The sequence below is a fragment of the Aureimonas ureilytica DSM 18598 = NBRC 106430 genome (genome assembly GCF_000382705.1).
Lineage (GTDB): Bacteria > Pseudomonadota > Alphaproteobacteria > Rhizobiales > Rhizobiaceae > Aureimonas > Aureimonas ureilytica.
This window is the reverse complement of record NZ_ARQE01000013.1, coordinates 57672-103372: the sequence shown is the minus strand read 5'-3', so window position 1 is coordinate 103372 and position 45701 is coordinate 57672. Positions and strand designations below refer to the sequence as shown.

The window sequence follows — 45701 nt, the reverse complement described above, 5'->3', positions numbered from 1 at the left end:
GGGGCGAGAAGCCGCTTACGGTGACCGCCCATCTTGCCCGGAGCCAACGAGCCCGTCGTGCGATAACGTTGCGACCACTTTACCGCCGAGGACACCGCGACCCCAAACCGCGTGGCCGCAGATCGGCAGCTCTCGCCGGCTTCGATCGCACCAACGACCCGCTGGCGAAGATCATGCGAAAGAGGTGCTGTCATCCGATGCCGGCCTCCCATCCAGTCAGCATCTTGAATCACACATCAGCCGCGATCGGAACCACAAGTCGATTCCGATAAAACCCGAAACGCTCTAGCCTGAGGACACGAGCGTAAGAAGCTGTATCGACGGGCTTTTGCTGGGTTCTCGTGAGGGCAAGCGTCGGCAGGCGAAGCAACGGCCGTCTTGCTAATGCGATTGATCACCCCATTTCGGCAAGATGCCGAAAATGCGCAAGAAAAGCGACCTTCCCTCCAAGCCCTGCGCTCATTGCGGCCGCCCCATGGTCTGGCGCAAAGCCTGGGCGCGGACGTGGGACGAGGTGCTCTATTGCTCGGATCGATGCCGGCAGGAGGCAAAATCCAGCCGGCATTCGGAGGCGCCGAAGCCGAAAGCGTGAGCGCAGCTGCTACCGAACTCAGGCGGAGGCAGGCGCGCTCAGTGATCCCTCGATGACGCCCCCGGCGCGGGCCATCAAATCCGGCGTATCGACATCGAAGGAGGCGGCGGGACCGATCTCGACTTCGCGCACGAGATCGCGATGCGCCTGGACGATACCCCGGGCGCCGACATCGCCTTCGAGCGCGGCGATCTCGTTTCGGAAGGTCGAGGACAGGATGACCGGGTTCGCGCGTCGACCCGCATCGCAGGCCAGGACGATCGCTCCCTCGCCCGCCGGCTGAAAGGCCGCGATCAGCGCGTCCAGATGATCGGGCGTCAGAAGCGGCTGATCCGCGAGCATGACGAGAACGCCATCGGCATCGGCCGCAGCGCTGGCGAAGCCGAGCTTGAGGGAGGTCGCCAAACCGGCGGCATAGTCGGGATTGTCGTGAATGGCCACGTCGAGCCCCGCCAAAGCCGCGCGCGTCTCGACGGCTTGATGGCCGACGACGACATGCACGCGCATAGCAGTCGAGCCGAGCGCCGTTTCGACGCTCCGGCGCAGAAGCGGCACGCCGTCGAACGTGGCGAGAAGCTTGTTCGGCCCGCCCATGCGGCTGGAGCGACCGGCAGCGAGAACGAGGATCGAGATACTGGGCTCGCGTTGTGGCGCGGCTGCGAGGTCGCGCGGTCTCGGCCGCGACGCGATTTCCATGAGAAGCCCTCCGACACCGAGCCCGGTGAGTTCGTGAGGCGTCACCGGCAGGTTCGCCAGCAACCGATCCAAGACCCAGTCGAACCCGTTCTCGCGCGGGCTGCGCGCGCAGCCGGGCGCGCCGATCACGTCCCGTTCACCGACCGCGCCGAGAAGTAGAAGATTGCCGGGATCGACGGGCATGCCGAGGTGACGAACCGTGCCGCCTGCGCGCTCCAGCGCCGCCGGCACGACATCCGCCGCGTCGATCACGGCGGAGGCTCCGAAGACGATGGTCATCGCCTCGTCCGGCACGGCGTCGCGGATCGCCTCCGCGAGCGCGCCCTCTTCGTGGGCGACGCGCATCTCCCGCACCAGCACCGATCCCGAGCGCGCCAGCCGGTCTCGCAGCGCTCGCGCGGTCTTGTCCAGAACGCCCGGCTTGGTCGCGGGCAGAACCGTCTGCACCAAGCCGACCGATCGGGCGCGAAAGGGCGCGAGCGTGAAGGCGGGTTCGGCCCCCAAGAGCGCCAAAGCCTCGTCCAAAGCGGCGCGCGGCACGGCGAGCGGAATGATCTTGACGGTCGCCACCATGCGGCCGGGCTCCACGGCGCTGAACTCCGGAAGCGTTGCGAGCGTGATGCCGGGATGGACGCGATTGAGCGCATCCACCGCCGCGCGGCTCGGCAAGAACAAACCGGCCTCGCCAGCGAAGAGATTGGCGCGACCCGTGGCGGCGGGCGCCGCGCCGATCTGCTCCGTCGAAAGGGCCTCGGCGATATCGGCGGCGGCCTCGTCCTCGGGGATGTCGTCCGCATCGAGCCGAGCCGCGATCACGTTCGGGAGGCCAGCGGCCACCAGCGCCTCGATATCGCCGGGCGACAGCCTCGTGCCTTTGGGCAGATGCACCATGCCGGCGCGTGTGGCATGGGCGAGAATGCAGCCTTCGGCCTCGGTGAGGGCGACCGGTCCGAACCTCACGAGGGCTCCATCTCGCCGCGTCGCTCGGCATGCATCTTGCGCTTGCGGAAGGCCGCGATGACCGAGCCGAGGATGGCCACGGCGATCTCGGAAGGCGTCGAAGCGCCGATGTCCAGACCGATCGGCGCTTCGATCCGGGCGAGCTTGTGCTCGGGAATGCCCGCCGCGACCAGACGCTCGACCCGCTTGGCATGGGTCTTCCGGCTGCCGAGCGCGCCGATGTAGAAGCAGCCCGCCCGCAGGGCTTCGATCAAGGGCAGGTCGTCGATCTTCGGATCGTGCGTGACGGCGACGAGCGCGCAGTAGGAATCGAGCGGCCGATCCCGCAGCACGAGCTCGGGCCATTCGGCTTGCAATCGCGTGTTTGGAAAGCGCTCGGGCGTCGCAAAGGCGCTGCGCGGATCGATGATCTCCAGATCGAACCCTGCCAGTGCCGCCATCGGCGCCAAGGCCTGCGAGATATGCGCCGCGCCGATTACGACGAGGCGGGGTGGCGGCAGGTGAACGTTCAGGAAGATCGTCTCGCCGACCGTCCCCCCTTTGCCGCTGCGCAGCGCGCGTGTGAGGTCATCGGACAATTCGTCCGCCTCGACATCGGCTTCCCGCACGAGGCGCTGCGCGCCGGTCTGAAGATCGGTGACGAGGACGCAGGCCCGCCGCGCCAGCCGCTCGGCGTTGAGAGCCTGAAGAAGGGCGAGATCCATCAGCCGACCTTCTCGACATAGACCCGAATGCGCCCGCCGCAGGACAGGCCGACCCTCCAGGCCGTTTCGTCCGCGACGCCGAATTCCAGCATGCGCGCCGTGCCGCTGTCGATCACGTCGAGCGCTTCGGCCACGACCGCGCCTTCGACGCAGCCCCCCGACACGGAACCGGCAAAGTCGCCCGCCGCATCGATCACCAGGTGGCTCCCGACAGGCCGAGGGGCCGAGCCCCATGTTTCGATCACGGTCGCCAGCGCGACGCCGCGCCCGTCTCGCGCCCAATCTTCCGCGATCCGCAGCACGTCATGCGATGCCTGAAGCGTGTCCATTCCCGTCCCTCCTTCAGGCCTGTGCCGGTCTGTTCAACCATTCGCGCGGCGACTGCGTTCGCGAGCCGCTTCGATCCTCCGCCAGCGCGTCGCAGAGAGCCTGGAGCGAGGCGACGGAGTGAACCGGGCGAAACTCGTCGACATAAGGCAGCATCGCCCGCATTCCCTTGGCCTTGGCGGCGAACTGGTCGAAGCGCAGTAGCGGGTTCAGCCAGATCAACCGCCGCGTGGAGAGATGGAGCCGCTCCATCTCCCCCTCAAGAAGCGCCGTATCGTCCCGCTCCAATCCGTCCGTCACCAGAAGCACGATCGCCCCGCCCGATAGGACACGGCGCGACCATTGCTTGTTGAACGCTTCCAGCGCTTCTCCGATCCGTGTGCCACCCGACCAGTCCTGCACGGCGGCCGCGCTGCGATCCACCGCCTCGTCCGGGTCGCGGCGCGCCAGTTCGCGGGTCACGTTGGTCAAGCGCGTCCCGAAGAGAAACGTGTGGACGCGTCGGCGACGCGCCGTCACGGCATGGAAGAAGTGCAGAAACAGACGGCTATACTGGCTCATCGAGCCGGAAATATCGGCGAGCACCACGAGCGGCGGCGGCTGGCGCTTGGGCACTCGCCAATGCGGCAGGAGGAGATCGCCGCCCGTGCGGGCGCTGGCGCGCAGGGTCTCGCGCAGGTCGATCCGTGCCCCGCGCGGGTTCGGCCTGTGCCGGCGCGTGCGGCGCTCGTCGCCCGCGAGGCGAAGCCGCCGCACGGCGCGCCGCGCCTCGTCGAGTTCGGCGGCCGTCATCTGCGCGAAGTCCTTGCGTCGGAGGAGGTCGTCGGCCGACATGGTGAACCGTGCATCGACATCGAGAACGGGCTTGTCCTTGGGCGCCTGCCGCGACGACGACTCGCCGGCCAAGGCGTCGTCCGCCCGCCGCGCGCCGGCCTTGCGTTCCGCGGGTCGGGCCGGGGCTTGGCCGGAAAAGAGCGCGATCATCTTTTCCACGATCTGCCGCGAGCGCCAGAAGCTGGCGAACACTTCCGAGAAAACCGCGCTGTCCTCGCGCCGGTGAACGAACACGGCGTGGAGCGTCCAGAACACATCCTCGCGCGATCCGATCCCGCCGAGCCTCAACGCGGCAATCGCATCGAGCGTTTCCGCCGGCCCCGTCCGCAGCCCCGCTCGGCGCAGAGCGCGCGCGAAGTAAACGACATTGTCGGCAAGACGCCCCTCCGGCGCGGCGCCGTCCATCGTCAGCCCGCCGCCAGTTCGCGCTTCACCGCGTTCAGCATCTCCCGCCCCTCGCCCTTCTCGATCCGGGCGATATCGTCCTGATATTTCAGGAGGACGCCGAGCGTGTCGGAGACGAGAGCCGGATCGAGCGCCACGGCGTCGAGTTCGGTCAGCGCGGTCGCCCAATCGATCGTCTCGGCAACGCCCGGTGCCTTGAAGAGATCGGCCGCGCGCAGCTTCTGAACGTAAGCGACGATCTCGCGCGAGAGGTCGGCGCTCGCGCCCGGCGCCTTGCGTCTGACGATCTCCAGCTCGCGCTCGGAGTTCGGATAGTCAAGCCAGTGATAAAGGCAGCGACGCTTGAGCGCGTCGTGAATCTCGCGCGTGCGGTTGGTGGTGATGACGACGATCGGCGGCTCGGCGGCGCGGATCGTGCCGAGTTCCGGGATGGTCACCTGATGGTCCGACAGGACCTCGAGCAGAAAGGCCTCGAAGGCTTCATCGGCCCGGTCCAACTCGTCGATCAGCAGGACCGGCGCCCGGCCCGGCGCGCCCTCCAGCGCCTGGAGAATGGGACGGCGGATCAGGAAACGCTCGGAAAAGATGTCGGCCCGCAGCGCCTCCCCCGACGCGCCGCCGGAGGCCTCGCGGAGGCGAATCTCGATCATCTGAGCCGCGTGGTTCCACTCATAGACGGCGGAGGAGAGGTCCAGTCCCTCGTAGCATTGGAGCCGGATCAGCGGTCGATGGAGGGTGGCAGCAAGCACCTTGGCGAGTTCGGTCTTCCCGACGCCCGCTTCGCCTTCGAGAAACAAGGGGCGGCCCATGCGCAGCGCCAGAAACAGGACGGTCGCGAGCGAGCGGTCGGCGACATAATCGGCCTTTGCGAGAAGGGAAACCGTGTCCTCGATATGGGCTGGCAATGTGCTGACCACGTCAGGCCCCTCCCCGGGCTTGAGCTGGATGGCGTCGCGAGCGGCGCGCGGGCGCGCACCGATCAGGCCGCAGGGATGCGGGGCGGGTCAAGTGCGCCGCTCGCAGCCCCGCGAGCCATTGGGCGAGATGTAAGGCGCTCCCGCTCAGAGAGTATGGTAGCGGCGCGCGCGGTAGAGAAGGCTGTCGCCACCGATCGGCTCGGCCACCGCCAGGACCTCGCCGATCAGAACGCGATGCGTCGCGACGGGCCGGCTGTCGATGACGCGGCAATCGAAGCTGACGAGGGCGTCTTCCAGAATCGGAACGCCCGTGGCGAGCGTCGTCCACCGGCCGGCGGCGAAGCGGGCTTCCAGCTCCAGATTGCCCTCGCCCGAGAAGGCGCGCGCGACGGGTTCGTTGCGCGAAGCCAGAAGATTGACGGCGAAAACGCCATTGTGATCGAAGCGTGTGTTGGCGCCGCTCTTCTGGTTGAGACACACGAGAATGGTCGGCGGATCGTCCGACACGGAACAGACCGACGTCACCGTCACCCCTCGCCGCCCGGCGGGGCCATCCGTCGTCACCAGGCAGACGGACGCGGCAAAATGGCTCATCGCTTCTCGAAACACGAGGCGGTCGACAGCGACAGATGACTTCAACATGCACGGTTCCCGCAAGGGTCCGACTCGCGGTCGGCGCGTTACGCGACCCAACATAGGGGCGCCGCCCTCAACATAGAATGACCGCCCGGCGGATCGACGCCGTTTCGGCATTTGAATTTCCCCTCACATATCCTTAAGAGAGCCGTTCCGCCTTTCCTTGTCGCGCGATACGCGTCCGCCAAACGGAAACGACCCGTCATGGCCCCCATGATCGAAGTGAAAAATGTCAGCCGCCGGTTCGGAGGCTTCGTCGCGGTGAACGACTGCAGCCTGACCGTCGAGAAGGGCAGCATCACCGGCCTGATCGGTCCGAACGGGGCAGGAAAGTCGACGCTGTTCAACATGGTCGCGGGCAATCTCGCGCCGAGTTCGGGAACGATCCTGCTCGACGGTCAACCGATCGGAGGGCTGAAGCCTCACGAGCTGTTCGCTCGCGGCCTCCTTCGCACATTCCAGATCGCCCATGAGTTCTCCCGTCTCACGGTTCTGGAAAACCTGATGATGGTGCCGGACGGCCAGCCCGGCGAGAACCTCCTCGACGCTTGGTTCCGCGGCCGAAAGGTGCGCGAGTTCGAAGCGCGGGTTCGCGAAAAGGCCGAGGAGGTCGTGGACTTCCTGCAGATCGGCCATGTGAAGAACGAGCTGGCGGGCAATCTCTCGGGCGGACAGAAGAAGCTCGTGGAGCTCGGCCGCACGATGATGGTGGACGCCAAGGTCGTGCTGCTCGACGAGATCGCGGCGGGCGTCAACCGGACGCTCCTGAACGACCTCGCCGGCAATATCGAACGGCTCAACCGCGAGCGCGGCTACACGTTCTTCGTCATCGAGCACGACATGGACCTGATCGGTCGCCTGTGCGACCCGGTGATCGTCATGGCCGCCGGTTCCGTGATGATGACGGGCACGCTCGCCGACATCCAGGCCGACCAGCGGGTTGTGGACGCCTATTTCGGCGGCTCGCCCACGGGCCATGCCACCAACCTGCCCGGAGCCACCGCATGAGCCTCCTGTCGGTTCGAAACGTCGTGGCCGGCTATGGCGCGGCTCCGATCCTGAACGGCGTCGACATCTCGCTCGAACAGGGCGAGATCGGCGTGATCGTCGGCCCCAACGGCGCGGGCAAATCCACCACGCTGAAGGCGATCTTCGGGCTTCTGCGCGTATCCTCGGGGACCATCACCTTCGACGGGCACGACATTACCAATCGGCCGACCGAATCCTTGAGCGCGCTTCGCATGGCCTTCGTGCCGCAGGAGCAAAACGTCTTCAAGACGCTGAGCGTCCACGAGAATCTGGAGATGGGCGCTTATGTCCGACGCGACGACGTGTCGGGCCTGCTGGACCGCGTCTACGACATTTTCCCGCCGCTGAAGGCCAAGCGGAACCAGCCGGCGGGCGAGCTTTCCGGCGGCCAGCGCCAGATGGTGGCGGTCGGCCGCGCGCTGATGATCGACCCCAAGCTGATCCTTCTGGACGAGCCGACGGCGGGGCTCTCGCCGCTCTTCATGAGCGAGATCTTCGACCGTATCCTCGCGATCAACGCCACGGGCGTGACCGTCGCCATGGTCGAACAGAACGCCCGGCAGGCGCTTGGCATCGCGCACAAGGGTTATGTTCTCGCCAGCGGGCGCAATCGTTTCACCGACAGCGGGGCGGCGCTTCTGGCCGATCCCGAGGTCGCCAAATCCTTTCTCGGCGGTTGACGCGACGACGAACGAACGGGGCCACCGTTGGACGAGCTTATCTTCTTCATCAATCGCGGCGTGGTCGGCGGCCTCATCATCGGGTCCGTCTATGCGCTAGGCGCCGTCGGCGTGACGCTGATCTTCGGCATCCTGCGCTTTGCCCATTTCGCCCATGGCGACATGATGACGGCGAGCGCCTTCTTCGCGCTTCTCCTCGCCGGGCTGCTCGCCTCGTTCGGAATCAGCCTGCCGATCCCGCTCGTCCTCGCGCTCCTGCCCGTGGTCATGGCGCTGACGGCCGTGTTCGCGATCGGCCTCGACCGCGCCTTCTATCGGCCGCTGCGCCAGCGTGGCGCCAAGCCCGTCGTGATGGTCATGGCCTCGATCGGCGTGACCCTGATGCTCCAGGGCCTCATCCGTCTCTTCGCCGGCACCGGCTCGCGCGACATGTATCTCGACGCTCCCAAGACGATCTTCCGCATCCCGACCGGCGGTCGCCCTATCGTCCTCACCGAACCGCAGGTGGCGCTGATCGCGCTGACCGTCATCTCGGTGATCGCGCTGCATCTGTTTCTCACCCGTTCGCGGCTCGGCAAGGCGATGCGCGCCGTGTCCGACAATCCCGATCTCGCGCGGGTCACGGGCATTCCAATCGAGCGGGTGGTCAAGGCGACCTGGGCGATCGGCGGCGGTCTCGCGGCGATCGCCGGGACGATGCTGGCGATGGACGTGCAGCTGAAGCCGGACCTTGCCTACAACATCCTCCTGCCGATCTTCGCGGCGACGATCGTCGGCGGTATCGGGCAGCCGTATGGCGCTATTGCCGGCGGCTATCTCATCGGCTTTGCGGAAACGCTCGCCGTGTTCAACTTCTCGGTGCTGCTGCGACCCTTCCGCGATCTCCTGCCCGCCGGCTTCGAAATCCCGGCGAGCCTCGCAATGGTGCCGACCGAGTATCGCCTCGTCGTCCCCTTCTTCATCCTCGTCGCGGTTCTGATCTACCGGCCGACCGGCATCTTCAAGGGACGGGTGTTCTGATGACCGACGCTCCCAACGCGGGGACCCTGCCCGACCGTCGCCTGCGCCGCGAACTCCTCCTGATCGGCGCGCTCCTGGCTCTGATCGTCGCCGTCTATGCGCTTCAGGGCTCGGCCTATGCGACGCGAATGCTGGTCGAGGCTTCGGCCTATGCGATCATCGCGGTCGGTCTCAACATCCAGTGGGGCTATGCCGGGCTCTTCAATGTCGGCATCATGGGCTTCATCGTCGCCGGTGCCGCCGCGTCCGTTCTGATGACCTTCCCGGTCAATCCCGCCTTCTGGGCGGGGACCGGCGCCCCGCTCCTCGGCGAAGCGCTGCTCTGGCTGATCGGTGCCGTCGCGATCGTCGCGCTCGTGTCGCAGGCGTGGCGCGTCGGCCTGCCGAAGGGGCTGGTGACGGCGCTGACGATCCTGTCCGCCGCCGTCGCCTTCATGCTCGTGTCCGCCAAGTTCGATCCGGCAACGACGGCGATCGAGGCCGAAGCGGGCTTCATCGGCGGCTTCGGCCTGCCCGTGGCGGTCGGCTGGATCGCGGCGGGTCTCGTCGCCGGCGCCATCGCCTATCTCGTCGGCAAGATCTGCCTCGGGCTTCGTGCGGACTATCTCGCCATCGCCACGCTCGGCATCGCGCAGATCATCAAGACCTTCCTCAAGAATGCCGACTGGCTGACGCGCGGCACGCTCACCGTCTCGCCGCTGCCCTGGCCGGTGCCGACCCCCAACGAGATCGGCTTCCTCTGGGCGCGCGGGCTCTATCTTTCGCTGACCGCCGCGATGCTCATCGTCGTCACGCTGCTTCTGGAGCGCGCCTATCGCGCCCCCTGGGGCCGCATGATGCGCGCCATCCGCGACAACGAGGCGGCGGCGAGCTCGATGGGCAAGAATGTCGATGGACGTCGCATGGAAATCTTCGTGCTCGGCGCCATGCTGATGGGTCTCGGCGGCGCGGTGCTCGTGCATTTCACCTCGATCTTCGACCCTTCGGGCTTCGTGGATCTCAACCACACGTTCCTGATCTGGGTGATGGTGATCCTCGGAGGCGCGGGCAACAATCGCGGCGCGATCTTCGGCGCGGTCTTCGTCTACATCGTCTGGACCATGTCGGAGCCGGTCGCGCTTTCCCTCTTCGCCCTCGCGCGGGACTGGGGCTCGGCCTGGTTCGGCTGGGTGGCGCCCGGCGATCTCGACTCGCGCGCCCTTCAGATGCGGGTTTTCGTGATCGGGCTGACGATCACGCTCGTCCTGCGCTTCGCGCCCGAGGGCGTGCTGCCCGAACGGCTGCGTCACTAGGCGCAGCCCAAACCGGCCCCCTGTCCTGTGGACGGTGGTTGCGCGTCTGGAACCGCCGTCCATGCCCTTCGTTCGCCGGACAATCGAACCGGCAACGAAGGGTCCGACATGGCCGACAGCAATCATCAGGAAATCTGGGACGAGTTCCGCTCGCTCGTGAACATGACGCCGTCCGAGCTGGAGAACTGGCTGGATTCCGACGAGTCCAAGTCCGTCGGCCAGAAAAGCGAGGATGGCGGCGAATCCGTCGGCCACAAGTCGGGCCACACCATCATCGAGATCAAGCACACCAAGAAGGCCGATCTTTCCGACGACCAGTGGGCGCATATGCAGAAGGTCGTCGGCTACATCAAACGCCATTCCAAGCAGAAGCCGAAGGGCGACATCTCCGACACGAACTGGCGCTATTCCCTCATGAACTGGGGTCACGACCCGCTGAAGGACTGAGCGCTCGAATGAAAAGGCCCCGACCGGATCGGTCGGGGCCTTTTTTCCATGTCTTACTCGGCGGGGCCGACGACGACGATCTTGCCGTCCTTGACCGTCACCTCGTCGTAGGAGCCCGGCACGTCACCCTTGTCGTCGAACTCGATCGAACCGGAGGCGCCCTCGTAATTGACGTCCTTGCCCTCGCCGATCAGCGCCTTGGCCTTCTTCCATTCGCCGGGAAGGATCACCTCGCCCGGCGCGCTCGCCACGTCGCGGAGCGCGGCCGACAGACCCTCGCGGCTGCCGCCGGTCTTCTCCAGAGCCAGCATCAGCACGAAGGCCGCATCATAGGAGGTCGAGGCGTAGGTCGCGGCCGAGTCGAGATTGGCCGCCTTGGCCGCTTCCGCGAAATTCGCCGCGCCAGCCGCCGCCGCGCCGCCCGGACGGGTCAGGATCAGCTTCTCGTCGCCGCCGCCGAGATTGGTCAGCGCCGCGCCGACCATGCCGTCGCCGCCGACGAAGGTCGAGAAGTCGCCGGTCTCGCGGGCTTGGGCCACGATGCGCCCGCCCGAGCCGTCGACATAGGCGAGCACCACGAGAGCGGGCGCGCCGGACGAGGCGAGCGAGCCGATCTCGGCGCGGTAGTCGGCCTTGCCGTCCTCGTGCGGTTCGGACACGAGCACCTTGCCGCCATCGGCCTCGAAGGCCGTCTTGAAGGACTGGGCGAAGCCCGTGCCATAGTCGTTGTTGACATAGGTCACGGCGACTTCGTTGATGCCGTTCCGCTTCACGACGCGGGCGAGAACCTCGCCCTGATAGGCGTCGGACGGCGCGGTGCGGAAGACGAGATCCTTGTCGTTCAGCGCCGTCACGGCGGGCGAGGTCGAGGCCGGCGACACCATCACCACGCCAGCCGGAATGGCGGCGGCGTTGGCGGCGGCGATCGTTGCGCCCGAGCACATGGCACCGACGATGCCCGCGACCTTCTCGGAGTTCACCTGGCGGTCGGCCGCGTCGGAGGCGCGGGCGGCGTCGATGCAGCCGTCGTCGCCGATGACCATCTCGACCTTCGCGCCGTTCTTCCCGATGCCGCCGGCCTCGTTGACCTGCGAGACGGCGAGCTTGGCCGCGTTGGTGATCGGGGGCATGAGGCTCTCTATCGGCCCTGTGATGCCACCGATGAGGCCGACCTTCACCGTGGCGTCCTGCGCGAAGGCAGCGGGCGATGCGGACAGGCTCAAGGCGGCCATTGCGGCGGCAAGAAGGGTCTTGGAAGGGCCGGTCATGCGCAGGTTTCTCCAGTTGAAGACAGCCGTAAGTCCCGAAGCGGGCTCGCTGTTCGGGCGGGAGTTAAGCGGCGTGGCAAACGGCGGTCAAGACTTCCCCGCCCGCCTCGCCTCCCGGCCCGAAAGCGGGTTAGGCTCGGCTCATGAAGGCACCGATCCGAATCGCCCTCCTCGCGCTTCTCGCCTCCGGCACGCTGTCCCAGGCAGCGCGGGCGGACGGGATCGCCTTGGCCGTTCCGTCCAGCGGGCCGAGCGCGCTTCTGGGTCGTCAGGCGCTGGAAGGCGCACGCGCCGCCTTGGGCGATGCGAGCGCCGTGCCACCTTCGGTCGCCGCGTTCGACACGCGATGCGACCGTGAAGGCGGCGCGGATGCCGCGCAGCGCATGGCCGAGGCGAAGGCCGAGATCGCGGTCGGCTTCCTGTGCGTGGCGGCGCTGGAGGCGGCTCTGCCGGTGCTCGCAAAGGCCAATATCCCGGCGATCGACATCGGCGCGCGCTCCGACCGCATTCTCGATCGACGCGAGCGCGCGGGCTGGCAGGTCTGGCGGATCGCGCCTGGCCCTCAGGCCGAAGCGAAGGCGATCGCGGATTTCGTGCGGGCCCGCTGGCAGGGCGCGCCCTTCGGCCTCGTGGAGGACGGCTCGTCCTATGGGCGGGACCTCGCCGAGTCGGTGCGCGGCCTTCTGGAGGCGCAGGGTCTTCGGCCCATCCTGGTCGACAATTACCGCCCGGCCGACGAGAAGCAGTTCGGTCTGGCAAGGCGCATCGCCCAAAGCGGGGTTCGTCACGTCCTCGTGTTCGGCGCGCGGCGCGATGTCGCGATCGTCGCGCGCGATGCGCTCGACGTGACGCCGGGCCTTGAGATCGCGAGCGGCGAATCGCTTCTGGACGAGGCGGGCGACGTACCGCTGCCCAGGGGCGTCCTCGCGATCGCCTCGGGCTTCGATGTCGGTTGGACGCCTTCCGAAGAGCCGCAAGCCGACGAGGGCTATGCCCGCATCGCCCGCATCGGCACGGAAATCGCGATCGAGGCCCTGCGCCGATCCAAGGCCGAGTCGCGCACCATCGCGGAAGTGCTGGGCGCCGAGACCTTCGTGACGTCGGGCGGGCTCGTTCGCTTCGACGCGACCGGCTCGGCCGATGTCGTTCCCTTCCAGGCCTATCGCTGGGACGGAACCAAGTTCACGACGGATGGAGAGGGTTGAGCCCATGTGGACGCCGGGACCGCGCAATCTCATCACGGACGTCGCGGGCCTTCTCGTCGGCCACGCGGGCGACGAGCGGCTTCTCAGCGGCACCACGGCGGTTCTGTTCGATCGACCCGCCAGCGCGGCGGTCGAGATTCTCGGCGGCGCACCGGGAACGCGCGACACCGAACTTCTGGCGCCGCAAAATCTCGTTCAGGGCGTGGATGCGCTGGTTCTGTCCGGCGGCTCGGCCTTCGGCCTCGACGCCGCGTCCGGCGTCCAAAGCCATCTGCGATCCGTCGGGCGCGGCTTCGAAGTGGCAGGCCAGCGCGTTCCGATCGTGCCGGGTGCCATTCTCTTCGATCTCGCCAATGGCGGCGACAAGGATTGGGGTCTCCATTCGCCCTATCGCGAACTTGGCCTTGCCGCCGCGGAGAGCGCCGGGCTCGACTTTGCCTTGGGGAGTATCGGCGCCGGCCTTGGCGCGACGACCGCCACCTGTCGGGGCGGCCTCGGCTCGGCCTCGGCGATCTTGAGCAATGGCGCGACGGTCGGAGCGCTCGTCGCGGTGAACGCGGTCGGCTCGCCGCTCATCGGGGAGAGCCGGCATTTCTGGGCCTCGCCTTTCGAGATCGGCGACGAGTTCGGCGGGCTCGGCCTGCCCAATCCCTACCCGGCGGACGCGGTGCGCCCGCGCACCAAACTCGACCCGCGCCCCGGCACGAACACCACGATCGCCATCATCGCGACCGATCTCACCGCCAGCAAGGCGGAACTGAAGCGCCTCGCCGTCGCCGCGCATGACGGCTTCACCCGCGCGCTCTACCCGGCCCATACGGATTTCGACGGCGATCTCATCTTCGCCGCCGCGACCGGCGCACGTCCCGCGCAGCTCTCGCCAGGCGAACTCCTTGAGCTTTCGTCGGCCGCCGGCGCGGTCATGGCGCGGGCGATCGCGCGGGGCGTGTTCCATGCCGCGACCGCGCCGCTATACGCCGCGCGGCCGGCTTGGCGCGACCTCGGGGCCGCGGCGGATTGAGGCAATGCTGCGGCTCTGTTAGGACGCGCCAGATCCCTCCCCACCCGCTGCGAAGGCTTGCTTCATGATCCCGCGCTATGCCCGCCCCGAGATGGTCTCCATCTGGTCCCAGGAAACCAAGTTCCGCATCTGGTTTGAAATCGAGGCCCATGCCTGCGACGCGCTGGCCGAACTCGGCGTGATTCCGAAGGAAGCCGCCAAGACGATCTGGGAAAAGGGCGGCGCTGCGACCTTCGACGTCGCGCGGATCGACGAGATCGAGCGCGAGACGAAGCACGACGTCATCGCCTTCCTGACGCATCTCGCCGAATTCGTCGGCCCGGATTCGCGCTTCATCCATCAGGGCATGACCTCGTCGGACGTGCTCGACACCTGCTTCAACGTGCAGCTCGTGCGCGCGTCCGATCTGCTGCTGGCCGATCTCGACGCGCTGCTCGCCGCGCTGAAGCGCCGTGCCTTCGAGCACAAGGACACGGTGACGATCGGCCGCTCGCACGGCATCCATGCCGAGCCGACGACCTTCGGCGTGAAGCTCGCCCTCGCCTATGCCGAGTTCGACCGCTGCCGCAAGCGCCTCGTCGCGGCGCGCGAGGAGATCGCCACCTGCGCCATTTCCGGTGCGGTCGGCACCTTCGCCAATATCGATCCGCGCGTGGAGGAGCATGTCGCGGCCGCGCTCGGCCTGCAGCCGGAGCCCGTGTCGACGCAGGTCATCCCGCGCGACCGCCACGCCATGTATTTCGCGACGCTCGGCGTCATCGCCTCCTCGATCGAGCGTCTGGCGACCGAAATCCGCCATCTCCAGCGCACCGAAGTTCTGGAAGCCGAGGAGTATTTCGCGCCCGGCCAGAAGGGCTCCTCGGCCATGCCGCACAAGCGCAACCCGGTTCTGACCGAGAACCTGACGGGCCTTGCCCGCATGGTCCGCGCCTTCGCCATTCCCGCGATGGAGAATGTCGCGCTCTGGCACGAGCGGGACATCTCGCACTCCTCCGTGGAACGCTATATCGGCCCGGACGCGACGGTCACGCTCGACTTCGCCCTCGCGCGCCTCACCGGCGTCATCGACAAGCTTCTCGTCTATCCCGAGCGGATGGACAAGAACCTCAACCAGTTCAAGGGGCTCGTCCATTCGCAGCGCGTGCTTCTGGCGCTGACGCAGGCCGGCGTCAGCCGCGAGGACGCCTATCGCCTCGTGCAGCGCAACGCCATGAAGGTCTGGGAACACGGCGCCGACTTCCTCGCCGAACTCCTGTCGGACAAGGACGTGACGGCGGCGCTTTCGGAAGACGAGATCCGCGAGAAGTTCGACCTCGGCTACCACACCAAGCATGTCGACACGATCTTCACCCGCGTCTTCGGCACGGCGGCCTGAGCTCTAAACCCGGCCTGGGCGGATCGTTCAGGCCGGTTCGGCCTCGGCCGAAACCAGAAGCGGCGTCGCCAGCGGCGGCGCCTCCCTCGCCTCGAAACCCCTGATGTCCAGCTGGATCATCTGGTGATCCGAATAGGGTTGATCGAGAATATGCACCTCGCAGTGATCCAAGAGGTCGCGCGAGATCAGGCAGGTGTCGAGCGTCGCGAGATAGGGCCCGAACCGGAAGGTCGGCCCCGAATGCGCGTTGGCATGGACCATGCGCCCGTCGGCGAGCAGCGGCTGCAATTCGCCCGCGCCGCGAAACACGTTGAAATCCCCCATCACGACGGTCGGCCCGTCCCGCTCCGCCACCCAGCGCGCGAGTTCCGCGAGCTGGATGCAGCGCACGCGATAGCGCAACGACAGATGGGCGACGAGAACGCGGATGCCCGACATTTCCAGATCGTAGACGAGCCGCTTTTTGCCGGCCGAAAGATAGCGCGCGACATAGGTCAGCGGACGCGAGGCGAGAAAGGCGTTGGACTTGCCGCGCGACACCGACAGGCGGCGGAACTGGCGCTCGGCGCTGTATTTGTTGTCGATCCGCACCGTCGTGTGATGGTCCTCCACCAGCGCCCGGCTCTGGTCGAAGAAGCCGTTGGTGAGCGAGCCCCGGTCGATTTCCACGAAGCAGCTGAGATCGGGCTTCAGCTCCCGCAGCCGGTCGCGCACATGCTGAAGGCTGCGAAGCTGCACGCGCTTGGTCGTGAAGACATGGTGGTGCGCGCGCCGCACGTGGTGGCCGAGCGAGCCGTCGATGTCGCGGGAATAGCCGAGATTGGCGTAGACGATGCGGATCATGATCCGTGGCTTCCTTCCCCTTTTCGGCGCCGCCCTTGGAAGGCATCGCCTGCGCAATGGTTCCGCTCGGCCGTGACCGGCGCCGATGGCGGCGCGATCACAAACCCGGAGAAGTCGGAGCCGGTTTCTGGACCCGATCTTGCCAGTGCCCATATCCTCGGGCAGAGCCTCCGGCAAGGCGCGGACCCATTCGGATTCGTGTCTTGAACCCAGCGGATGGCGGGATCGGGGCGGAATGAGCCAGTTTCTTGACGGCACGATCTGGCCGATCGTTGTCACCTTCCTGAGTTGGTCGATCGTGATCGGCGCCGTCGTCTATATTCCCTTCCGTCGCTCGCCCGTGGCGGCGCAGGCCTGGCTTCTCCTGTTCTTCTTCATGCCCTGGGCGGCTCTCCTGCTTTATCTCGCCGTCGGCAACGCCCGCCATCCGAAATGGCGGCGCGACCGGCTGGAAGCGATGCCGGACATCATCCGCAAGGCGATCGAGCATATCTCGCTGCGGGCCATGGGGGCCTTGCGCGCCCTGCGCCCGCATCATCAGCTGACCGGCCGCCTCGTCCACCGCATCGGCCGTTTTCCGGTCTTGCCCGACAATCGCATCGTGCTCGACGCCGACTACAATCGCGTCGTGGATCGGATCGCGACCGATATCGACCATGCCGAGCACCATGCCCATGTCATGGTCTACATCCTCCAGAACGACCAAGCCGGAAACCGAATCCTCAGCGCGCTGGAGCGCGCGGCCAGACGCGGCGTCAAATGCCGTCTCCTGATCGACGCGGTCGGCTCTTCGCGAGACCGGAAGTCGATCGCCAAGCGCCTGAAGGGAACCGGCGTCGAGCTTCGCCTGATCCTGCCGATCCGCTTCTGGAACCAGGCGACGCGGTTCGACCTGCGCAATCACCGCAAGATCGTCGTGGTGGACGGGCGCGTCGGCTGGGTCGGCTCGCAGAACATGCACCGCATCGAATACGAGCCGAAGACCTTCTATCGCGAGCTGATGGCGCGCGTCGAAGGCCCCGTCGTTCTGGAGCTGCAAGCGATCTTCATCGGCGACTGGTATCTCGAAACCGAGGAGGACATCGCCACGCCCGACCTCATGCCGGAGCCCCCGCCCCCTTCGCTGGAGCGCACGGCGACGGCGCAGGTTCTGCCGAGCGGACCGGACTACCCGGATGCCGGCGTCGATATCCTCTTCACCGACCTGCTCTACAGCGCGCGCCGGCGTGTCGTGCTCGCGACGCCCTATTTCATTCCCAACGAGCCGATGCTGCTGGCCATGCGCACGGCCGTTTCGAAGGGCGTGCGCGTGACGCTCTTCGTGACCTCCACCACCAACAGCTGGCTGATCGACCGGGCGCAGCAATCCTATTACGACGAGCTTCTGGAGGCCGGGGTCGAGGTGATGCTCTATCGCGAGCGTTTCCTGCACGCCAAGCATCTGTCGATCGACGACGACATCGCGATCATCGGCTCGGCCAACATGGACCGGCGCTCGTTCGAGCTGAATTCCGAGGTTACGCTGATCGCCTATAGCGAGGACGTCGTGCGGGATTTGCGCGCCATCGAGGACGACTATCGCTTCAAGAGCCATCGGCTGCGGCTGGAGGAGTGGTCGCAGCGCGGTTTCTTCGTGCAGCTGACCGAGAACGTCACGCGGCTCATCAGTCCGCTGCTGTGACGCTTCCTTGACAAGGACGCTTCGCGCTCGCATCTGCGGCCCATGCGCGTTTCAGAAGCCGATATCCTCATCGTTCCCGGATACAAGGGAGCCGACGAAAACCACTGGCAAAGCCGCTGGGAGCAGAAGCTTTCCACGGCCCGCCGCGTCCAGCAGGTCGAATGGACGAAGCCCGTTCGCGACGACTGGGTGCGCACCGTGGCCGAGGCGGTGAACGAAGCGGAGCGCCCGCCGGTCATTGTCGCCCATTCGCTGGGCGTCGCGGCCGTGGTGCAGGCGGTTCCGCTCTTCACCCGCCCGGTCGCCGGCGCCTTCTTCGTGGCCCCGCCGGATGTGTCCGACGAGGCGATCCGGCCGAAGCATCTTCTGACCTTCGGCCCGTACCCACGCGATCCCTTGCCCTTTCCCTCGGTCGTCGTCGCCAGCCGAAACGATCCCTATTCGCGTTTCGAGCCCGCCGAGGATGCGGCCGGCGCCTGGGGCTCGCTCTTCATCGATGCCGGCGAATCGGGCCATCTGAACGGTGACAGCGGGCACGGCCCCTGGCCGGAAGGCCTCCTCACCTTCGGCAAGTTCCTCGCCCGCCTGCCCGCGAGCTAGAGCGCGCGTTTGATGTCCGCGCAAAGGGCGAGCGAGGCCTGCCGCAGAAGCGCGATGTCGGAGGCGACACAGATCAGGTCGTAGCCCATGGCGCGGTAGCGCCGCGCATCCGCCGCGTTGGCGGCATAGACGGCGGCGACCTTGCCGCCGTCCTTCGCCTTGCGGCAGATCGCCTGCGCGGCCTCGTCCGTGGCTGCGCCGTTCGGGTCGAGCCGACCGCCCAGCGCCAGAGACAGGTCGGACGGGCCGACGAAGACGCCGCCGAGTTCCGGCACGGCGAGGATCGCGTCGATCTCGCGATAGGCGCCGGCGGTCTCGATCATCGCCAGCGAAAGCACGGCCTCGTTCGCCTCGGCGATATAGCTCTCCGCACTCGCCGCGCCGAAGAGCGACAGGGCGCGCGCCGGGCCGAAGGATCGCGTGCCCTTCGGCGGGTACAGGAGGGAGCGCGCGAAATGGCTCGCCTCGTCGGCGCTGTTCACCATGGGCAGGATCACGCCCGTCGCGCCGAAGTCCAGAACGCGCCCGGCCATGGCGAGATCGCCGACGGGGACGCGCACCATGGCGGGCTTGTTCTTGAACACCGCGCGAGCGCAGCCCTCGCGAATCTCCTCCATCCCCTGCAGCCCGTGCTGCACGTCGAGCGTCAGGACGTCGAACGCATCGAGAAGCGCCTCGTGGACGACGGGGTCGCCGAGGCCGGCCCAAGCCGAGAGGACGACGTCGTTCTCGGTGAGCAACTGGCGAAATCTCGAGACTGTCACGGTGCGGTTTCTCCTGGGGATCGAGGACAGATCGGCCGATCGGCGGCCGTTTGGCAAGGGATCGGGACACCGCCTTCCCGGCCGGATCGCCGGAATTTCGGGGAAGCGATTGTTTAGAACCCCGCTTTGCGATATTGAGCCGGCTTAAGCATGCGGTTTCTTGCGAGTTCTCCAACGACTCGCCTCTTACTCACGATCGAGCAAAATCCATGACACGTCGCCGCCGTATCTACGAAGGCAAGGGGAAGATCCTTTACGAAGGCCCCGAGCCCGGCACCCTCGTCCAGTTCTTCAAGGACGACGCGACCGCCTTCAACAAGAAGAAGCACGAGGTCGTGGACGGCAAGGGCGTCCTCAACAATCGTATTTCGGAATACGTCTTCACGCACCTGAACCGGATCGGCATCCCGACGCATTTCATTCGTCGGTTGAACATGCGCGAGCAGCTGATCAAGGAAGTGGAGATCATTCCGCTCGAGGTCGTGGTGCGCAACGTGGCGGCCGGATCGCTCGCCAAGCGCCTCGGCATCGAGGAAGGCACGGTTCTTCCCCGCTCGATCATCGAGTTCTACTATAAGGCCGATCAGCTCGACGACCCGATGGTGTCGGAAGAGCACATCACGGCCTTCGGCTGGGCGAGCCCGCAGGAAATCGACGACATCATGGCGCTCGCCATCCGCGTCAACGACTTCCTTTCCGGCCTCTTCCTCGGCGTCGGCATTCAGCTCGTCGACTTCAAGATCGAGACGGGTCGCCTGTTCGAGGGCGACATGATGCGGATCGTCGTCGCCGACGAGATCTCGCCGGACTCCTGCCGCCTCTGGGACACGCAGACCCAGGACAAGCTGGACAAGGACCGCTTCCGTCGCGACATGGGCGGCCTGGTCGAGGCCTATCAGGAAGTCGCCCGCCGGCTCGGCATCATGAACGAAAACGAGCCGCCCCGCCCTTCCGGGCCGGTGTTGGTCAAGTGACGCCCCTGTCGGCGTCGCAACCGGCGCCGGCTCTTCGACTGGTTCATTCGCAAGGCAGGCTTATTCCGTGATCAAGGCTCGCATCGTCGTCACTCTCAAGAACGGCGTTCTGGACCCTCAGGGCAAGGCGATCGAAGGCGCGCTCGGCACGCTCGGTTTCGGCGGTGTCGGCGCCGTTCGTCAGGGCAAGGTCTTCGATGTCGAGATCGACGGGGTCGATACAGGCAAGGCCGAGGCGGACCTGAAGGCGATGTGCGAACAGCTCCTCGCCAACACGGTCATCGAGAACTACGCCATTCAGATCGCCTGAGGTCGGGTCGCCATGAAATCCGCCGTCGTCCTTCTTCCGGGTCTGAACCGCGACCGCGACATGATCGCGGCGCTGACCAAGATTTCCGGCACCGCGCCCGTCACCGTCTGGCAGACCGACACCGAGATTCCCGATGTCGATCTGATCGTCGTGCCGGGCGGCTTCTCCTTCGGTGATTATCTGCGGTGCGGCGCCATCGCCGCGCGCTCGCCGGTGATGCGCGCCGTGGCCGAAAAGGCCAAGCGCGGCGTCGCGGTGCTCGGCGTCTGCAACGGGTTCCAGATCCTCTGCGAGGCCGGTCTCCTGCCCGGCGCGCTGATGCGCAACACGAGCCTCAAGTTCGTGTGCCGCGAGGTGAAGCTGGAAGTCGCCAACGCCTCCACGCGCTTCACTTCGGCCTACGCGCAGGGTCAGGTCATCCGCTGCCCTGTCGCGCATCATGACGGCAACTATTTCGCCGATGCGCAGACGCTCGCCCGCATCGAGGGCGAGGGTCAGGTCGCGTTCCGCTATGCCGAAGGCACCAACCCGAACGGCGCGATCAACGATATTGCCGGCATCGTCAGCGCCGAGGGCAATGTCCTTGGTCTCATGCCGCATCCCGAAAACCTGATCGAGCCCGAACACGGCGGTTCGGACGGGCGCGGGATCTTCGAGAGCGCTCTCGGCCTCGCCCCGCGCGGACTGGCCGCGTGAGCGCAAAGCCCTTCGTTCGACTGCTTCTCATCGCCGGCTTGCTGCCGGCGATGCTGGTTCTATCGCCCGTCGCCTTCGCGCTGGTCGCGCTCCTGATCGGCACGGCGGCCCTGTTCGTCGGATTGATCGGCTCCACCGTCGGCGCCATGGCGGCGGCGACCGGACTGCTTCTGACCTTCCTGGCGAGCTGCGCCTCCCCCACTGTCGCGCCTCCGACACCTCAGCCGCCCGCGAAGGTCGACACCGGCCTCGACCGGATGGAGCGCTTGGCGCTGACCGCCAACCGCTGCTGGTTCAAGACGCGCGATCCCGCCTTCGCCAGCTATTCCATCGCGCCCGAACTCTCGTCCTTTTCCGGCCGTCCGCGCTTCCTTCTCGTGCCTCGTAGCCGGATGGAAGCGCGCCCGCTTCTCGTGGTCGAGGGGCGCGCGGGTTCGGCCGAGGTCGAGACCTACGGCCCGCTTCTGCAGACCCCGCTGCGCGCCCGCGTCGAAGGCGACATGGCGCGCTGGAAAGCCGGCTCGGGTGAATGCTCCGCCTGACATGCCCACCCGACGCTTCGCCCGCTCCGCTTCCCTCCTCGCTCTCTCGCTTCTGGCCGGATGCCAATCCGTCGCCGCGCCCATCGCGCCGGCGCGTGCGGAAGAGTTCGGCGCGTTGAACGCCGCGGAAAGCCGCTATGCGCGCGACACGGGCCGCGCCGTCTATCGCGGTCGGCCGTTCCAGCGGACGCGCGGCTTCGTGTTCGCCGATGCGGATCGTGGTTTCGGCCTCTGCCTGCGCGCGCCCCTGCGCGATGGGCGGCAGGACCACACGCTGCTCGTTCTTCAGCGCCGCATCCAAGGCGCCGTCAGCCAGGTCGAGGACGATGCGCAGATCGTGCGCGCGACCGCCGGCGTCACGATTTGCCGCGATCGATCGGACTGGATCGACGTCCGGTGAAAAGCTTTTCCATCCCGCTTGTGATCCGTCTTCGCCAATGCGACAGACGGCCAAGCGCGTTTCTCTCCTCTCGCCCGGAGGCTCCATGACCGACATCGCCATCACGCCGGATCTCGTCGCCAGCCATGGGCTGAAGCCCGACGAATATCAGCGGATTCTCGACCTGATCGGCCGTGAGCCGACGATCACCGAGCTCGGCATCTTCTCGGCCATGTGGAACGAGCACTGCTCGTACAAGTCCTCCAAGCGCTGGCTGCGCACGCTGCCGACCAAGGGTCCGCGCGTCATCCAGGGTCCTGGCGAAAACGCCGGCGTCGTGGATATCGGCGATGGCGACTGCGTGGTCTTCAAGATGGAGAGCCACAACCACCCCTCCTATATCGAGCCCTATCAGGGCGCGGCGACAGGCGTCGGCGGCATCCTGCGCGACGTCTTCACCATGGGCGCGCGGCCGATCGCGGCCATGAACGCCCTGCGCTTCGGTGCGCCGGATCACCCGAAGACCCGCCATCTCGTGGCCGGCGTCGTCGCGGGCGTCGGCGGATATGGCAATTCCTTCGGCGTGCCGACCGTCGGCGGCGAGGTGAACTTCCACCCGCGCTACAACGGCAACTGCCTCGTGAACGCCTTTGCGGCGGGCCTTGCCAAGACCGACGCGATCTTCCTGTCGGAAGCCAAGGGCGTCGGCCAGCCGGTCGTCTATCTCGGCGCCAAGACGGGCCGCGACGGTGTCGGCGGCGCGACTATGGCCTCGGCCGAGTTCGACGACAAGATCGAGGAAAAGCGCCCGACTGTGCAGGTCGGCGACCCGTTCACCGAGAAGTGCCTCCTGGAAGCCTGCCTCGAGCTCATGCAGACGGGCGCGGTCATCGCGATCCAGGACATGGGCGCCGCCGGCCTTACCTGCTCCGCCGTCGAGATGGGTGCCAAGGGCGACCTCGGCATCGAGCTCGACCTCAACAAGGTGCCGGTGCGCGAAGAGCGCATGACGCCTTACGAGATGATGCTGTCGGAAAGCCAGGAGCGCATGCTCATGGTTCTGGAGCCCTCCAAGCAGGAAGTCGCCGAGGCGATCTTCCGCAAATGGGGCCTCGACTTCGCCGTGGTCGGCAAGACCACGGACGACCTGCGCTTCCGCATCCTGTTCGACGGTCGCGAAGTCGCCAATCTGCCGATCAAGGATCTCGGCGATCAGGCGCCGGAATATGACCGTCCCTGGACCGAGCCCAAGCCCGCGCGCGTCGTCCATCTCGCCGACGTGCCGGAGCCGCGCGACTACGGTCAGGCGCTTCTGAAGGTGATCGGCTCGCCCGACATCGCCTCGCGCCGCTGGGTCTTCGAGCAGTACGACACGCTGATTCAGGGCAATTCGCTCCAGCGCCCCGGTGGCGACGCCGGCGTCGTGCGCGTCGAGGGCCATCCGACCAAGGCGCTCGCCTTCTCGTCCGACGTGACGCCGCGCTATTGCGAGGCCGATCCCTGGCAGGGCGGCGCGCAGGCCGTGGCCGAATGCTGGCGCAACCTGACGGCGGTGGGTGCCGAGCCGCTGGCGGCCACCGACAATCTGAACTTCGGCAATCCCGAGAAGCCCGAGATCATGGGCCAGTTCGTGAAGGCGGTCGAGGGCATCGGCGCCGCTTGCCGCGCGCTCGATTTCCCGATCGTCTCGGGCAATGTCTCACTCTACAACGAAACGCAGGGCCGCGCGATCCTGCCGACGCCCACGATCGGCGGCGTCGGTCTGATCGAGGATCGCCAGCACACCGCCACGATCGGCGGGATGCGGGACGGAGACGTTCTCTTCCTCGTCGGCCATGACGGGCAGCATTTGGGCAGCTCGATCTATCTGCGCGAGATCGAAGGCCGCGAGGACGGCGCCCCGCCTCCGGTCAACCTCGACGCCGAGAAGCGCCACGGCGCCTTCGTTCGCGCTCTGATCCGCTCCGGCCGTGTCACCGCCTGCCACGATCTCTCCGACGGCGGTCTCGGCGTCGCCCTGGCCGAGATGTGCATGGCGTCCGGCAAGGGCGCGAAGGTCGCTGTCGGCGGCGGCGCCCTGCACGGGCCGCTCTTCGGCGAGGATCAGGCGCGCTATGTGGTGGCTATCTCTGCCGGCGACGCGGCTGGGTTGGAGGCGGAGGCCGCCGGCATCCCGCTTCGCGAGCTCGGCACGGTCGGCGGTTCGCGCCTCGAGATCAACGGCGCGCTGTCGATCGAGGTCGAGCAGCTGACGATCGCCCATGAAAGCTGGTTCCCGAATTTCATGGCGGGCACGGTGGACGCCAGCGCGGCCTGAGCCGCGTTGCGGGCTTCGCCCGGAGGCCCTATCTTCGGAGACGGAACGGGAGCGATCCGTCTCTATCGCGCCCAGGCAGGAGAGTGACCCTATGCCGATGAACGCCCGCGACATCGAAACCATGATCAAGCAAGGGATTCCGGACGCCGTCGTGACGATCCGCGATCTCGCGGGCGACGGCGATCACTATGCGGCCGAAGTCGTGGCGGAGAGTTTCCGGGGCAAGTCGCGCGTTCAGCAGCACCAGATGGTCTATCAGGCCTTGCAGGGAAACATGGGCGGGGTTCTCCACGCCCTCGCCCTTCAAACCAGCGCGCCGAAATAATATCTGCAGTATCGACGCGTCCGACAGCGGCCACCCGACCGGTCGCGGACCCCTTCAGTTCAGAGCCTCGCTCATGCGAGCGCCAACATCGAAACGGACCCGACCATGAGCGGCATCATCGACTGGATCGACAACGAGGTGAAGACGAACGACGTGGTCGTCTTCATGAAGGGCACGCCCGACTTTCCGCAGTGCGGCTTCTCGGGTCAGGTCGTGCAGATTCTGAACTATATCGGCGTCGACTATAAGGGCGTGAACGTCCTTTCCTCCGACGACCTGCGCAGCGGCATCAAGGAATACGGCTCCTGGCCGACCATTCCTCAGGTCTATGTGAAGGGCGAGTTCGTCGGCGGCTGCGATATCCTGCGCGAGATGTTCCAGGCCGGCGAATTGCAGGACTACTTCGCCGAGCGCGGCATCGAGGCCAAGGGCGCGGCGGCGGCGCAGTAAGCGCCGCTTCCTCCGGCAAAAATCCGCAAGGCCCGCTTCGAACCGAAGCGGGCCTTTTTCGTTTCGGGTGATCGGAGCCTTTTGCAAGCCCGTTAGCAATCAGTCTCCCTTGCATTTACGGGCGAAGGCTGTAGACGAAGGCGACACCAGGAAAGATCGAAGACATGTCCGACGCGTCGCAGTCCCCGCGCGGGATTCCCTATTGGGAGCTCGTCACGCTCATTGCCTGCATCATGGCGCTGAACGCCGCCGCCATCGACATCTTCATTCCGGCGCTAACGGGCATCGCCAACTCGCTCGAACTCGCCAATCCCAACCAGGCGCAGTTCGTCATCTCGTCCTATGTGATGGGTTTTGGCATCGCGCAGATCGCCTATGGCACGCTGTCCGATCGTTTCGGGCGTCGGCCGGTGCTTCTGGCGGGTCTCGGCATCTATGTGGCCGCCTCGATCGCCGCGATCTTCTCGCCGACCTTCGGCGTCCTTCTGGCGCTGCGCGCGGTTCAGGGGATCGGCGCGGCGGCGACGCGCGTGATCGCCGTGTCCGTCGTGCGCGATTGCTTCGGCGGCGCGCGCATGGCGAGCGTCATGTCGCTCGTCATGATGATCTTCATGGCGATTCCGGTGCTCGCGCCCAATATCGGCCAGCTCGTTCTTCTGTTCGGCGACTGGCACGAGATCTTCATCTTCATTGCCCTGTTCGGCGCCTTCGTCGGCGTCTGGACCTATTTCCGGATGCCGGAAACGCTGCACCCGAACGATCGCCTGCCGCTGACGGCCACGCGCGTCGCCGGCGCGTTCCGCCTCGTCGTCACCAACCGCCGCGCCTTCGCCTACACGCTTTCGACGGCGCTGACCTTCGGCGTCCTCTTCGCCTTCATCAATCAGGCCGAGCAGATCTACGGCACGGTCTATGCGCTCGGACCCGCCTTCACGCTCTACTTCTCCGCCGGCGCGATCTTCATGGCGGTGGCATCCTTCACCAATTCGCGGCTGGTCGAGCGCTTCGGGATGCGGCGCCTGTCGCATGGGGCGCTCTGCCTGTTCCTCGCCTTCAACATCCTGCATCTCGGCGTGGCGCTACTGTCGGGCGGCGTGCCGCCCTTCCCGTTCTTCTTCGTCGCGATCATCGCGACGCTCTGCCTGTTCGGCTTCATCGGCACGAACTTCAACGCGCTCGCCATGGAGCCGCTCGGCCATGTCGCCGGCACGGCCTCGTCGGTGCTGGGCTTCATGCAGACCTTCGGCGGCGGCATTCTCGGCGCGGCGATCGGCTATCTCTACGACGGCACGCTGATCCCACTTCTCACGGGCTATGTCGTGCTCTCGATAGGCGCGCTCGCCTGCACCTACGTGGCGGAAAACGGCAAGCTCTTCGCCAGGGATCAGGCGCCCGATTACGAAGACCCGATCGTCACGCATTCCACAGCCGCGGCCGAATGAAAAACGCCGGCCTTGAGAGGCCGGCGTTCTGCTTTTCAGAGCGAGGGAATCGCGTCGCCGATCAGACGGCGCAGCGCCTGCCAGCTTTCGGCGTCCGGCGCGGTCAGAAGGCCGCCTTCGACATCGCTGGGTCGGTAGATGCCGCCATCCCATTTGCGGACATAGCCGCCCGCCTCTTCCATTAGGAGCGAGCCGGCGAGGTGATCCCACGGCATGAGCTTCACATAGAACTGGAAATGCAGCGCGCCTGACGCCGCCAGCCGATATTCGTGGGCGGCGGTCCGGTAGTTCGCGAGGATGCGCGTTTCCGCCAGCCGTGTGAGCAAAGCACGACGTTCGGCTTTGGGAAGCATGGACGAGGACGCGACGCCGATCATCTCCTCGATGGGCGCAGGAGCGGCCGCGCGCAGGCGCACGCGCTCGCCGTCGGTGCGCACCAGATGCGCGCCCGCGCCCTTCTCGGCGATCATCCAGTCGTCGCCGAGCGGGTCGTAGATCAGGCCGGCCACGGTCTCGCCCTTCGAGACGACAGCCGCCATGACGCCGAACATCGGCGCGCCGGCGGCGAAATTCGCCGTGCCATCGATCGGGTCGACGATGATGGCGAGGTCCGCATCCTTGATCCGCCCGAGAAGGGCGGGGTCGGCCGCGACGCCCTCTTCGCCGACGAACAGCGCGTTCGGCATCAGTTCGGCGCAGCCGCGCTTGATGAAGCGCTCGGCGGCCTCGTCGGCCTCGGTCACGAGGTCGACCGCCGAGGTCTTTTCACGGATGTCGTCACTGCCGAGGCGGCGGAAGCGCGGCAGGATTTCCGTCTTGGCGGCGTCGCGAAGAAGCGTGGCGAGCTGGTCGATCGGCAGGGTCACGGCGTTGGGTCCGTTTCTGTCAGGGGGCGGGGTTGGAGCCCGGCGAAGTCGAACAGCGCGGGGTCCAGGAGATGGCTCGGCTTCACGGTCGAGAGCGAGCGGGCGATCGTGTCCTTGCGACCGGGGAAGCGGCGTTCGAGATCGCCGAGAAAGGCTTTCAACGCGCTGCGCTGCAACCCTTCCTGGCTGCCGCAGAGGTCGCAGGGGATAATGGGAAACTGCATGGCTTCGGCGAAGCGCGCGATATCGTCCTCGCCGGAGCGGATCAGCGGGCGAAGGACCGTGAGGTCCCCCTCGTCGTTCAGGAGCTTGCCCGGCATGGCCGAAAGCTTGCCGCCATGGAGCATGTTGAGAAAGAAGGTCTCGATGCTGTCGTCGAGATGATGCCCGAGCACCAGCGCTTCGCAGCCCTCCTCGCGCGCGATCCGGTAGAGATTGCCGCGCCGCAGGCGCGAACAGAGCGCGCAGGTCGTCGCCCCCTCCGGCACCTTCTCCTTCACCACCGAATAGGTGTCGCGATACTCGATCCGATGCGGAACGCCATAGCGCGTCAGGAAATCGGGAAGGATGTGCTTGGGAAAGCCCGGCTGCCCCTGGTCGAGATTGCAGGCGAGGAGATCGACCGGCAGCAGCCCGCGCCATTTGAGATCGAGGAGCAGGGCGAGGAGCGTGTAGGAATCCTTGCCGCCCGAGAGACCGACGAGCCAACGCGCGCCGGGGCGCACCATGGCGTAGGTCTGCATCGTCTCGCGCACCTGCCGCAAGAGGCGCTTGCGCAGCTTCTTGAAGCCGACCGAGCCGGGCGCGTCGCGAAACAGCGGGTGAGCGCCCTCGCCGGCTTCCGTCTCGGGATCGCCTTCCGGCGCTCCGCTCTGCCTGTCATCGTCCAGCATGGCACGTCCGCTCCTTGGGCCAAGGCTCTATCAACCGATGGGCCAAAACAAAAGGCCGCCCGAGGGCGGCCTTCCGAAAAGGTCTGTCCGGATGGAAGGACCGATTAGCGCGAGTAGAACTCGACGACGAGGTTCGGCTCCATGACGACCGCGTACGGGACGTCGTGCAGGCCGGGAACGCGCTGGAAGGTCGCGACCATCTTGCTGTGATCGACTTCGATGTAGTCCGGCACGTCGCGCTCGGCGAGCTGCGTGGCTTCGATGAGCACGGTCAGCTGCTTCGACTTCTGACGAACCTCGATCACGTCGCCCTGCTTGCAGCGGTACGAACCGATATTGGTGCGCACGCCGTTCACGGAGACATGGCCGTGGTTGACGAACTGACGAGCGGCGAAGATCGTCGGAACGAACTTGGCGCGATAGACGATCGCGTCGAGACGCGACTCGAGCAGGCCGATCAGGTTCTCCGAGGTGTCGCCACGACGACGGGCGGCCTCTTCGTAGATCTTGCGGAACTGCTTCTCGGACAGATCGCCGTAATAGCCCTTGAGCTTCTGCTTGGCGCGCAGCTGCGTGCCGAAGTCGGACATCTTGCCCTTGCGGCGCTGGCCATGCTGGCCCGGGCCGTACTGGCGGCGATTCACCGGGGACTTCGGACGGCCCCAGATGTTTTCGCCCATGCGGCGATCGATTTTGTACTTAGACGCTTCGCGCTTAGACATCGCATTTCCCAAAAGCGAGACCGGCGGACCATTCCGACCGGCCGAGGAAACGCGCCCTCCTTTGCTCGCCCCGCGGCGAGCCGACAGAGATGCCACGCAATTCGCGAGCATCCCACGGGACACGTAAAGAAACGGCGGACCTTTCGATCCGCCGATGGGTGCCGCTTAATCGATCCGTCACAATCCGTCAAGATCGCGAGTCGAAAGGCCTACTTCCGGGCGATGACCCAGACGGCATGAACGATGCCGGGAATGTAGCCGAGAAGGGTCAGGATGATGTTGATCCAGAAATGCTTGCCGAGACCGACCTCCAGAAACACGCCGAGCGGCGGGAGGAGGATGGCGAAGATGATCTTGATCAGGTCCATGGGAAACTCGTTCACGCCTCGATGATCACCGAACGATCGACGCGCCCGCTCGTTCCCCCTTCGCCCTCTCGCGCTCGCCGCTCCTCCAGGCGGAGCGGTCCATTCGCTAGAACCAAGGACGAGATCCCATGTCGAACCCAGGCCTCATCGGCGCCCTCGCGGTCGCCTTCGTCAGCGCCCTGCCCACTGTGGCATCGGCGGACGCCAGCTATTTCAATCGCTTCTCCGGCGCCTTCTCGGGAAGCGGAACGGTGCAGCGCGAACAGGACACCTCGGCCCGGCGCGTCAGCTGCTCGATGAACGGCGCGACGCCCTCCGCCAATCGCCTGCGCATGAGCGGCGCCTGCCGTGCGGCGATCATCGTGCGCCGCGAGATCGGAGCCGACATCCGCTTCGACCCGGCCACCAAGCGCTTCAGCGGCTCCTACACCGGGTCGAGCCGTGGCCCGGCGCAATTGCGCAACGGGCGCCTGCGCGGCGACACGCTGACCCTCGACCTCGTCTATCCGACGCCGGTCCATGGAGACCGCAACGCGGTGATGACGATCCGCAATGCCGGCAATGGGCGTTTCACGCTGACCGTGACGGATCGCGTGGACGGACAGTCGCGCACGACCTCCAACGTCACGCTTTCCCGCAGCTAGGACCCTTGCGCTTCAGGCGCGCAGGCCGAAGCCGCGAATGAGCGAACGGGTCGCCGCATCCGGCTCGCCCGCCGTGAAGATCGCCCGGTCCGGCCCATCGGGCGCGGGCGCGTCGGTTGGGGGCAAAAGCGTCAGGGCGCGGCGCGCGATGGCTTCGGCCGGATCGAGCCAGTCCACCGGCCAAGGGGCTGTCTTGCGCATCCGGTTGGCGAGGAAAGGATAATGCGTGCAGGCGAGCACGACGATATCCGTGCGCCGCCCGTCCCGCTCGATGAAACAAGGCGCGGTTTCGGCCTGCACCGCATCCTCGTCCACGAACCCGTTGCGCAGATAGTCCTCCGCGAGCGCCGCGAGCCGGACGCTGCCGACCAGATTCACCTCGCATCGGGAGGCCCATTGCGTGATGAGGTCGCGCGTGTATTGCCGCTTCACCGTGCCGGGCGTCGCCAGAACGCTGACGAGCCCCGAGCGCGTGCGCTCCGCCGCCGGCTTGATGGCCGGCACCGTGCCGACGAAGCTCATGTCCGGATAGGCCGACCGGAGATCGCCGAGCACCAGGGTCGAGGCCGTGTTGCAGGGGATCATGCAGATCGAGGGCCGATGCGCGGCGATCAGCGCGCCGAACAGCGTGACGATCCGGGCGCGCAGCGCCTCCTCTTCCCAGTCGCCATAGGGAAAGGCGGCGTTGTCCGCGATATAGAGAAAGCGGCGCTCGGGCATCAGCACGCGCGCTTCGCGCAGGACGGTGAGGCCGCCGAGCCCGGAATCGAAAAGCAGAACCGGCCCTTCGCTCACTCGCCCTCTCCCGACGGTTTCTTCGGCCCGCGATCCAGCGACCGGATGACGCCGTGCAGCGTGCTGAGTTCCGGGGCGCTGAAGCCGGCGCGGGTCAGCATGTTGCGCAGATTGTGAACGAAGACTTCGCGCTTTTCCGGCGGAAAGAAATAGCCGGTCGCATCGAGCGAGCCTTCCAGATGGGCGAAGAAGCGATACAGCACGTCCTTCTCGGCCGGGACGACTTCCGGCGCCGAGAAGCGCGGGGCGGCGCCTTCGCCAAGGCCGGACTTCATCCACTCGTAGCTCATGAGCAGAACCGCCTGCGCGATGTTCAGCGAGGCGAAGGCCGGATTGACCGGGAAGGTCACGATCTCGTCAGCCAGATCGACCTCTTCGTTCGACAGCCCGAAGCGCTCGCGCCCGAAGAGAATGCCGGCCCGCTGGCCCGCGCCGATCCGCGTGCGCAACTCGGCCCCCGCGCTGTCCGGCCCGCGAACCGTCTTGACGGAATCGCGCGGGCGCGCCGTGGTCGCCAGGAGATAGGTGAGATCGGCGGCGGCCGCCTCCACCGTGTCGAAGAGCTTCACCGCGTCGATCACATGGTCGGCGCGGGAGGCGCTGGCGCGCGCCCTCTCGTTCGGCCAGCCGTCGCGCGGGTTCACCAGCCGCAGGTCCGCGAGGCCGAAATTCGCCATGGCCCGGGCGACCATGCCGATATTCTCGCCAAGCTGAGGCTCCACCAGAATGATGGCGGGGCCGTCGGTCAGGTTCTCGTCGGTGCGGTTCGTGCCGGCCAAGGCGCGCCCTTTCTCAATCTTCAGCGTTTCCTGAGCCTTTAGCGCGGCTCATAGGCGCCGCAAACCCTTTCAACGAATGGGCTTGCGGCTTTGCGTGCGGGATCGCGGATGATATAGCCCGCCCATCACGCCGGGGGCATTCCGCCCTCCGTCCAACAACGCTCCGGCCGCCCTGGCCGGGGGCCTCTTGGGGAAAGCAGCATATGGCGAAGATCAAGGTCCAAAATCCGGTCGTGGAGCTGGACGGCGACGAGATGACCCGGATCATCTGGCAGGCGATCAAAGACAAGCTGATCCATCCCTACCTGGACATCGATCTCGAATATTACGACCTTTCGGTCGAGAATCGCGACGCCACCAACGATCAGGTGACGATCGATTCCGCCAACGCCATCAAGAAGCACGGCGTCGGCGTGAAGTGCGCCACGATCACCCCCGACGAGCAGCGCGTCGAGGAGTTCAAGCTCAAGAAGATGTGGAAGTCGCCCAACGGCACGATCCGCAACATCCTCGGCGGCGTGATCTTCCGCGAGCCGATCATCATGAAGAACGTGCCGCGCCTCGTGCCGGGCTGGACGCAGCCGATCATCGTCGGCCGCCATGCCTTCGGCGACCAGTACCGCGCGACCGACTTCAAGTTCCCCGGCAAGGGCACGCTCTCGATCAAGTTCGTCGGCGAAGACGGCGAGACGATCGAACACGAGGTCTATCAGGCGCCCTCCGCCGGCGTCGCGATGGCGATGTACAATCTCGACGACTCGATCCGCGAGTTCGCCCGCGCCTCGTTCAACTACGGCCTGCTGCGCGGCTATCCGGTCTACCTGTCGACCAAGAACACGATCCTGAAGGCCTATGACGGCCGCTTCAAGGACATCTTCCAGGAGGTGTTCGACGCCGAGTTCAAGGCCGAGTTCGACAGCCGCAAGCTCACCTACGAGCACCGCCTGATCGACGACATGGTCGCCTCGGCGCTCAAGTGGTCGGGCGGCTATGTCTGGGCCTGCAAGAACTACGACGGCGACGTGCAGTCCGACATCGTGGCGCAGGGCTTCGGCTCGCTCGGCCTCATGACCTCGGTCCTGATGACGCCGGACGGCAAGACGGTCGAGGCGGAAGCCGCGCACGGCACCGTGACGCGCCACTACCGCCAGCACCAGAAGGGCCAGGAGACCTCGACCAACTCCATCGCCTCGATCTTCGCGTGGACGCGCGGCCTCGCGCACCGCGCCAAGCTCGACGACAATGCCGAGCTGAAGCGCTTCGCCGACACGCTGGAGAAGGTCTGCATCGACACGGTCGAAGCCGGTCACATGACCAAGGACCTCGCCCTCCTGATCGGACCGGACCAGCCGTGGCTCTCCACGACCGGCTTCCTCGACAAGATCGACGAGAACCTCAAGAAGGCCATGGCCTCGGCCTAAGCTCCTCTCACACTTGTGAAAACAGAACCCGGCCCTGCGGCCGGGTTTTTCGTATGCGATGTTGGGAATGGGGGAACCGGGCGGTTAAGCCTTCGTTAGGGAGGCATCAATTCATATGGAGAGTTTTGAATGCACCGCACGCTTCTTGCTGCCGCCACCGCCGTTCTTCTGACGGGCGCTGCCGCCAACGCCCAGACCGCCTCGCTTGTCGAGGTGAACGACAACGTGATGCTCATGCCTTGGAACATGTCGGCCGATGCCGTCGAGGACGCCAAGGTGCTGCAGAAGGGCGACGGCATCGAACTAGGCGAAGTCGAGGAAGTGCTCGGGACCGACGCCAACACGCCGACCGCCCTCGCCGTCGAGTTCAAGGGCACGACGACGGGCTTCACCGGTACGAAGATCATCCCGATCGATCGTTTTGCGCCCGACGGCAGCCGCTTGACGCTTTCCACGTCTGCCGCCGAAGTCGCGTCCTTCCCCGAATACAGCAACTGACGAAAAAAGGGGCGCCGCAAGGCGCCCCTTTTTTTACGACCGGCGCGACGCGCCTTCGATCGTAAGGGATCAGGCCGCGAGCTTCGACTCGATGGCCGCGATCGCCTCGTCCGCCTTGTCCGCATCCGGGCCGCCGGCCTGCGCCATGTCGGCGCGACCGCCGCCGCCCTTGCCGCCGATCGCTTCCGAGGCCGCACGAACGAGATCCACGGCGCTGAAGCGGGCCGTCAGATCGTCGGTCACGCCCACGACGACGCTCGCCTTGCCATCGGCCACGCCGATAAAGGCGACAACGCCGGAACCGAGGCCCGACTTCACTTCGTCCACCAGACCCTTCAGGTCCTTCGGCGCGACGCCTTCGAGGACGCGGCCGACAAAGGACACGCCGCCGATCTCCTTCGGCGCGCTCGGCGAGGCGTTGCCGTCACCCGCCAGGGCGAGCTTCTTCTTGGCTTCGGTCAGCTCGCGCTCCAAGCGGCGGCGATCTTCGGCCAGCGCCTCGACGCGCTCGGCGACATCCGCCGGGGCGACCTTCAGCGACGCGGCGATGCGCTTCACGCGTGCGTCCTGCTCCAGAAGATAGTCGCGCGCCGCCGTTCCCGTCAGCGCCTCGACGCGTCGCACGCCGGCGCCGACCGCGCCTTCCGACAAGACGTGGACGAGACCGATATCGCCCGTCGCGCGGGCGTGGGTGCCACCGCACAGCTCGATCGAATAGGCGGCCTTCTCGCCCTTCGCCTCGCCCATCGAGACGACGCGGACTTCGTCACCATATTTTTCGCCGAACAGCGCCATGGCGCCGAGCGCGATCGCATCGTCCACCGCCATGAGGCGAGTTTCGATCGGCGTGTTCTGGAGGATAACCGCGTTTGCGAGTTCCTCGACGCGCGCGAGTTCGGCGGCGTCCATCGGCTTGGGATGCGAGAAGTCGAAGCGCAGGCGATCGGCCGAAACCTGCGAGCCCTTCTGCGCGACATGCGTGCCGAGAATTTCGCGCAGCCCTTCATGCAGGAGATGGGTCGCCGAATGGTTGGCGCGGATCTTCGTCCGGCGCTCGTGATCCACCACGAGTTCGAGCGGCGTGCCGACCTTCAGCGTGCCTTCCACCACCTTGCCGCGATGGATGAAGAGACCGTTGGCGACCTTCTGCGTGTCCTCCACCTCGAAGCGCACGCCCTCGCCCTTCATGATGCCGGTGTCGCCCACCTGCCCCCCCGACTCCGCGTAGAACGGCGTCTGGTTGAGTACGACGGCGGCCGTCTCGCCCGCCGCGACGTCGCGCACTTCGGCGCCGTCGCGAACGATCGAGCGGACTTCGCCCTCGGCCGTTTCCGTGTCGTAGCCGAGGAACTCGGTCGCGCCTTCGCGCTCGCGGATCGAGAACCAGACGGTTTCCGCCGCGGCCTCGCCGGAGCCGACCCAGCTCGCGCGCGCCTCGGCCTTCTGGCGCTCCATGGCAGCCTGGAAAGACGAGAGATCGACGCCGACGCCACGCGCGCGGAGCGCATCCTGCGTCAGATCGAGCGGGAAGCCGTAGGTGTCGTAGAGCTTGAAGGCGACTTCGCCATCAAGGCTGTCGCCCTCGCCGAGGCCCTGCGAGGCGTCGTTGAGAAGGATGAGGCCGCGATCGAGGGTCGTCAGGAAGCGCTTTTCCTCGAGCTTCAGCGTTTCCGAGATCAGCGCCTCGGCGCGGACCAGCTCGGGATAGGCGCGGCCCATTTCCGAAACGAGCGTCGGCAGGAGCTTGAACAGAACCGGCTCGCGCGCGCCGAGCAGCTTGGCGTGGCGCATGGCGCGACGCATGATGCGGCGCAGGACGTAGCCGCGCCCTTCATTCGACGGCAGAACGCCGTCGGCGATGAGGAAGGCGGTGGCGCGCAGATGGTCGGCGATGACGCGGTGGCTGGCGAGCGCGTCGCCTTCGGCGCGCGATCCAATCGCTTCCTCGACGGCCGCGATCAGGCGGCGGAAAAGATCGGTCTCGTAGTTCGAGGTCACGCCCTGCAGGATCGCGGCCATGCGCTCGAGACCCATGCCGGTGTCGATCGAGGGACGCGGCAGGTTCAGGCGCTCGCTGGCCGAGACCTGCTCGAACTGCATGAAGACGAGGTTCCAGAATTCGAGGAAGCGATCGCCATCCTCCTCGGCCGAGCCCGGAGGGCCGCCCCAGACGCTCTCACCCTGATCGTAGAAGATTTCTGAGCACGGGCCGCAGGGGCCGGTCTCGCCCATGGTCCAGAAATTGTCGGATGTGGGAATGCGGATGATGCGCTCGTCCGAGAACCCGGCGATCGACTTCCAGAGGCGGGCGGCTTCGTCGTCCTCGGAATAGACGGTGACGAGCAGCCGGTTCTTGTCGAGGCCGAATTCCTTCGTGACGAGATTCCAGGCGAGGCTGATCGCCTCTTCCTTGAAATAGTCGCCGAAGGAGAAATTGCCGAGCATTTCGAAGAACGTGTGATGCCGGGCCGTGTAACCGACATTGTCGAGATCGTTGTGCTTGCCGCCGGCGCGCACGACCTTCTGGGCCGTCGTCGCGCGCGTGTAGTCCCGCTTCTCCAGCCCGGTGAAGACGTTCTTGAACTGCACCATGCCGGCGTTCGTGAACATCAGGGTCGGATCGTTGCGGGGCACGAGCGGCGACGAGGCGACCGGCTCATGTCCGTTCTTCGCGAAATATTGAAGAAAGGTCGACCGGATCTCGTTCACGCCGCTCATGGAAAAACCTTCGATTCAAGAAAAACGCGGCCGGGGCATGGGAACCGCTCCGCGCAAGCCTTTTAGCGGCGAGGAAAAAACCTGTCTATGCCGCTGGAGCCCCGAAGAGAGAGCAAGCTCGGATACGAAAACGCCCGCCGGAGGGGCGGGCGTTTGTAGGTCTTACATATCGTCACCGTCGCCGTCCTCGGACGGCCCGGAGTCCAGAAGCTTTTCGGCGATGAGGCCGGCGTTCTGGCGGATGGCGGTTTCCACTTCCGCCAGGAGCGCCGGGTTGTCCCGCAGCGTCTGCTTGGCGTTCTCGCGGCCCTGCCCTAGGCGCTGCGAATTGTAGGAGAACCAGGCGCCCGACTTCTCCACGATGCCCGACTTCACGCCGAGATCCACGAGCTCGCCGACCTTGGACACGCCTTCGCCATACATAATGTCGAACTCGACCTGCTTGAACGGCGGGGCCAGCTTGTTCTTCACCACCTTCACGCGGGTCTGGTTGCCCGTCACCTCCTCGCGCTCCTTGATGGAGCCGATGCGGCGGATATCCAGGCGCACCGAGGCGTAGAACTTCAGGGCGTTGCCGCCCGTCGTCGTCTCGGGCGAGCCGAACATGACGCCGATCTTCATGCGGATCTGGTTGATGAAGATGACCATGCACTTGGAGCGCGAGATCGAGCCGGTGAGCTTGCGCAGCGCCTGGCTCATCAGGCGAGCCTGCATGCCCGGCAGCGAATCGCCCATCTCGCCTTCGATTTCGGCGCGGGGCGTGAGCGCGGCGACCGAGTCGACCACGAGCACGTCGATCGCGCCGGAGCGAACCAGCGTGTCCACGATCTCCAGCGCCTGCTCGCCCGTGTCGGGCTGCGAGATCAGGAGATTGTCGAGATCGACGCCGAGCTTGCGGGCATAGACAGGGTCGAGCGCATGTTCGGCGTCCACGAAGGCGCAGACGCCGCCGCTCTTCTGGGCTTCCGCGACCGTGTGAAGCGCGAGGGTCGTCTTACCCGACGATTCCGGGCCGTAGATCTCGACGATGCGGCCCTTGGGCAGACCGCCGATGCCGAGCGCGATGTCGAGGCCGAGCGAGCCGGTCGAGACCGTCTCGATGTCCAGCTTCTCGGTCTGGCCGAGTCGCATGATGGAGCCCTTGCCGAAGGCCCGTTCGATCTGCGAAAGCGCTGCGTCGAGCGCCTTGTTCTTGTCCACCGAAGTATCCTCAACGAGACGGAGTGAGTTCTGGGCCATGAAAGCGAAACCTTATTCCATGCGACGGGACGGGGTGCAATCCGCTTGAATGTGATCTCCATGTACCCTTTTTGTTCTCATTTTTCAAGAGAAGTTCGCGTTTTGTTTCGAGTTGCCATAACGGTTTTCTCAACTCTCCCGAGCGCCCGCTGATGGGAGAAACGGGTCCGAACATCGTCTTGTGCGGCGGTGCGCATCTCGACCGCGTCGCCCGCTCCAGCGGCGTGTTCAGAGAGGGCGCCTCCAATCCGGGCGTCAGCCACGAGACGATCGGCGGCGCCTCCTTCAACGCGGCCCGCGCCTTCTCCCGGCTCGGAGCGCGGCCCTGCCTCGTCAGCGCGCGGGGCGGCGATGGGGTCGGGCAGCTCGTGGAGGCGGCGCTCTCGTTCGAGGGCGTCGAGGACGGCTCGCTCACCTGGCTCGATCGCCGTTCGGCAAGCTACACGGCCATTCTGGACGAGACCGGCGAATTGCGGGCGGCGATCGCCGACATGGAGATCTACGACCTTCTGTCGCCGCGCGTCTTTCGCCGCGCGCATCTGCGACAGATGCTCGACCGCGCCGACGCCGTGATACTCGACGCCAACCTGCCCGCCCCGACGCTGGAAGCGCTGGCAGCGCGCGCCGGCGAGACGCCGATCTTCGCCATCGCCGTATCGCCCGCCAAGGTCGTGCGCTTTCGAGCCTGTCTGCCGGCCCTGTCGGCCCTGTTCCTATCCCGAGCGGAAGCCGCTTCGCTTCTGGGTGATGCCGACGACGCCTCGCCGGCCGAACTCGCGCGCCGGCTCGCCCATCTCGGCCTCGCGCGCGCCGTCGTGACCGACGGGCCGCGCCCTGCCGCGATCCTTGATCGCGGGACCGTTCATCTCCAAGCGCCGCCGCTCGTCGAAGCGGTTCGCGACGTCACCGGCGCGGGCGATACGCTGGCGGCCGTCGCCACGCTCGAACATCTCGCGAACCGCGACTTTGTCTCTTGCGTGCGCGCCGGCATGGCGGCGGCCTCGCTTCACATCGCGAGCGAACTCCCCGTCGGCGCCCTCGATCGCTGCCGCTCGCTCGCCTCCGCCCTTCCTCCCGCCACACCTCTTCGTTAAGGCATCCGCATGAACGACATGATCCAACTCTCTCCCGCCGTCAGCGAAGCGCTTCGCTTCGGGCGCGCGGTGGTCGCGCTCGAATCGACCATCATCACCCATGGCATGCCCTGGCCGCGCAATCTGGAGATGGCGCGCGAGGTCGAGGCCCTGATCCGCGAGCAAGGCGCCGAGCCGGCGACGATCGCGGTGATCGACGGCGCGCTGCATGTGGGCCTGACCGACGCCCAGCTCGAAGCCCTCGCGCAGACCAGGGACGCGCTGAAGCTCTCGCGCGCCGACCTCGCTTACGCCGTCGCCGCCAAGCGCACGGGCTCCACCACGGTCGCGGCGACCATGATCGCCGCCAAGCTGGCGGGCGTCGAAGTCTTCGCGACGGGCGGCATCGGTGGCGTTCACAAGGGCGCAGAGACGAGCTTCGACATTTCCGCCGATCTGGACGAGCTGTCGCAAACCGCCGTGATCGTCGTTTCGGCCGGTGCCAAAGCGATCCTCGATCTGAAGAAGACGTTCGAAGTGCTGGAAACCAAGGGCGTTCCGGTCGTCGGCTATGGCGTAGACGAGCTGCCGGCCTTCTGGTCGCGCCGCTCGGGGATCAAGGCGCCGATCCGCATGGACACGCCGGACGCAATCGCGGATTTCCAGCGCGTGCGCGAGCGGCTGGAGATCACGGGCGGAATGCTGATCGCCAATCCGCTGACGGAAGAGCTGGAAATCGACGGCGCGACCATCGGCGGCTGGATCGACGCGGCGCTGGCCGATGCCGATGCTCAAGGCATCGAGGGCAAGGCGACGACGCCCTTCCTCCTCCAGCGCATCTTCGAACTCAGCGACGGTCGCTCGCTCGCCACCAATATCGATCTCGTGCGCTCCAATGCGCGCCTCGCGGCCGAGATCGCCGTGGCGCTCGCCAAGCGCCCCAAAGCCTGATCGTCAAAAACACCGACGGGGCCGAATGCGGCCCCGTCGGTGGTCCCCTCTTAAGATCTGCGCCGAGCGCGATCCGTTATTCTTCGAGAGCGTCCTTCACCGCCACCGCGAGATCGCGCAGCGAGAAGGGCTTCGGCAGGAACCCGAACTTCTCGCCGTCCGGCAAATTCTTGGCAAAGGCATCCTCGGCATAGCCCGAGACGAAGATGAACTTGAGGTCCGGGCGCACCTTGCGCATTTCGCGCAGAAGCGTCGGCCCGTCCATTTCCGGCATGACGACGTCGGACACGACGAGGTCGACCTTGCCGTCGAGCTCTTCCATCACGTCCAGCGCTTCGACGCCGGACGAGGCTTCGTGGACTTCGTATCCGCGCATCTTCAACGCACGCACATTGCCGGCGCGAACATTGTCCTCGTCCTCGACCAGCAGGATCGAGGCCGTGCCGGACAGGTCCATCTTCGCGTTCGCAGCCTGCGTGCCGCCCTGCTCGATGCGCGGCGCCGTGACCTCGGCCGGGATGTGACGCGGCAGGAAGATGCGGAAGACCGTGCCTTCGCCGAGCTTCGATTCCACGAAGATGAAGCCGCCCGACTGCTTGACGATGCCATAGACCATGGAGAGACCGAGGCCCGTGCCCTTGCCGATCTCCTTGGTGGTGAAGAAGGGCTCGAAGATGCGCTCCGCGACGTCGGCGGGCATGCCCGAGCCGGTGTCGGCGACTTCCATCAAGACGTATTCGCCCTCGATCAGCTCGGGATAGCCGAAGGAGGCCGCCTCGGTGGCGGAGACGTTGCGGGTGGAGATCGTCACCGTGCCATTAGTCGACATGGCGTCGCGCGCGTTCTGCACGAGATTGGTGACGACCTGCTCGAATTGCCCGATATCGGCCATGACAGGCCAGAGATCGCGCGCGTGATGGCGCTCCAGCTTCACGAGATCGCCCGAGATGCGCTTCAGCAGGAGATGCATGTCGGCAATCACGTCCGTCAGATTGAGCATCTTTGGACGCATGGTCTGACGGCGCGAATAGGCAAGGAGCTGGCGCACCAGCGAGGCCGCGCGATTGGCGCTCTGCTTGATGAGCAGAAGGTCCTGGAAGGACGGATCGCCCGAGCGATGGTTCAGGAGAAGGAAGTCGACCGACGCCGTGATGATGGTCAGGACGTTGTTGAAGTCGTGCGCGATGCCACCGGCGAGATTGCCGATTGCCTGCATCTTCTGGCTCTTGGCGAACTGATCTTCCAGCGTGCGCTGCTGGGTGATGTCGACGCCGTAGACGATGGCGACCTCGCCCGTGCCGTCCTGCATGTCCGCATTGGCGCTGATATAAAGGCGCGTCGAGCGCACGGGCTCGGTCGGAAGCTCGGCATCGACGGAGGGGATGTCGGCCTGACCGCGCGAGGCCGCGAGCAGCGCCTGACGGATCGCTTCGCGGTTTTCCTCGCGCACGCAATCGGTGATCGTCTGCGTGCCGACCGCGACGCTTTCCCCGAACAGGCGGCCGAATGCGCCATTGGCCCGCGCGACACGGCCATTGGCGTCGAGCGCGGCGATCGCCATCGGCGAGGAGTTGAAGAAGCGCGTAAAACGAACTTCGGCGGCGCGCAGCGCCTGCTCCTGCTCGCCGGCGCCGACGCGGTTGAGAACGAGGGTGCGCGTGACGCCCTTCAGCTTCTCGCCGGCGGGAACGGCGTTGCGCAGGAGGCGCACCGGCAGGCGCTGGCCCGTGGCCGTCACCAGATCGAGATCCACCGAGGTGACGTCGTTCTCGTCGCTCGCCCGGCTCGATCGGCGCAGCAGCGCGGCGTCTTCCTCGCGCAGATAGTCGAAGATCGAATGCGTGTAGGGCTTGAACGAGGCGAGATCGATGCGCAGCCAGTCGGCGAGCGTGGCGTTGATATAACCGAGGCGCCCGCTTTCGTCGGCGGCGAAGAAGCCGGCGGGCGCGTGGTCGAGATAGTCGATCGCATGTTGCAGGTCGCGGAAGAAGCTTTCCTGGTCTTCCCGCTCCCGCGTGATATCGGCGATCTGCCAGGCGTGGAGAATGCCGTTGTCGGTCTGCAGCGGGCGAACCGAGGCGCGATACCAGCGCGGCGCGGGGTCGGCCGTGCGGCTACCGAGTTCGCGGGTCAGACGAAACTCTTCCTGCCCCCCGAGATTTTCGCGCGCCAGATTGGCGAGGCGATAGATCGCCTCGGAGGCTTCCGGCTCGCGCGACAGAAGACGCTCCAGCGTGCGGACCTCGCTGGCGGCCTGGGCGCCGGTGCGCAACCCATAGGCGCGGTTGGCGTAGACCACGCGCCCCTTGCGATCGGTCACGAGCGTGCCGGTCGGCAGATCGTCGAGAAAGGCTTTCGCGATCCCCTGATCCACACGGCGGAAGCCGAACTGAAGGAGGCCGAGCGCCAGACCGAACACGGCGGCGATGCCGACCATGGCCAGGAGGCCGAAGATCCCGAGAAGGGCGATCGCGCCATAGACATGGCCGAACAGCGCCAGCGTCGCCGCGAAGACGAAGAGGAATCCGGCCAGAAACAGGATACGCCGCACGCCGGACGAATCGGGATGGCGGTCGATCAGCGGCTTTTCGGTCATACCAGGGGCTACCGGTGCGGTCTGTTCCACAGGGGATGCTCCATGCATCAGCATCGGCCCTTCCGATAACGGGCTGGAAAGGTTACGACCGAACGGCGCGAAGCGCACGAGAATCTGACGAAATTGCGCCCGTCATTGCCGTTCGCCATTGTCACACGGCAGTATGGGCCGAAGCTGACCTGGCACTGGATTGGGGCGGGTTGCGACATAAGAACCGAATACCGATTGCGGCACCGAAACGTCAACGACGCTGAGGGCCGCCGGAACGGCGGAGGTGAAGTGAATGCGTGATTGGTTGGCCGGCGTGGTCGGCGAGAGTCTGGCGCCGATCGTCTCGGTGATCTTGGCCGCGGCGGTGGTCATACTCCTGGTCCTGCTGCTCGTGGGGCTGGCCAAGCGCGTGTTCGCAGGCACCGGCGGAATCGGCGGCCGGGGCCGGGCGCCGCGTCTGGCCGTACTCGACGTTCTGCCAGTCGATCAACGCCGCAAGCTCGTGCTGGTTCGCCGCGACGATGCCGAGCATCTGATCCTGATCGGTGGCGCAAACGATCTCCTCGTGGAACAGGGCGTTTATCGTGGTCAGGGCGCGCGTCGCGGCCCCCCCGGTGCGCCGCGTCAGGAGCCGGAGTTCGCGGGGGCGGTCAACGGCCCGGTGCCGCATCGCCGCGTCCCGCCGCAGCAACCGCAGCCGCCGCAACCCTCTCAGGGTACGCCGCGTGCCGCCTCGCCCGAGCCGATCGTCCCCGAAGTGCCGCCCGCCATCCAGAACGCCCGCGCGGCCGATCCGGTGGTGGAGCCCGTGCGCGAACCCGCAGCCGTGAGAAGCGAGCCCGCGTTCGAACCGCAGCCTTCTCCAGCCGTCGAGCCGCCGCGTCGCGCCATGCCCGAGGCCGTGCGCACGCCGCCGCTCCCAGTTCGCGCGCCCGAGCCTCCTCGCGCCGCGCCCGAAGCGCCCCGCGCGCCGGAGCCTCGCCCCCAGCCCCCGGCTCCGCCTATCGTGATGGCCCCGCCCGTCTTGCCGCGCCCCATCCCCGCGCCGCCGAAGCCGGTCGTGCCGGAACCCGTCGCCGAGAAGCCGGAGCCTGTGCTCAGCCCCGTTCTCGCGCCCGCTCCGTTGGCCCGCCCGATGCCCTCGCCCGAGCCATCGGCGCAGCAGATCCCGCAGGCCCCCGTGGTTAAGCCCGCGATCGAGACACGCGCGCCTCAACCGGCTCTGCCGACCTCTGCCGCAGCGGAGGAAAACACGGCTCCCAAGCCGGTCGACGAGGCGCGTGACGCTGTCGAAACGCCGTCTGCGAGCCAGCCTTTGCCCCAGGCGCCGGCTCCGTCGGCACCCATTCCGCCTGTCGCTCCGCCCGTGGCGCAGCCGGCGAGCCAGCCGGTCGCCCCTCGCTCCATGGCGACGCCGACCTTGCCCTCCTTCGCCCGTCCCCCTCTGCCGATCTCGCCTCCGCCCCTTCCGGCCGCCCCGCCGGCGGTGGAGCCGCAACGCGCCGCGGCGCCTCAGGCCTCGGTGCCTCAGCCCGCCGCGCCGCAGCCGATCAGCGCCCGCGCGCTCTGGTCGCCGCTTCCGCCGGTCGGCGCGCCGAGCCCTGCGCCGCGTGTCGAACCGCCTGCCCTTCCGCAGGCCGAAGCAACGGTGCCGCCCGCGCCCGGCGTCACGGGGGATCGCCGTGAGCAGGAGCCGACCGATCATGCGGACAAGCCCGAGCCGCAAAGCGAAAGGAATGGCGACGATAACGAGGCGGATGCGCGTTCGCCGCTGACCGTGCGCAGCTTCGCCTCGACGATCCAATCCCGCCGCACGACGCCTTTGCCGCTGCCGGTCGCGCCTCCGCTCCCCGCCGCTCGCATCGAACCGCCCGCACCCGCTGCGCCGCAGATCGACGCGCGCCCGCTTCCGAGCGAGCCGGTCTCTGCTCCGGTTCAGGAAGGCGCGTCGCGAGGCGAGGAGCCGCAGCCGGTCGCCAAGCCGGTCGAGCCCGCCGAGGAAGCGCCGCGAACGGAGCGTCAGATGACGCTGGAAGAGGAAATGGAGCGCCTGCTCCACGACTTCACGCTCGACGTTTCCGACCGGCGCTAGCGCCGGTCGGGCTTCGACCCGCCGGATGTTGCGGAATGCGAAAACGAAAAAAGGGCCGCACTGCGCGGCCCTTTTTCATGTCGTCGGGTCGTTGGGCCCGGCTCTCGCCGCGCTCATTCGTCGCGATAGACCTTCTCGCGGCGCTCGTGGCGCTCCTGCGCTTCCAGCGTCATGGTCGCGATCGGGCGAGCGTCGAGCCGCTTCAGGCTGATCGGCTCTCCGGTTTCCTCGCAATAGCCATAGGTGCCGTCGTCGATCCGCTCGATCGCGGCATCGATCTTGGCGATCAGCTTGCGCTGCCGGTCGCGCGCGCGAAGTTCGATCGAACGGTCCGTTTCCGAGGAGGCCCGATCGGCCGCGTCGGCCTGATTGGCGTTTTCCGTGGCGAGTGCTTCCAGGGTTTCCTTGGCTTCGCGAAGGATCTCGGTTTTCCAGGCCAGCAGCTTGCGCCGGAAATATTCCTTCTGCCGATCGTTCATGAACGGCCCGTCCTCTGGAACACCAGTTCCGATTGGTAAGGTTTCGCTCATCTGCCGCCTCCAAGCCGAATTGAGGCGCTTATAACCATGCCGTCGGCGGTGAACAAGCGCCTCTCCGCTTTGTTCGATTTTGCCCAAGAGACGCCTAAGCTTCCGCCACACAAGGACTTTTAATGAGGCAGCGCGCGGGTCTCCGCCGCATTTGGCGTCACATCGGCACGGGCCGGGCGCGCCCTCTCCTTCACGACTCGCGGTTACATCGAAAGGGCGGCTTCGGCCGGTCTCTCGCGCCGCCCAAAAAGGCTTCACGCGATTGAGCGCCAAAACCCGGCCTTGCCGAGGTTCTGCCTTGGCGAAGGGTACTTATATAGGGTGCAGCGCCACCATCGAGGCCCCCGCCCCGCCTATGACATCCTTCGCCGACGAAGCCCGAATCGCTCTCGACAATCTCGCCGATCGTGGCGCCGGCCTGTTTCATCCGACCTTGCGGATCGGCGTCGCGGGTCTTTCGCGCGCCGGCAAGACCGTCTTCATCACCTCGCTCGTCCATAATCTCGTTCATGGCGGGCGCCTCCCCCTGTTTCAGGCACAGGCCGAGGGTCGAATCAGCCGCGCCTATCTGGAAGAGCAGCCCGACGACGCGGTGCCCCGCTTCCAATACGAGGAGCATCTTCGGGCCATTTTGGAAGACCGGCTCTGGCCGCAATCGACGCGGGCGATTTCCGAATTGCGGCTGACGATCGAATTCGAGTCCGCGTCCGGCTGGTCGCGGCTTTTCTCCGCCGGCAAGCTCTCGCTCGACATCGTGGACTATCCCGGCGAATGGCTGCTCGACCTGCCCCTGA

General features: G+C 66.5%; 47 protein-coding genes (1 of these 47 only partly in view). 27 read left to right on the top strand and 20 right to left on the bottom strand.

Translation table 11 applies throughout. The annotated features are described in order from the left end of the window. The coding region (locus tag B146_RS28550) for a helix-turn-helix domain-containing protein (protein ID WP_155897630.1) at nt 1-212 on the bottom strand (212 nt) is incomplete at its 3' end. Nucleotides 213-412: 200 nt separating this feature from the next. Between B146_RS28550 and B146_RS28545 the strand changes: the two genes are divergently transcribed. Further along, nucleotides 413-592 carry a DUF2256 domain-containing protein gene (locus tag B146_RS28545; RefSeq protein ID WP_081631067.1) on the top strand — a complete coding sequence of 60 codons (180 nt, stop codon included), beginning with the start codon at nt 413-415 and terminating at the stop codon, nt 590-592. A gap of 18 nt (nt 593-610) precedes the next feature. Here B146_RS28545 and B146_RS0121255 read toward each other — a convergent pair whose 3' ends face one another. From B146_RS0121255 to B146_RS0121230, 6 genes are all read right to left on the bottom strand, one after another. Beyond that, nucleotides 611-2248 (bottom strand): NTP transferase domain-containing protein, encoded by a 1638-nt coding sequence (locus tag B146_RS0121255; protein WP_019998504.1) that lies wholly within the window; start codon nt 2246-2248, stop codon nt 611-613. After that, nucleotides 2245-2952, bottom strand: coding sequence for an XdhC family protein (locus B146_RS0121250; protein WP_019998503.1), 708 nt, complete (start codon nt 2950-2952; stop codon nt 2245-2247). Before B146_RS0121250 ends, B146_RS0121255 begins: the two co-directional genes overlap by 4 nt. Next, on the bottom strand, nt 2952-3281 hold the full coding sequence (locus B146_RS0121245) for an XdhC family protein (protein WP_019998502.1): 330 nt from the start codon (nt 3279-3281) through the stop codon (nt 2952-2954). Before B146_RS0121245 ends, B146_RS0121250 begins: the two co-directional genes overlap by 1 nt. A gap of 13 nt (nt 3282-3294) precedes the next feature. Then, nucleotides 3295-4518 carry a vWA domain-containing protein gene (locus B146_RS0121240; RefSeq protein ID WP_019998501.1) on the bottom strand — a complete coding sequence of 408 codons (1224 nt, stop codon included), beginning with the start codon at nt 4516-4518 and terminating at the stop codon, nt 3295-3297. A 2-nt stretch (nt 4519-4520) separates the two neighbouring features. After that, nucleotides 4521-5435 carry an AAA family ATPase gene (locus B146_RS0121235; protein WP_040408849.1) on the bottom strand — a complete coding sequence of 305 codons (915 nt, stop codon included), beginning with the start codon at nt 5433-5435 and terminating at the stop codon, nt 4521-4523. 144 nt (nt 5436-5579) lie between these two features. Further along, nucleotides 5580-6077 (bottom strand): flavin reductase, encoded by a 498-nt coding sequence (locus tag B146_RS0121230; RefSeq protein WP_026358832.1) that lies wholly within the window; start codon nt 6075-6077, stop codon nt 5580-5582. A 207-nt stretch (nt 6078-6284) separates the two neighbouring features. On the opposite strand from B146_RS0121230, the gene B146_RS0121225 reads away from it, so the two are divergent. From B146_RS0121225 to B146_RS0121205, 5 genes are all read left to right on the top strand, one after another. Beyond that, nucleotides 6285-7079 carry an ABC transporter ATP-binding protein gene (locus B146_RS0121225; RefSeq protein WP_202815002.1) on the top strand — a complete coding sequence of 265 codons (795 nt, stop codon included), beginning with the start codon at nt 6285-6287 and terminating at the stop codon, nt 7077-7079. Then, nucleotides 7076-7780 (top strand): ABC transporter ATP-binding protein, encoded by a 705-nt coding sequence (locus tag B146_RS0121220; RefSeq protein WP_019998497.1) that lies wholly within the window; start codon nt 7076-7078, stop codon nt 7778-7780. Before B146_RS0121225 ends, B146_RS0121220 begins: the two co-directional genes overlap by 4 nt. 27 nt (nt 7781-7807) lie before the next feature. Continuing rightward, nucleotides 7808-8800, top strand: a complete 993-nt coding sequence (locus B146_RS0121215) for a branched-chain amino acid ABC transporter permease (RefSeq protein WP_019998496.1) — start codon at nt 7808-7810, stop codon at nt 8798-8800. After that, entirely contained in the window at nt 8800-10092 is a 1293-nt protein-coding gene (locus B146_RS0121210; protein WP_019998495.1) for a branched-chain amino acid ABC transporter permease, read from the top strand. The genes B146_RS0121215 and B146_RS0121210 overlap by 1 nt, the downstream gene beginning before the upstream one ends. A 108-nt stretch (nt 10093-10200) precedes the next feature. Continuing rightward, nucleotides 10201-10539, top strand: coding sequence for a DUF3140 domain-containing protein (locus tag B146_RS0121205; RefSeq protein ID WP_019998494.1), 339 nt, complete (start codon nt 10201-10203; stop codon nt 10537-10539). 53 nt (nt 10540-10592) lie between these two features. Here the strand turns inward: B146_RS0121205 and B146_RS0121200 are convergent, their stop codons facing one another. After that, complete coding sequence (locus B146_RS0121200; protein WP_019998493.1) at nt 10593-11807, bottom strand: ABC transporter substrate-binding protein; 1215 nt, start codon at nt 11805-11807, stop codon at nt 10593-10595. A gap of 143 nt (nt 11808-11950) precedes the next feature. Here B146_RS0121200 and B146_RS0121195 point away from each other — a divergent pair, with 143 nt between their 5' ends. The 3 genes from B146_RS0121195 (at nt 11951) to purB (ending at nt 15408) form a co-directional block, all read left to right on the top strand. Beyond that, nucleotides 11951-13012 (top strand): ABC transporter substrate-binding protein, encoded by a 1062-nt coding sequence (locus B146_RS0121195; protein ID WP_019998492.1) that lies wholly within the window; start codon nt 11951-11953, stop codon nt 13010-13012. A 4-nt stretch (nt 13013-13016) separates the two neighbouring features. Next, nucleotides 13017-14033: a P1 family peptidase gene (locus B146_RS0121190; protein ID WP_019998491.1), complete on the top strand. Its 1017-nt coding sequence runs from the start codon at nt 13017-13019 to the stop codon at nt 14031-14033. A 64-nt stretch (nt 14034-14097) separates the two neighbouring features. Continuing rightward, complete coding sequence (purB, locus tag B146_RS0121185) at nt 14098-15408, top strand: adenylosuccinate lyase (RefSeq protein ID WP_019998490.1); 1311 nt, start codon at nt 14098-14100, stop codon at nt 15406-15408. Nucleotides 15409-15435: 27 nt separating this feature from the next. Here purB and B146_RS0121180 read toward each other — a convergent pair whose 3' ends face one another. After that, nucleotides 15436-16251 (bottom strand): endonuclease/exonuclease/phosphatase family protein, encoded by an 816-nt coding sequence (locus B146_RS0121180; protein ID WP_019998489.1) that lies wholly within the window; start codon nt 16249-16251, stop codon nt 15436-15438. Nucleotides 16252-16486: 235 nt separating this feature from the next. Between B146_RS0121180 and cls the strand changes: the two genes are divergently transcribed. Together cls and B146_RS0121170 are read left to right on the top strand one after the other, a co-directional pair. Next, entirely contained in the window at nt 16487-17932 is a 1446-nt protein-coding gene (cls, locus tag B146_RS0121175; RefSeq protein WP_019998488.1) for a cardiolipin synthase, read from the top strand. A 42-nt stretch (nt 17933-17974) separates the two neighbouring features. Next, nucleotides 17975-18532, top strand: a complete 558-nt coding sequence (locus tag B146_RS0121170) for an RBBP9/YdeN family alpha/beta hydrolase (RefSeq protein WP_019998487.1) — start codon at nt 17975-17977, stop codon at nt 18530-18532. On the opposite strand, the gene B146_RS26915 is transcribed toward B146_RS0121170, so the two are convergent. After that, the gene (locus B146_RS26915; RefSeq protein WP_051091612.1) at nt 18529-19296 is read right to left on the bottom strand and encodes an HpcH/HpaI aldolase family protein; all 768 of its coding nucleotides are present in this window, start codon (nt 19294-19296) and stop codon (nt 18529-18531) included. The two genes, B146_RS0121170 and B146_RS26915, sit on opposite strands and share 4 nt — an antisense overlap. A gap of 209 nt (nt 19297-19505) precedes the next feature. On the opposite strand from B146_RS26915, the gene purC reads away from it, so the two are divergent. From purC to B146_RS0121120, 9 genes are all read left to right on the top strand, one after another. After that, on the top strand, nt 19506-20270 hold the full coding sequence (purC, locus tag B146_RS0121160) for a phosphoribosylaminoimidazolesuccinocarboxamide synthase (RefSeq protein ID WP_019998485.1): 765 nt from the start codon (nt 19506-19508) through the stop codon (nt 20268-20270). Between the two features lie 67 nt (nt 20271-20337). Then, entirely contained in the window at nt 20338-20580 is a 243-nt protein-coding gene (purS, locus tag B146_RS0121155; RefSeq protein ID WP_019998484.1) for a phosphoribosylformylglycinamidine synthase subunit PurS, read from the top strand. A gap of 12 nt (nt 20581-20592) precedes the next feature. Then, on the top strand, nt 20593-21276 hold the full coding sequence (gene purQ, locus B146_RS0121150) for a phosphoribosylformylglycinamidine synthase subunit PurQ (RefSeq protein WP_019998483.1): 684 nt from the start codon (nt 20593-20595) through the stop codon (nt 21274-21276). Continuing rightward, entirely contained in the window at nt 21273-21818 is a 546-nt protein-coding gene (locus tag B146_RS29960) for a hypothetical protein (RefSeq protein ID WP_019998482.1), read from the top strand. Before purQ ends, B146_RS29960 begins: the two co-directional genes overlap by 4 nt. 1 nt (nt 21819) lies before the next feature. Further along, a complete protein-coding gene (locus B146_RS0121140) occupies nt 21820-22218 on the top strand; it encodes a hypothetical protein (RefSeq protein ID WP_019998481.1) in 399 nt (132 codons plus the stop codon). Between the two features lie 85 nt (nt 22219-22303). Continuing rightward, nucleotides 22304-24514 (top strand): phosphoribosylformylglycinamidine synthase subunit PurL, encoded by a 2211-nt coding sequence (gene purL, locus B146_RS0121135; protein ID WP_026358829.1) that lies wholly within the window; start codon nt 22304-22306, stop codon nt 24512-24514. A gap of 91 nt (nt 24515-24605) precedes the next feature. Next, nucleotides 24606-24839: a BolA/IbaG family iron-sulfur metabolism protein gene (locus B146_RS0121130; protein WP_019998479.1), complete on the top strand. Its 234-nt coding sequence runs from the start codon at nt 24606-24608 to the stop codon at nt 24837-24839. Between the two features lie 105 nt (nt 24840-24944). Then, nucleotides 24945-25289: a Grx4 family monothiol glutaredoxin gene (gene grxD, locus B146_RS0121125; RefSeq protein WP_019998478.1), complete on the top strand. Its 345-nt coding sequence runs from the start codon at nt 24945-24947 to the stop codon at nt 25287-25289. A 164-nt stretch (nt 25290-25453) separates the two neighbouring features. Continuing rightward, on the top strand, nt 25454-26731 hold the full coding sequence (locus B146_RS0121120) for a multidrug effflux MFS transporter (RefSeq protein WP_019998477.1): 1278 nt from the start codon (nt 25454-25456) through the stop codon (nt 26729-26731). Between the two features lie 35 nt (nt 26732-26766). Here the strand turns inward: B146_RS0121120 and B146_RS0121115 are convergent, their stop codons facing one another. The 4 genes from B146_RS0121115 to B146_RS28540 form a co-directional block, all read right to left on the bottom strand. Then, complete coding sequence (locus B146_RS0121115) at nt 26767-27597, bottom strand: inositol monophosphatase family protein (protein WP_019998476.1); 831 nt, start codon at nt 27595-27597, stop codon at nt 26767-26769. Continuing rightward, on the bottom strand, nt 27594-28490 hold the full coding sequence (gene ttcA / locus B146_RS0121110) for a tRNA 2-thiocytidine(32) synthetase TtcA (protein ID WP_019998475.1): 897 nt from the start codon (nt 28488-28490) through the stop codon (nt 27594-27596). The genes B146_RS0121115 and ttcA overlap by 4 nt, the downstream gene beginning before the upstream one ends. Nucleotides 28491-28594: 104 nt before the next feature. Beyond that, nucleotides 28595-29212: a 30S ribosomal protein S4 gene (gene rpsD / locus B146_RS0121105; protein WP_026358828.1), complete on the bottom strand. Its 618-nt coding sequence runs from the start codon at nt 29210-29212 to the stop codon at nt 28595-28597. A gap of 209 nt (nt 29213-29421) precedes the next feature. Then, the gene (locus B146_RS28540; protein ID WP_019998473.1) at nt 29422-29580 is read right to left on the bottom strand and encodes a YqaE/Pmp3 family membrane protein; all 159 of its coding nucleotides are present in this window, start codon (nt 29578-29580) and stop codon (nt 29422-29424) included. A gap of 128 nt (nt 29581-29708) precedes the next feature. Between B146_RS28540 and B146_RS0121095 the strand changes: the two genes are divergently transcribed. Further along, nucleotides 29709-30224 (top strand): hypothetical protein, encoded by a 516-nt coding sequence (locus B146_RS0121095; RefSeq protein WP_019998472.1) that lies wholly within the window; start codon nt 29709-29711, stop codon nt 30222-30224. A gap of 12 nt (nt 30225-30236) precedes the next feature. On the opposite strand, the gene murI is transcribed toward B146_RS0121095, so the two are convergent. Both murI and B146_RS0121085 read right to left on the bottom strand, forming a co-directional pair. Further along, nucleotides 30237-31019, bottom strand: coding sequence for a glutamate racemase (gene murI / locus B146_RS0121090; protein ID WP_019998471.1), 783 nt, complete (start codon nt 31017-31019; stop codon nt 30237-30239). Beyond that, entirely contained in the window at nt 31016-31798 is a 783-nt protein-coding gene (locus tag B146_RS0121085; protein WP_019998470.1) for an RNA methyltransferase, read from the bottom strand. The genes murI and B146_RS0121085 overlap by 4 nt, the downstream gene beginning before the upstream one ends. Nucleotides 31799-32001: 203 nt before the next feature. Between B146_RS0121085 and B146_RS0121080 the strand changes: the two genes are divergently transcribed. After that, entirely contained in the window at nt 32002-33219 is a 1218-nt protein-coding gene (locus B146_RS0121080; RefSeq protein ID WP_019998469.1) for an NADP-dependent isocitrate dehydrogenase, read from the top strand. A gap of 129 nt (nt 33220-33348) precedes the next feature. Further along, the gene (locus B146_RS0121075) at nt 33349-33717 is read left to right on the top strand and encodes a hypothetical protein (RefSeq protein ID WP_019998468.1); all 369 of its coding nucleotides are present in this window, start codon (nt 33349-33351) and stop codon (nt 33715-33717) included. A 69-nt stretch (nt 33718-33786) separates the two neighbouring features. Here the strand turns inward: B146_RS0121075 and alaS are convergent, their stop codons facing one another. Continuing rightward, nucleotides 33787-36435: an alanine--tRNA ligase gene (gene alaS, locus B146_RS0121070; RefSeq protein WP_019998467.1), complete on the bottom strand. Its 2649-nt coding sequence runs from the start codon at nt 36433-36435 to the stop codon at nt 33787-33789. A gap of 162 nt (nt 36436-36597) precedes the next feature. After that, a complete protein-coding gene (gene recA, locus B146_RS0121065) occupies nt 36598-37674 on the bottom strand; it encodes a recombinase RecA (protein WP_026358827.1) in 1077 nt (358 codons plus the stop codon). A gap of 152 nt (nt 37675-37826) precedes the next feature. On the opposite strand from recA, the gene B146_RS26905 reads away from it, so the two are divergent. Both B146_RS26905 and B146_RS0121055 read left to right on the top strand, forming a co-directional pair. Continuing rightward, entirely contained in the window at nt 37827-38768 is a 942-nt protein-coding gene (locus B146_RS26905) for a carbohydrate kinase family protein (protein WP_019998465.1), read from the top strand. Nucleotides 38769-38777: 9 nt separating this feature from the next. Beyond that, the gene (locus B146_RS0121055; RefSeq protein WP_019998464.1) at nt 38778-39698 is read left to right on the top strand and encodes a pseudouridine-5'-phosphate glycosidase; all 921 of its coding nucleotides are present in this window, start codon (nt 38778-38780) and stop codon (nt 39696-39698) included. A gap of 76 nt (nt 39699-39774) precedes the next feature. Here the strand turns inward: B146_RS0121055 and cckA are convergent, their stop codons facing one another. Then, the gene (gene cckA, locus B146_RS0121050; RefSeq protein ID WP_019998463.1) at nt 39775-42294 is read right to left on the bottom strand and encodes a cell cycle histidine kinase CckA; all 2520 of its coding nucleotides are present in this window, start codon (nt 42292-42294) and stop codon (nt 39775-39777) included. A 283-nt stretch (nt 42295-42577) separates the two neighbouring features. On the opposite strand from cckA, the gene B146_RS28000 reads away from it, so the two are divergent. Continuing rightward, entirely contained in the window at nt 42578-44377 is a 1800-nt protein-coding gene (locus tag B146_RS28000; RefSeq protein ID WP_081631065.1) for a flagellar biosynthetic protein FliO, read from the top strand. A gap of 113 nt (nt 44378-44490) precedes the next feature. Here B146_RS28000 and dksA read toward each other — a convergent pair whose 3' ends face one another. Then, the gene (dksA, locus tag B146_RS0121040; RefSeq protein ID WP_026358826.1) at nt 44491-44907 is read right to left on the bottom strand and encodes an RNA polymerase-binding protein DksA; all 417 of its coding nucleotides are present in this window, start codon (nt 44905-44907) and stop codon (nt 44491-44493) included. A gap of 355 nt (nt 44908-45262) precedes the next feature. Here dksA and B146_RS0121035 point away from each other — a divergent pair, with 355 nt between their 5' ends. Beyond that, nucleotides 45263-45701, top strand: the 5' portion of a protein-coding gene (locus B146_RS0121035; RefSeq protein WP_019998459.1) for a YcjX family GTP-binding protein. The gene runs 1019 nt beyond the window's last position; 439 of the gene's 1458 nt are visible here — the first part of the coding sequence; it begins with the start codon at nt 45263-45265; its stop codon lies beyond the right edge, outside the window.

What these genes read in the sequence shown, in the direction of transcription:
- B146_RS28545 (WP_081631067.1), top strand. Translation starts at nt 413, where the DNA reads ATGCCGAAAATGCGCAAGAAAAGCGACCTTCCCTCCAAGCCCTGCGCT.
- B146_RS0121250 (WP_019998503.1), bottom strand. Translation starts at nt 2,952, where the DNA reads ATGGATCTCGCCCTTCTTCAGGCTCTCAACGCCGAGCGGCTGGCGCGG.
- B146_RS0121245 (WP_019998502.1), bottom strand. Translation starts at nt 3,281, where the DNA reads ATGGACACGCTTCAGGCATCGCATGACGTGCTGCGGATCGCGGAAGAT.
- B146_RS0121240 (WP_019998501.1), bottom strand. Translation starts at nt 4,518, where the DNA reads ATGGACGGCGCCGCGCCGGAGGGGCGTCTTGCCGACAATGTCGTTTAC.
- B146_RS0121230 (WP_026358832.1), bottom strand. Translation starts at nt 6,077, where the DNA reads ATGTTGAAGTCATCTGTCGCTGTCGACCGCCTCGTGTTTCGAGAAGCG.
- B146_RS0121225 (WP_202815002.1), top strand. Translation starts at nt 6,285, where the DNA reads ATGATCGAAGTGAAAAATGTCAGCCGCCGGTTCGGAGGCTTCGTCGCG.
- B146_RS0121220 (WP_019998497.1), top strand. Translation starts at nt 7,076, where the DNA reads ATGAGCCTCCTGTCGGTTCGAAACGTCGTGGCCGGCTATGGCGCGGCT.
- B146_RS0121210 (WP_019998495.1), top strand. Translation starts at nt 8,800, where the DNA reads ATGACCGACGCTCCCAACGCGGGGACCCTGCCCGACCGTCGCCTGCGC.
- B146_RS0121205 (WP_019998494.1), top strand. Translation starts at nt 10,201, where the DNA reads ATGGCCGACAGCAATCATCAGGAAATCTGGGACGAGTTCCGCTCGCTC.
- B146_RS0121200 (WP_019998493.1), bottom strand. Translation starts at nt 11,807, where the DNA reads ATGACCGGCCCTTCCAAGACCCTTCTTGCCGCCGCAATGGCCGCCTTG.
- B146_RS0121195 (WP_019998492.1), top strand. Translation starts at nt 11,951, where the DNA reads ATGAAGGCACCGATCCGAATCGCCCTCCTCGCGCTTCTCGCCTCCGGC.
- B146_RS0121190 (WP_019998491.1), top strand. Translation starts at nt 13,017, where the DNA reads ATGTGGACGCCGGGACCGCGCAATCTCATCACGGACGTCGCGGGCCTT.
- purB (WP_019998490.1), top strand. Translation starts at nt 14,098, where the DNA reads ATGATCCCGCGCTATGCCCGCCCCGAGATGGTCTCCATCTGGTCCCAG.
- B146_RS0121180 (WP_019998489.1), bottom strand. Translation starts at nt 16,251, where the DNA reads ATGATCCGCATCGTCTACGCCAATCTCGGCTATTCCCGCGACATCGAC.
- cls (WP_019998488.1), top strand. Translation starts at nt 16,487, where the DNA reads ATGAGCCAGTTTCTTGACGGCACGATCTGGCCGATCGTTGTCACCTTC.
- B146_RS0121170 (WP_019998487.1), top strand. Translation starts at nt 17,975, where the DNA reads ATGCGCGTTTCAGAAGCCGATATCCTCATCGTTCCCGGATACAAGGGA.
- purC (WP_019998485.1), top strand. Translation starts at nt 19,506, where the DNA reads ATGACACGTCGCCGCCGTATCTACGAAGGCAAGGGGAAGATCCTTTAC.
- purQ (WP_019998483.1), top strand. Translation starts at nt 20,593, where the DNA reads ATGAAATCCGCCGTCGTCCTTCTTCCGGGTCTGAACCGCGACCGCGAC.
- B146_RS0121140 (WP_019998481.1), top strand. Translation starts at nt 21,820, where the DNA reads ATGCCCACCCGACGCTTCGCCCGCTCCGCTTCCCTCCTCGCTCTCTCG.
- purL (WP_026358829.1), top strand. Translation starts at nt 22,304, where the DNA reads ATGACCGACATCGCCATCACGCCGGATCTCGTCGCCAGCCATGGGCTG.
- B146_RS0121130 (WP_019998479.1), top strand. Translation starts at nt 24,606, where the DNA reads ATGCCGATGAACGCCCGCGACATCGAAACCATGATCAAGCAAGGGATT.
- grxD (WP_019998478.1), top strand. Translation starts at nt 24,945, where the DNA reads ATGAGCGGCATCATCGACTGGATCGACAACGAGGTGAAGACGAACGAC.
- B146_RS0121120 (WP_019998477.1), top strand. Translation starts at nt 25,454, where the DNA reads ATGTCCGACGCGTCGCAGTCCCCGCGCGGGATTCCCTATTGGGAGCTC.
- ttcA (WP_019998475.1), bottom strand. Translation starts at nt 28,490, where the DNA reads ATGCTGGACGATGACAGGCAGAGCGGAGCGCCGGAAGGCGATCCCGAG.
- rpsD (WP_026358828.1), bottom strand. Translation starts at nt 29,212, where the DNA reads ATGTCTAAGCGCGAAGCGTCTAAGTACAAAATCGATCGCCGCATGGGC.
- B146_RS28540 (WP_019998473.1), bottom strand. Translation starts at nt 29,580, where the DNA reads ATGGACCTGATCAAGATCATCTTCGCCATCCTCCTCCCGCCGCTCGGC.
- B146_RS0121095 (WP_019998472.1), top strand. Translation starts at nt 29,709, where the DNA reads ATGTCGAACCCAGGCCTCATCGGCGCCCTCGCGGTCGCCTTCGTCAGC.
- B146_RS0121080 (WP_019998469.1), top strand. Translation starts at nt 32,002, where the DNA reads ATGGCGAAGATCAAGGTCCAAAATCCGGTCGTGGAGCTGGACGGCGAC.
- B146_RS0121075 (WP_019998468.1), top strand. Translation starts at nt 33,349, where the DNA reads ATGCACCGCACGCTTCTTGCTGCCGCCACCGCCGTTCTTCTGACGGGC.
- alaS (WP_019998467.1), bottom strand. Translation starts at nt 36,435, where the DNA reads ATGAGCGGCGTGAACGAGATCCGGTCGACCTTTCTTCAATATTTCGCG.
- recA (WP_026358827.1), bottom strand. Translation starts at nt 37,674, where the DNA reads ATGGCCCAGAACTCACTCCGTCTCGTTGAGGATACTTCGGTGGACAAG.
- B146_RS26905 (WP_019998465.1), top strand. Translation starts at nt 37,827, where the DNA reads ATGGGAGAAACGGGTCCGAACATCGTCTTGTGCGGCGGTGCGCATCTC.
- B146_RS0121055 (WP_019998464.1), top strand. Translation starts at nt 38,778, where the DNA reads ATGAACGACATGATCCAACTCTCTCCCGCCGTCAGCGAAGCGCTTCGC.
- cckA (WP_019998463.1), bottom strand. Translation starts at nt 42,294, where the DNA reads ATGACCGAAAAGCCGCTGATCGACCGCCATCCCGATTCGTCCGGCGTG.
- B146_RS28000 (WP_081631065.1), top strand. Translation starts at nt 42,578, where the DNA reads ATGCGTGATTGGTTGGCCGGCGTGGTCGGCGAGAGTCTGGCGCCGATC.
- dksA (WP_026358826.1), bottom strand. Translation starts at nt 44,907, where the DNA reads ATGAGCGAAACCTTACCAATCGGAACTGGTGTTCCAGAGGACGGGCCG.